Annotated in this window: 42 protein-coding genes and 1 pseudogene; 12 read left to right on the top strand and 31 right to left on the bottom strand. The window is 44.0% G+C overall.

The window, feature by feature from the left end:
- Positions 1-403 precede the first annotated feature (403 nt).
- A complete protein-coding gene (gene ccoG / locus L2755_RS16405; RefSeq protein WP_248981756.1) occupies positions 404-1,825 on the bottom strand; it encodes a cytochrome c oxidase accessory protein CcoG in 1,422 nt (473 codons plus the stop codon).
- A gap of 88 nt (positions 1,826-1,913) precedes the next feature.
- Between ccoG and L2755_RS16400 the strand changes: the two genes are divergently transcribed.
- The 3 genes from L2755_RS16400 (at position 1,914) to L2755_RS16390 (ending at position 3,689) form a co-directional block, all read left to right on the top strand.
- On the top strand, positions 1,914-2,267 hold the full coding sequence (locus L2755_RS16400) for a hypothetical protein (RefSeq protein ID WP_248981755.1): 354 nt from the start codon (positions 1,914-1,916) through the stop codon (positions 2,265-2,267).
- A gap of 140 nt (positions 2,268-2,407) precedes the next feature.
- On the top strand, positions 2,408-3,310 hold the full coding sequence (locus L2755_RS16395) for a 1,4-dihydroxy-2-naphthoyl-CoA synthase (RefSeq protein WP_248981754.1): 903 nt from the start codon (positions 2,408-2,410) through the stop codon (positions 3,308-3,310).
- Positions 3,311-3,491: 181 nt separating this feature from the next.
- On the top strand, positions 3,492-3,689 hold the full coding sequence (locus L2755_RS16390; protein WP_248981753.1) for a DUF2061 domain-containing protein: 198 nt from the start codon (positions 3,492-3,494) through the stop codon (positions 3,687-3,689).
- 22 nt (positions 3,690-3,711) lie between these two features.
- Here the strand turns inward: L2755_RS16390 and L2755_RS16385 are convergent, their stop codons facing one another.
- Positions 3,712-4,908 carry a potassium/proton antiporter gene (locus L2755_RS16385; protein ID WP_248981752.1) on the bottom strand — a complete coding sequence of 399 codons (1,197 nt, stop codon included), beginning with the start codon at positions 4,906-4,908 and terminating at the stop codon, positions 3,712-3,714.
- Positions 4,909-5,373: 465 nt separating this feature from the next.
- On the opposite strand from L2755_RS16385, the gene L2755_RS16380 reads away from it, so the two are divergent.
- The 5 genes from L2755_RS16380 (at position 5,374) to L2755_RS16360 (ending at position 9,650) form a co-directional block, all read left to right on the top strand.
- Positions 5,374-6,183, top strand: coding sequence for a phosphate ABC transporter substrate-binding protein (locus L2755_RS16380; protein WP_248981751.1), 810 nt, complete (start codon positions 5,374-5,376; stop codon positions 6,181-6,183).
- 88 nt (positions 6,184-6,271) lie between these two features.
- Positions 6,272-7,177: a phosphate ABC transporter permease subunit PstC gene (gene pstC, locus L2755_RS16375; RefSeq protein ID WP_248981750.1), complete on the top strand. Its 906-nt coding sequence runs from the start codon at positions 6,272-6,274 to the stop codon at positions 7,175-7,177.
- Entirely contained in the window at positions 7,177-8,034 is an 858-nt protein-coding gene (gene pstA, locus L2755_RS16370) for a phosphate ABC transporter permease PstA (RefSeq protein WP_248981749.1), read from the top strand. The genes pstC and pstA overlap by 1 nt, the downstream gene beginning before the upstream one ends.
- Before the next feature lie 12 nt (positions 8,035-8,046).
- Positions 8,047-8,796 carry a phosphate ABC transporter ATP-binding protein PstB gene (gene pstB, locus L2755_RS16365; protein ID WP_248981748.1) on the top strand — a complete coding sequence of 250 codons (750 nt, stop codon included), beginning with the start codon at positions 8,047-8,049 and terminating at the stop codon, positions 8,794-8,796.
- Between the two features lie 578 nt (positions 8,797-9,374).
- On the top strand, positions 9,375-9,650 hold the full coding sequence (locus L2755_RS16360) for a hypothetical protein (RefSeq protein WP_248981747.1): 276 nt from the start codon (positions 9,375-9,377) through the stop codon (positions 9,648-9,650).
- Between the two features lie 66 nt (positions 9,651-9,716).
- Here L2755_RS16360 and L2755_RS16355 read toward each other — a convergent pair whose 3' ends face one another.
- The 20 genes from L2755_RS16355 to L2755_RS16260 form a co-directional block, all read right to left on the bottom strand.
- Positions 9,717-12,521, bottom strand: a complete 2,805-nt coding sequence (locus L2755_RS16355) for a TonB-dependent receptor plug domain-containing protein (protein ID WP_248981746.1) — start codon at positions 12,519-12,521, stop codon at positions 9,717-9,719.
- Between the two features lie 719 nt (positions 12,522-13,240).
- Positions 13,241-15,070: a glutamine--fructose-6-phosphate transaminase (isomerizing) gene (glmS, locus tag L2755_RS16350; RefSeq protein ID WP_248981745.1), complete on the bottom strand. Its 1,830-nt coding sequence runs from the start codon at positions 15,068-15,070 to the stop codon at positions 13,241-13,243.
- Between the two features lie 83 nt (positions 15,071-15,153).
- Positions 15,154-15,924: a DeoR/GlpR family DNA-binding transcription regulator gene (locus tag L2755_RS16345; RefSeq protein WP_248981744.1), complete on the bottom strand. Its 771-nt coding sequence runs from the start codon at positions 15,922-15,924 to the stop codon at positions 15,154-15,156.
- Positions 15,925-16,072: 148 nt separating this feature from the next.
- The gene (locus L2755_RS16340) at positions 16,073-18,238 is read right to left on the bottom strand and encodes a TonB-dependent siderophore receptor (RefSeq protein ID WP_248981743.1); all 2,166 of its coding nucleotides are present in this window, start codon (positions 18,236-18,238) and stop codon (positions 16,073-16,075) included.
- A gap of 295 nt (positions 18,239-18,533) precedes the next feature.
- A complete protein-coding gene (glmU, locus tag L2755_RS16335) occupies positions 18,534-19,919 on the bottom strand; it encodes a bifunctional UDP-N-acetylglucosamine diphosphorylase/glucosamine-1-phosphate N-acetyltransferase GlmU (protein WP_248981742.1) in 1,386 nt (461 codons plus the stop codon).
- A gap of 504 nt (positions 19,920-20,423) precedes the next feature.
- The gene (locus L2755_RS16330; RefSeq protein ID WP_248981741.1) at positions 20,424-20,852 is read right to left on the bottom strand and encodes a F0F1 ATP synthase subunit epsilon; all 429 of its coding nucleotides are present in this window, start codon (positions 20,850-20,852) and stop codon (positions 20,424-20,426) included.
- Positions 20,853-20,911: 59 nt separating this feature from the next.
- Positions 20,912-22,288, bottom strand: coding sequence for a F0F1 ATP synthase subunit beta (gene atpD / locus L2755_RS16325; RefSeq protein WP_248981740.1), 1,377 nt, complete (start codon positions 22,286-22,288; stop codon positions 20,912-20,914).
- Between the two features lie 35 nt (positions 22,289-22,323).
- Positions 22,324-23,184, bottom strand: coding sequence for a F0F1 ATP synthase subunit gamma (gene atpG, locus L2755_RS16320; protein ID WP_248981739.1), 861 nt, complete (start codon positions 23,182-23,184; stop codon positions 22,324-22,326).
- A gap of 48 nt (positions 23,185-23,232) precedes the next feature.
- The gene (gene atpA, locus L2755_RS16315) at positions 23,233-24,774 is read right to left on the bottom strand and encodes a F0F1 ATP synthase subunit alpha (RefSeq protein WP_248981738.1); all 1,542 of its coding nucleotides are present in this window, start codon (positions 24,772-24,774) and stop codon (positions 23,233-23,235) included.
- A 14-nt stretch (positions 24,775-24,788) separates the two neighbouring features.
- A complete protein-coding gene (gene atpH / locus L2755_RS16310; protein WP_248981737.1) occupies positions 24,789-25,322 on the bottom strand; it encodes a F0F1 ATP synthase subunit delta in 534 nt (177 codons plus the stop codon).
- A gap of 16 nt (positions 25,323-25,338) precedes the next feature.
- The gene (gene atpF, locus L2755_RS16305) at positions 25,339-25,809 is read right to left on the bottom strand and encodes a F0F1 ATP synthase subunit B (RefSeq protein ID WP_248981736.1); all 471 of its coding nucleotides are present in this window, start codon (positions 25,807-25,809) and stop codon (positions 25,339-25,341) included.
- Between the two features lie 37 nt (positions 25,810-25,846).
- A complete protein-coding gene (gene atpE / locus L2755_RS16300) occupies positions 25,847-26,098 on the bottom strand; it encodes a F0F1 ATP synthase subunit C (RefSeq protein ID WP_011639455.1) in 252 nt (83 codons plus the stop codon).
- A gap of 65 nt (positions 26,099-26,163) precedes the next feature.
- Positions 26,164-27,000 carry a F0F1 ATP synthase subunit A gene (atpB, locus tag L2755_RS16295; protein ID WP_248981735.1) on the bottom strand — a complete coding sequence of 279 codons (837 nt, stop codon included), beginning with the start codon at positions 26,998-27,000 and terminating at the stop codon, positions 26,164-26,166.
- Positions 27,001-27,012: 12 nt separating this feature from the next.
- A complete protein-coding gene (locus L2755_RS16290; protein WP_248981734.1) occupies positions 27,013-27,396 on the bottom strand; it encodes an ATP synthase subunit I in 384 nt (127 codons plus the stop codon).
- Between the two features lie 223 nt (positions 27,397-27,619).
- Positions 27,620-28,507, bottom strand: coding sequence for a ParB/RepB/Spo0J family partition protein (locus tag L2755_RS16285; RefSeq protein ID WP_248981733.1), 888 nt, complete (start codon positions 28,505-28,507; stop codon positions 27,620-27,622).
- A gap of 9 nt (positions 28,508-28,516) precedes the next feature.
- Positions 28,517-29,305 carry a ParA family protein gene (locus tag L2755_RS16280; RefSeq protein WP_248981732.1) on the bottom strand — a complete coding sequence of 263 codons (789 nt, stop codon included), beginning with the start codon at positions 29,303-29,305 and terminating at the stop codon, positions 28,517-28,519.
- A gap of 216 nt (positions 29,306-29,521) precedes the next feature.
- Positions 29,522-30,145: a 16S rRNA (guanine(527)-N(7))-methyltransferase RsmG gene (rsmG, locus tag L2755_RS16275; RefSeq protein WP_248981731.1), complete on the bottom strand. Its 624-nt coding sequence runs from the start codon at positions 30,143-30,145 to the stop codon at positions 29,522-29,524.
- A gap of 119 nt (positions 30,146-30,264) precedes the next feature.
- Positions 30,265-32,154 (bottom strand): tRNA uridine-5-carboxymethylaminomethyl(34) synthesis enzyme MnmG, encoded by a 1,890-nt coding sequence (mnmG, locus tag L2755_RS16270; protein WP_248981730.1) that lies wholly within the window; start codon positions 32,152-32,154, stop codon positions 30,265-30,267.
- A 460-nt stretch (positions 32,155-32,614) separates the two neighbouring features.
- Complete coding sequence (gene mioC / locus L2755_RS16265; protein ID WP_248981729.1) at positions 32,615-33,055, bottom strand: FMN-binding protein MioC; 441 nt, start codon at positions 33,053-33,055, stop codon at positions 32,615-32,617.
- Between the two features lie 463 nt (positions 33,056-33,518).
- On the bottom strand, positions 33,519-34,163 hold the full coding sequence (locus L2755_RS16260; protein WP_248981728.1) for a LysE family translocator: 645 nt from the start codon (positions 34,161-34,163) through the stop codon (positions 33,519-33,521).
- Between the two features lie 294 nt (positions 34,164-34,457).
- Here L2755_RS16260 and L2755_RS16255 point away from each other — a divergent pair, with 294 nt between their 5' ends.
- On the top strand, positions 34,458-35,387 hold the full coding sequence (locus tag L2755_RS16255) for a DUF1186 domain-containing protein (protein WP_248981727.1): 930 nt from the start codon (positions 34,458-34,460) through the stop codon (positions 35,385-35,387).
- Between the two features lie 6 nt (positions 35,388-35,393).
- Here L2755_RS16255 and L2755_RS16250 read toward each other — a convergent pair whose 3' ends face one another.
- The 3 genes from L2755_RS16250 to L2755_RS16240 all read right to left on the bottom strand — a co-directional run bounded on the left by L2755_RS16250 (position 35,394) and on the right by L2755_RS16240 (position 36,574).
- Positions 35,394-35,654 (bottom strand): Txe/YoeB family addiction module toxin, encoded by a 261-nt coding sequence (locus tag L2755_RS16250; protein WP_248981757.1) that lies wholly within the window; start codon positions 35,652-35,654, stop codon positions 35,394-35,396.
- The gene (locus L2755_RS16245) at positions 35,654-35,905 is read right to left on the bottom strand and encodes a type II toxin-antitoxin system Phd/YefM family antitoxin (protein ID WP_248981726.1); all 252 of its coding nucleotides are present in this window, start codon (positions 35,903-35,905) and stop codon (positions 35,654-35,656) included. The genes L2755_RS16250 and L2755_RS16245 overlap by 1 nt, the downstream gene beginning before the upstream one ends.
- Positions 35,906-36,244: 339 nt before the next feature.
- Complete coding sequence (locus L2755_RS16240; protein WP_248981725.1) at positions 36,245-36,574, bottom strand: hypothetical protein; 330 nt, start codon at positions 36,572-36,574, stop codon at positions 36,245-36,247.
- 109 nt (positions 36,575-36,683) lie between these two features.
- Here L2755_RS16240 and L2755_RS16235 point away from each other — a divergent pair, with 109 nt between their 5' ends.
- On the top strand, positions 36,684-37,982 hold the full coding sequence (locus tag L2755_RS16235) for a restriction endonuclease (RefSeq protein ID WP_248981724.1): 1,299 nt from the start codon (positions 36,684-36,686) through the stop codon (positions 37,980-37,982).
- A 242-nt stretch (positions 37,983-38,224) separates the two neighbouring features.
- Positions 38,225-40,786, top strand: a complete 2,562-nt coding sequence (locus L2755_RS16230) for a helicase-related protein (RefSeq protein WP_248981723.1) — start codon at positions 38,225-38,227, stop codon at positions 40,784-40,786.
- A gap of 494 nt (positions 40,787-41,280) precedes the next feature.
- Here the strand turns inward: L2755_RS16230 and mnmE are convergent, their stop codons facing one another.
- The 5 genes from mnmE to rpmH form a co-directional block, all read right to left on the bottom strand.
- On the bottom strand, positions 41,281-42,642 hold the full coding sequence (mnmE, locus tag L2755_RS16225) for a tRNA uridine-5-carboxymethylaminomethyl(34) synthesis GTPase MnmE (protein ID WP_248981722.1): 1,362 nt from the start codon (positions 42,640-42,642) through the stop codon (positions 41,281-41,283).
- 124 nt (positions 42,643-42,766) lie between these two features.
- A complete protein-coding gene (gene yidC / locus L2755_RS16220; protein ID WP_248981721.1) occupies positions 42,767-44,401 on the bottom strand; it encodes a membrane protein insertase YidC in 1,635 nt (544 codons plus the stop codon).
- A gap of 3 nt (positions 44,402-44,404) precedes the next feature.
- The gene (gene yidD, locus L2755_RS16215; RefSeq protein WP_202287249.1) at positions 44,405-44,659 is read right to left on the bottom strand and encodes a membrane protein insertion efficiency factor YidD; all 255 of its coding nucleotides are present in this window, start codon (positions 44,657-44,659) and stop codon (positions 44,405-44,407) included.
- The gene (gene rnpA, locus L2755_RS16210) at positions 44,626-44,982 is read right to left on the bottom strand and encodes a ribonuclease P protein component (RefSeq protein WP_202287250.1); all 357 of its coding nucleotides are present in this window, start codon (positions 44,980-44,982) and stop codon (positions 44,626-44,628) included. Before rnpA ends, yidD begins: the two co-directional genes overlap by 34 nt.
- 15 nt (positions 44,983-44,997) lie before the next feature.
- Positions 44,998-45,135, bottom strand: a complete 138-nt coding sequence (rpmH, locus tag L2755_RS16205) for a 50S ribosomal protein L34 (RefSeq protein WP_248981720.1) — start codon at positions 45,133-45,135, stop codon at positions 44,998-45,000.
- A 445-nt stretch (positions 45,136-45,580) separates the two neighbouring features.
- Here rpmH and dnaA point away from each other — a divergent pair, with 445 nt between their 5' ends.
- Entirely contained in the window at positions 45,581-46,966 is a 1,386-nt protein-coding gene (gene dnaA, locus L2755_RS16200) for a chromosomal replication initiator protein DnaA (protein ID WP_248981719.1), read from the top strand.
- Between the two features lie 44 nt (positions 46,967-47,010).
- Here dnaA and L2755_RS16195 read toward each other — a convergent pair.
- A pseudogene (locus L2755_RS16195) lies at positions 47,011-47,143 on the bottom strand (DNA polymerase III subunit beta); the annotation flags it as partial.

Genomic DNA, 47,143 nt, shown 5'->3' with positions numbered 1-47,143 from the left:
CATACTTCGCCGAAGACGCTAGGTCGTTGGCTTGAGGAGGCGTATTCTACACTCTCCAGTGTCGGCGTCAAGGGCTTATTTTAATAAGTTTTTCAAGCGATGATTTCTTAACCACTCTCGTGAAAAGAAGCAAACCCGAAGCCCTTAAAGCGCTTGTCACCTGAGTCTCTTTCCCTAAGGAAGTAAACTCTCTAACACCGCTGCAAGTCCCGTGCATCCTAGCGTTTGCTAAAAGTAATTGGCCTGCTGTGCCGTGTCAGTGGATGCGTATTATAGGGAAACTCTGTAAGAGCACAAGGGGCTTTTTGATAAAAAGTGTAATAATTACATCAAGTGCATGCTTATCAAACAATAAGTATGAAAAAGGGGCTAAAAGCCCCTTTTATCCATTTAAATCGCTAGATTAGTTACCAAAGAAACGAGATTCTTGTTTGGCTTCTATCGCACCATCATTGGTTTCCACCGCAAAGTTGATATGTGTCATCGCTCTAGAGAGGTCTACCGGGTCAACTGCGATACTGATAGGCAGTGTTAATACCTCCCCGCCATTTAAAGACACTTGTTGTGGGCCAATCCATTCATAGTTAGTTAAGCCTTCCACACTCATATTATAGATATGGGTACTTTCAGTTTTATTAAGAATCTTTAGCGTGAAGGTATTCTCAATTAAACCCTGGTCTGTTTCTCTGAACAATAGGTTACGATCACGGATAACATCAATGCGGATCGGCGCAATTGTCGCTGTCGCGTAGATAAAGACCAAAATCATTACAGATAGAATGACGCCGTAACCAACAAGCTTAGGACGTAAGACTTTCTCTTGTATCCCTTCGAGCTTATTTTCGGTGGTATAGCTGATTAAACCTTTAGCGTACCCCATGCGTTGCATAGTGGTATCGCACGCATCTATACAGGCACCGCAATTAATGCACTCATACTGCAAGCCGTTACGGATATCGATACCGGTAGGGCATACCTGTACGCAGAGATCACAATCAATGCAATCACCTAAGCCCATCGCTTTGTGATCTGCTTTGCGTGATCTTGGCCCACGAGTTTCACCGCGCTGAGTATCGTAGCCCACTATATAAGTGTTCTTATCAAACATAGTCGCTTGGAAACGTGCATAGGGGCACATGTGGATACACATGATTTCGCGCATCCAACCCGCGTTACCGTATGTGGCAAAGGTAAAGAAAATCACCCAGAAGTAGATCCCACCACTGGCGCTTAAGCTGAAGACCTCCAAGTAGACCTCTCTTGTGGGCACAAAGTAGGACACGAAGGTCATTGCGGTTAATAGCGATATCAGCAACCAGGCGCCATGTTTTGCCGTTTTCCGCCACAGCTTATTAAAGCTCCATGGCATCTGGTCGAGCTTTATACGTTTATTGCGTGCGCCTTCGAGCTTCTCTTCAAACCAGATAAAGATAAAGGTCCAAACTGTTTGCGGGCAGGTATAGCCGCACCAAACTCGTCCGAGATAGGTGGTTATAAAGAACAAACCAAAGGCAGCAATCATCAATAGAGCCGCGAGTAAGGTAAAGTCTTGTGGCCAAATGGTTAATCCGAATACATGAAACTTTTGTTCTGCTAGATTAAACCATACTGCTTGTCGGTCTCCCCAAGGGATCCATGGCAACAGTAAAAAGAACAGCATAGCGATCCAACCCAAACGTCGGCGCAGCGTGCTCCACAAGCCTTCTACAGCGCGGACATAGATTCGATTTCGAGGGTTAAACCTATCCGCTTTATTAGCGTCAGGTTGATGGATTTTGATTCTTTCTACTTTTGAAAAATCTTTTTTATTTTGCTCTGCGTTCATTTTGTAGCCTTACAGCTTTAATATTGCTAGAAAACTAGCTTATTATAACGCTTATAATACAAGTTATTCACCTATATAGGACGAATTGATGAAAGGCTGGATTTTAATAGCGCTAATAGGCGCTACCCTTTATTACCTCTATACCGAAACAGACACACTCGATGAACCTGTTGCTGAAGTTCAAGCTATTTATCAACAAGCTCAAGATAAACTCGATAGCATGACGGGGACCAAAATGAAGCGTATCGATGATAAAGTTGATCTGTTAACGGCGGACATAGCAGAGCGACTATCGGCTACAGAGCAACAAGCATTAAAACTCATCAGCCAGTCGCAGGTAAAACTCGATGGCTATAAAGAGCGCTATTGTGGTAACGGCGCAGATAAACACACTAGCTTTAGTAAAGAGAACCAAACTTATATCTGTGACAAACTGAATTGAGTCACAATAGCCTAGCTAATAGGTCATTGCGATAGATCTCAGTTCGCACATTCGCGATTAATGTTAATTGACCTGAGATCTGATTCCGCCTAGCCTTTACTCATTACTGTTATATAACGAAATGAAAAGGCTAGCTGCTCATGACTGAAAAAGTGTCTGATATTTTTGATCCCACATTATGGGATGTCGTTCCTGGATTTGATTTCGAAGATATTACCTACCACAGAGCTAAAGATCAGGGAACCGTTCGCGTTGCGATAAATCGCCCAGACTGTCTCAACTCATTCCGACCAAAAACCGTAGATGAACTCTATACTGCACTCGATCATGCTCGCCAATGGTCTGATGTCGGCTGCGTATTGATCACTGGCAATGGTCCATCCGCTAAAGGGCAACACTCTTTCTGTGCTGGCGGCGATCAAAGAATTCGTGGCAAAGATGGTTACAAATACGAAGGTGCAGATGAAGGCACACCTGATGTTGCTCGAATGGGTCGCTTACATATTCTGGAAGTGCAGCGCTTAATACGCTTTATACCTAAAGTGGTTATTGCGGTTGTACCTGGTTGGGCAGTTGGCGGCGGCCATAGCTTGCACGTGGTCTGCGACTTAACCTTGGCTTCAAAAGAACACGCGGTATTTAAACAAACAGATCCTGATGTTGGTAGCTTTGACTCTGGCTATGGCAGCGCTTATTTAGCCAAGATGGTTGGCCAAAAACGTGCTCGAGAAATATTCTTCCTTGGCTTTAACTACAGCGCAGAAGAAGCATTCGAAATGGGCATGGTCAACCGGGCTATTCCCCATGCAGAACTTGAGACAGAAGCATTAAGTTGGGCGAAAGAGATAAACTCTAAATCGCCAACGGCAATGCGTATGCTCAAATACGGCTTTAATCTACCTGATGATGGTTTAGTAGGGCAGCAACTTTTTGCAGGAGAAGCAACGCGCTTGGCTTACGGTACGGCTGAAGCTCAAGAGGGACGTGACGCATTCTTAGAAAAGCGAGATCAAGACTTCTCATCTTTCCCGTGGCACTACTAATTTACAGTTTTCGCCTCTAATAGAATTGGTTGTAAACTCATCAATACATTAAAGATGTTGATGGGTTTATACCCGACTTATCCTTCCAATCTATTAAACCTATCAAACTTATCTATATAAACCCCTTTCAATTGCAAATGATAACCATTATCATTTGATTAACTTTTAGAGGAGCACCATCATGACCAAGACTATCACTTTTGCGATTCTTCACTTTAGCGTTGCCTTCACTGTGACTTATTTACTAACCGGCAGCGTCATCATTGGTGGTGCAATAGCCTTAATAGAACCGGCTATCAACACCGTAGTCTTCTATTTTCATGAAAAAGTCTGGAAAGGGATAGAGTCTAGGAATGCTTTACAAAGTGCCGCAGCATAATTGAGTGCGATTCCAGCGCCCTTTAATCCTTATCTGAATTGTTCAAACCGAGTTTGTTGGCTAGAGGCGCAATAGCCCCTCCCTGAATAAACACAGAGAACAATACAATAAAGAACACCATATGCACGATTTCAAGTGCTCCAGGCACACCAGCCGCCGCTGGAATTAATGCAAACACAATAGGAGTTGCCCCCTTTAAGCCAATTGCAGAAATAAACAATCGCTTCTTCCAGCTCGCTTTTACAAATGGCAGATAGCAAAGCTGTACTGCCAGTGGCCTTGCAACCAATATGAGTAAAATGGCAGGCAATAAGGAACTGGTAAATACCGCCGCTAATGACTGCGGGAAAATCTGCAAACCCAATACTATAAACATCAACGCTTGAGCTAGCCAAGACAAGCTATTGAGGAAGTGTTGATTAACCGCTTGCCCACGCTTAATACCATTACCTATCACCACACCTGCTATATAAGACGCTAACAGAATATTCCCCCCAAGCATATCAGCACCATAAGTTGCCACCACAAAGCTTGCGAGAACAAAAACCGGGATCAGGCCAAACTCAGACAGATGAATTCGATTAAGTAGTGAAACAGCCACTTTAGCCACCAGCCCACCCACGATTATCGCCACAGATATCTGCGTCACTAGCTCAAGTGCTATCTCCGAAGCAACTACCGTTTTACTGGCAGACAGTGCCATATCAGTTAAAAAAATCACCAATAGCATAGCCACAGGGTCATTGGTTGCAGATTCAAACTCCAATATGGTGTCAGTTTGCTCTTTCAGCTTTAATTTTTTAGATTCTAAGATAGAGAATACAGCGGCGGCATCGGTAGATGACACGATCGCCGCGAATAGCAGACAGGTGATAACATCGAAATCAAGCAGCCAATATAAAATGACCGAGAAAAACATGGTGGTAAACAATACCCCAAAAGAAGCCAATACACCGCCTTCTTTATAGGCCACTTTTATCTTATCCGTTGATGTGTTTATGCCACCAACAAATACAATCATGTTCAGTGCTAAGCCACCAATCCAAGCTGTTTGACTCAAATCATCATAAACAAAGTTAAATTCACCATTACCAAGCACTAGGCCTACGCCCATAAAGATAAGCAGTGATGGGATCCCCAGGGTTCTTGAAGGGTGATGCAGTAATATTCCGACTAAGATCAAAATAGACATACCAATCATGATCATTTCAGTCGTCATAAAACTTCCTTAAGTAAATTGAGCGAATAGGGAGATGAACGTTAGCGCATACAGTCAGCGTTAAACTGAACACTGTCATAAAAGTTTAACAATAAATTTATTAAGCATTCTTCAACGTTAAATATACTACAAATCACTAGGCTGACCATTAAACCAACCTTAAGGCTAAATTAACCCCACAGCGCTCTCCACTAAGTTAAGCCACTCAAACCTGCAGCAACACATTACTGTTCCTAGAAGGCGATTCAGAAAAAGCATTTAAGAAAAGTCGCCTTAAAGATTGTTCATCGAATAAAACCCCTACATTTTACTCACGTAAAGCCCATGGGCATTTTAATCTGCGCTTTAGCAGCTACAAAACACTGTCACCTAACTGTCATATATCTCTGTCTTAATGCAATCGCCTTCAGCGAGGCACTAATTTGGTTTCGTATTTAGACAACTTACAACAGAGTAGGAAAAGTAATGAAAAAAGTTATTGGCTTATTAACCGCAGTTGGTTTGATGGTATCGCCACTGGTTCAAGCGGGCACCGTTACCGTATCAGGTTCAACTTCCGTCGCACACGTGATGGAAGTACTTGCCGAGAATTACCAAAACACCGCTAACAAGAATGTTGAAGTGCAAAGCACGGGTTCTTCTGCCGGTATTCGCGCCGCTAAAGATGGTACCAGCATGATAGGCATGTCATCGCGCAACGTTAAGCAGAGCGAGCTTAACAGCGACACTAAAGAGATTGTTATCGCAAGAGATGGCATCGCAGCCGCGGTTAACAATGCCAACTCAGTAACAAGCTTAACTCAAACTCAAATATCTAAAATCTACCGTGGTGAAATTAACAACTGGAGTGAGGTTGGCGGAGAGTCACGTCCTATCGTAGTTGTTACCCGTGAAAATGGCTCAGGAACTCGCGGCGCTTTCGAAGAAATAATGAAGCTACAGCGTACCGTCAATGGTCACATTGTTACCGCAATCACCCCTAGAGCCCAAGTGGGTAATGGCAATGGCATGATCAAGACCATTGTGGCTAACAATCCATATGCCATCGGTTATATTTCGTTAGGCAGTGTCGATAGCAGTCTACGTGCAATTGATGTTGACGGTATTGCAGCTACAGATGACAACATTGCTACTGGTGACTATCAAATTGCACGTCCATTTATTGTGTTGATGGACAAGGACGCACCGCGTAATGCCCAAGACTTCATTGACTATATTCTTTCTGAAGATGGCCAAGGCATTGTAGCGAGCGAAGGTTACATCCGCGTTAAGTAATAATAGAGCAACCATTAATGAGGAGCTGCCGCTCCTCTTTATTAATTTGATTCATGTCTTATTAGTCGTAAGACATCGAGGCCAAGTGATGAGCACAACCAGTAAAGCCCGAGCGCAAGGACTGCAACTCGCCCCAGCAAAAAACTATGATTGGAAAGAACTCTTTTTCCATCTGTTATTTCTAGCCAGTGCCATGATTGGAGTAGCCTCTGTCACTACCATTGGTTGGTTTGTATTCCAAGAGGGACTCCCTGCCTTTAAAGAAGCCGGCGTACTCAACTTGGTTTTTGGTCGTGAATGGTTGCCTCCAGCACTTTACGGCATCTTGCCGATGATAATGTCGACCCTTATATCAACAGCGGGTGCGGTCATCATTGGTGTACCCATTGCCATTCTAACCGCCGTTTTCTTAGCGGAGCTCGCCCCAAAGTGGCTAGCAAATATAGTCCGTCCTGCTGTTGAACTATTAGCCGGGATCCCATCGGTTGTATACGGGTTCTTTGGACTCATCATCATCGTTCCTGCTATCGAAACCATCTTTAATATTCCTGCTGGTAACACTATTCTTGCGGGAATAATTGTATTGGCCATTATGATATTGCCAACAGTGATAACCATCTCTGAAACCTCCCTAAGAGCGCTACCTCCCGTTTATAAAGAGGGTGCTTTAGCGCTTGGTGCATCACATATTTACACTGTTTTTAAAGTACTCATTCCTGCTGCTCGCAGCGGTATATTTACCGGTGTAGCGCTCGGTGTAGCCCGCGCCATTGGCGAGACAATGGCCATTATTATGGTGATGGGTAACGCGCCAGCCATGCCGGGGTCAATACTAGAACCAGCCAGAACCTTAACGGCTAATATCGCAATGGAGATGTCTTACGCTACCGGCATTCACTCCAGCGCTCTTTACTCAACGGGCATCGTATTATTGGTGTTTATCGTTTTACTCAATGCGAGTTTGTTATTTCTAAACCGTAAGAGGAGCTACTAATGCTTCAAGATAAACGTATTTTTAATAGAGACCTTCAAGACAAGCTGTTGTTTGCTGCCATTTGGGCCGCAGCCGCCATCACCATTTTATTTCTGCTGTGGGTGGTATGGCACATATTAAGCAACGGCTTGGCCTATGTTAGTTGGGAGTTCATTACCGGCTCCTACACCCGTATAGGTGAAGCGTCTGGTATTTGGGCCATGATAGTGTCAACTGTATATATGGTTGGCCTGTCACTCGCAATCGCTGCACCCATCGGTATTATGACGGCCATATACTTAACTGAGTATGCGGCGCCAGGCAGTAACGTGGTTAAAACTATCCGTTTTTGCACTGAATCACTTGCTGGGATCCCATCCATTGTGTATGGCTTATTTGGTATGACCTTCTTCGTCACCACTTTAGGCCTAGGCTTCTCTATCCTTTCAGGTTCGTTAACGTTAGCGATGTTGATACTGCCGGTGATCATCCGCACCACAGAAGAGGCGCTTATTGCAGTCCCCATGAGCTACCGTGAAGGTGGTTATGCCCTTGGCAGCTCAAAAATCTATACCATCTGGCGCCTCATTTTACCGAGTGCTCTACCGGGTATTATCACCTCAATAATCTTAAGCATAGGTAGGGTCATTGGTGAATCTGCACCGGTATTTTTAACCGCGGGTATGGTCACCCAAATACCTGAATCTGTGCTCGATTCTGGCCGAACCTTAACCGTACATCTATATAAGCTCACTCAAGAACTCTTTACCCAACACGAGTGGGATCAGGCTTATGCTACCGCGACAGTACTGATTGTATTAGTTCTACTACTCAACATGACCACCAAATTCATTGCTACCCGTTTGATAAAATCTTAAAAGGCTATCCCTATGAATAAGCTAGAAGTGAACAACTTAAACCTATTTTACGGCGATAACCATGCGCTAAAAGATATCTCAATGGCAATACCATCACGCCAAGTAACCGCACTTATCGGTCCCTCTGGTTGTGGAAAATCAACACTGCTGCGCACGCTCAATCGCATGAATGATCTAGTCGCTGGGGTGAAGATTAATGGTGATGTGATGTTTGAGGGAAGCAACATCTACCAAGATGTCGATGTTAAGCAGCTAAGAATGCGTGTGGGGATGGTGTTCCAAAAGCCAAACCCGTTTCCAATGAGTATCTATGAGAACGTTGCTTTTGGACTTAAAGCCCAAGGCGTAAAGGATAAGCGGCTATTAGACGAAGCTGTAGAGGAAGCACTGCGCAGTGCGGCACTTTGGGATGAAGTGAAAGACAGACTGGACTCACCAGGCCAAGGCTTATCGGGTGGCCAACAACAAAGGCTTTGTATCGCCCGCACCATAGCCATGAAACCAGAAGTGATATTGATGGATGAACCCACCAGCGCACTGGATCCTATTGCGACTCATAAGATTGAAGAGCTTATGGATGAACTGCGTAAGAAGTTCACCATAGTGATAGTGACTCACTCGATGAATCAAGCCAAACGTATCTCAGATAAAACGGCTTTTTTCTGGATGGGCGAGTTAGTAGAGCATGGTGAAACAAGCCAAATATTTAATCACCCCGTCGATAAACGTACGCAAGGTTATGTCAGTGGAGAGTTTGGCTAACATCACACTTCCAATTTAAGCGCCCACTGTCTACGTGGGCCTATCACTTCCCCGCTTTACCCAGCCTAAATAGCCTAATTGCCAGTAGATAAAGATCTACTTAACGTGCTAAAAAGCTAACACTTGATAAATTAGACCGTTATTGTCAATAATGTCATTTAGCTTGTCGCCACAACCAACAAGCACTTCTTTTCAGCCAAAGTTGATATCAATAGAGTCAACACATTGTCTTTAGGGCGTATATGCAGGTCGAAATCTATAATAACAGATCACTTTGTTCAGAAACTAAGCACATATCTAAGGCGTTACTCATCTTGCTTTCTAAAGGTCTCCCTTTAGATGAGCTCCCTCAAGTCAAGGAATCAATATTGGCTGGCGACGAATTCGAATTTAAGAACTCTTATATTATTCGCCTACATAAGAAAACCTTAAAGCCATAGAAGCAATACAAAAGAGTAATCAACAAGCACTCTCCCCCCCCCTCTAACGGGCTAACTTTACGCGGCTAACTTGTTTAAATATTGTTAATAAGTTAGCTTCGAGTTATGGGTTAATCATATACTGGGGATACAACTTATATGGAAAGAATCAGAGAAGCTCAAGATCACTTAAAAAGTGAGTTCGAAATCTATAATAATGCCGCGGCTAAAAAGCTCCCTCCTCTTGATATTGATTGCCCGAAAGAGCTCGAAACCATGCTGGAGTTTGTCACTCGGCGAGAAACCTTAAAACAAGCTAAAAAGCTCAGCTCGCCACCCGCAGGAAAACTCAAAGCAGCAATCGCAGACACCTTGTTACTACTAGACAATTTCGATATAAAAATAGCAAAAGAGAAAGGCGCTGCCGAGAAATAGCTTTTATCCGCATTAAAAAAGCCAGTAGCGTGAGCAACTGGCTTTTATCATTTAAACTACACTCACTTAGTAGAACTTGTAACTCATAGTAACGAAGTATTCCATTCCTACAGCGTTGTACTTAGAAATGTCAGCAAACGGCCACCATTTCTCAGATTCATGTTGCGGTGGTTTTTCATCGAACAGATTTACCACTGAGGCAGTAATGCTAAGTTCATCCATAATTTGATAACTTGTATTTAGGTTAACGCGAGTCCAAGCATCGTAACGCTCGTTTTCATCTTCCGACCAGCGGACAGGCGAGCTTCCTAAACGATTGGCAAACAGTGAAATAGCTAAATCATCATTATACCAACCTAAGGTACCGGTGGTATGAGTTCTAAACTCAGTATTCCATTGGGCGTCACGAATATCCTCTAGCTCATCTTCAGGTAAATACTTTTCATTAGTCTCAAAAATATGGGTGTAATTGAGGTTGAAGAAAATAGAGCCGAATCGATCAAACTCATAAGTATAACTGGAAGATAAGTCCATCCCTTTTTGCTCACGCACACCGGTGTTGAATGGGCTTGTTACAATGGATTTGACTCCGCCACGCGCACCACCACGGGAAACTCGACTCAGCATCTCTTGGCACTTAGCTGAATTAGGGTCGATACTATTGCCATACTGGTCAAAACCTACTGTACATTCAGCTTCATATCGCAATACCGTACTCGCCCCGATAGTGCCGACCTTCTTCTCTAGGCTTATCTCATAATAGTCAGCAGTAACAGACCAATCATCGGTTATATCCGCCACTATGCCGATATTGAGACTGTCACCGGTTTCTTCCTCAAGCGACAGATCACCTTGGGAGTTCTGACGAATACTACCGGTACCATAATCATCACTGCAATCTCCCCAGCCTTGCCCAGATGTTAGTCCTTCATCTTGTACACAGGTTAGGTAGTCAGTACTTGAAACGAATGATGAACTTTCACCAGCGTACATGTAATGCATGTCGGGTGCTCTAAATGAAGTGGCGTATGAACCTCTGACTAACAGCTCATCAATAGGCCGCCAAGAGAGACCCGTTTGATAAGTAAAAGCGCCGCCAACGTCAGACTCATCATCATAGTAATCATAACGTCCAGCCAGCTTTGCTTCTAAATAACCAATACTACTGTCTGAATCAGCTAAAGGCACCGCTAACTCCAGCCCAACAGCATAACGGTCTCGGTCCCCCTCGCCAGTAATTCCACTCCAGCCAAAGATCTCCCCTTGAACCGTCTTCTCATCCGTATCAAATTTATAACCTTCTTTGGTGTATTCACCCACAAAAGCGAACTGCAAATCGCCTGCTGGCAGCTCAAACATGGTACCGACGAGATCAAATGCTAAGCTATATAGATAGGAATCACCTTCGCCAACAGATGTGTGCAGCGCGTCTTCGAACATATCAGGAGTTAATTGACCGAAAAAGTCGATGTTACTATTTGGTTCAAAATTATCATTCAGCTGTGAGGCATTGACTACAACCCAACGGTCGCCGTCCCATGGCTGATCCCAGTCAACGCCCTTTTCACCAAACATAAGACTAAGCATCTTCTGATCATCTAATCGCACAACAGAGTCTTTATAATCATATTGGCTGCCAGTGAATGTTACAGAGTAATCAAACTCATCAGCAATAACCCCTTCAATACCGACAATACCTATCAACACCGACTCATCAAACTCTTGGTTCGATGTCGGCACCTCAAAGTTTCTAAACTGACGATAGACATGGCGACTGCCTTGCCATGTGCTTGAATCATTAATGTCAGTTCGAACATCATAGTTAGCATCAAAACTATACCGGTAGATACCGGCATCGGCTGAAGATTGAGTGCCTATTAGCGTCGCAAATAAACGACCATCATCGAGCTCATAGTCTAGGTTCACAAATGCCGAAACATTGTCGCGCGCGTTTCTAATCGTGTAAGTGTCATACACGTTGTCACCACAGTAATAAGGATCAGGGTCAAAAGCGTCATCTTCACCTATCCAGCCTGGTTGCACGTCTTGGTAGCCAAGATTTTCACAGCGGCCAGATAGATCATTCAGCATCCATGACTTTGGTTGATAACGCGTCCAATAGGACATAACTTGTGGCAGGCCATGTCGACTGGCATCAGGCCCATCTGTAGGCTCATCAAACCAATCTCTATCATCACCATAAATAGGATCTCGCTGATCAACTTCAATGATGGCGGTATAGCTCAGCTTATCCAGTTGGCCACCCGTACTAAAGGTAAACTTCTTACTTTGGCCACCACCGTCTTTGGTGTCACCAAAACGCACCGTTGCCTGAGTGTAATCAATGTCATCTTTCAGTATCACATTGACGACACCAGCAACAGCATCAGAACCGTAAATAGCAGAAGCACCACCACTCAATATTTCAACACGTTTCACTGCTTCTGTAGGGATCATGGCTAAGTTAACAACATTCCCTCCCAAACCACCAGATGGCTTAGGTAGAACTGGAATACGTCGACCATTGATGAGTGTCAATGTATAGCCAGCACCAAAACCTCTCAGGTTTATCGCTTGAGCATTAGCATTAAAGTTATTAGAGTTTTCTTCGCCAATAAATTGTCCGGTATTTTGTGCTAGAGAGTTAAGAGCATCGAATACATTCGCATGACCTTGGGTAACAATATCATCCGCAGACAGCACCACGACAGGATCCACACCTTCCATATCTGTTCGACCAATTCTGGAACCCGTGACCTGAATCACCTCGATCTCTTCTTCAACAACATCGATACTATTGTCTTCTTGAGCGACTAAGGTGAAGGAAGTTCCCCCAACTGCGATTGCAATCCCTAAAGAAATTAAATTCATCTTCATCATCATATTACCTACTAAATTATTAGAATAAGACCATGTGACTCATAAGTTATTTACTGTGAACAGCCACCAAGTATATTGTATCCAGTGACGCGAGGCGTGCAACATAGTAAACATTCTTTTTACAAGTGAATTAATTAACAGACTATAAAAAGGATATTTCATTCAGACATTGGGTTAATAAACCAATATAAAAAAGATGAACCTAATAACTCGCTAAATTTAATTACTAATTCAGAATTAAAGGCTAACCTCTGATGTATCAATAGGTTTACGCGCAAAGGAGGGCCATTGTAAACTGTTGAAAAATATCAGTGAATAAGAAAAAACCTTGATATAAATCAAGACAAGCTAAATGTATACGTGAAAAATACTAATATAAACAAACGAAAAAAACTTATTTAAAAGAGTATTTTAGTTTTCACTCTTCCAGTTGATAATTTTTCTGAATAGATTTCACAGGAACTCTGAGAGGTATTTTAAAGGGGAACAAACACTTTTCCCTTTAAAATACGGTATGGGCCAAACGCCACGACCTTTCTTTCTGTAAATAATAATGCGGAGCTTGATAGAGGCAACATTGAGACTTATAGGCAGCTAAAATGTCTTAGGGGAAAAATGAGTCAGTGCTTTTCTACCAACTCCCCCTTAGACCGATAAAAGTGACAAACTTTAATGTCTACCAACACTTTTATCGATATATACGCTTTTACTTATTCTACCGTAACGGATTTAGCCAAGTTACGAGGTTGGTCTACATCAGTCCCTTTAATCAATGCCACATGGTATGACAACAGTTGTAGAGGAATAGTGTAGATAAGCGGTGCCATAAACTCATCACAATGAGGCACTGGGATCACCTTCATGGTGTCATCCGACTCAAACTCGGCATCTACATCCGCAAACACATACATTAAACCGCCACGAGCGCGTACTTCTTCGACGTTAGATTTAAGCTTTTCAAGTAGCTCATTGTTTGGGGCCACAACGATAACTGGCATATCAGCATCAATCAGTGCCAGTGGGCCATGCTTAAGCTCACCTGATGCATAGGCTTCGGCGTGAATATAAGAGATCTCTTTTAGCTTCAGCGCACCTTCCATCGCAATCGGGTATTGATCGCCGCGACCTAAAAAGAGTGCGTGGTGCTTATCGGCAAAGTCTTCAGCAAGTTCTGCGATGGCATCGTCTAAACCTAATGCTTGTTCGACTTTAGCTGGCATAGACAGCAAGCTCTGGGTAATATCCGCTTCCACCTGCTCAGACATACCATTATGGCGGCCTATCACGGTGGTTAACATTAATAAGCCCGCGAGTTGCACAGTAAATGCTTTAGTTGATGCAACACCTATTTCGACGCCCGCTTTCATCATGTAAGCCATATCTGACTCACGGACTAACGATGAGCCGGGCGCATTACAGATTGTCAGCGTTGCTTTGTAGCCCATCTCTTTCGCTAAACGCATTGCCGCTAATGTGTCAGCGGTTTCACCAGACTGTGAAATGGTCACTAATAAGCTATTCGGGAACAGATGCGACTTACGGTAACGGAACTCTGAAGCAATTTCGACGTTACAAGAAACACCCGCCCAACCCTCTAACCAATAACGCGCCGCCATACCCGCATGGTAACTAGTACCACAGGCGATGATCTGTACGTGTTTAATATCTTTTAAGAATTCAGCGGCATTTTCACCAAATGCTGCATCTAAAACTTTGCCGCCTGCAATACGTCCTTCGAGGGTATGCGCTATCGCTGTTGGCTGCTCATAGATCTCTTTTAGCATGTAGTGACGATACTCACCTTTATCACCGGCATCATGGGTGACTTCAGACTCTTTCATTTCACGCTCAACGGCATTGCCATCAACATCAAAGATGTTAACTTCACGACGAGTCACTTCAGCAACATCACCCTCTTCAAGGAAAGCAAAAGAACGAGTCACTGGAAGTAAAGCTAACTGATCGGAAGCAACAAAGTTTTCACCCAAGCCATAACCAATCACTAACGGGCTGCCACTACGGGCAACTATCATACGTTGGCTATCCCTACGGTCGATAACCACGGTACCGTAAGCACCTTCTAACTGTTTAACAGCTACTTGAACTGCTGCAAGTAAGCTGTCGTGAGTTTTAAGTTCATGATGAACCAAGTGACAAATGACTTCGGTATCGGTGTCTGATGCAAAGGTATAGCCTAAGCCTTTAAGCATCACCCGTAGCTTATTATGGTTTTCGATAATACCGTTATGTACCACGGCAATATCACCTTCTGACTGATGTGGATGCGCATTACGCTCATTGGGTTCACCGTGGGTAGCCCAACGAGTATGTGCAATACCAGTACCACCAAAAAGCGGTTGAGTTTCAAGTGCTGATGACAACTCCTGCACCTTACCAACACGGCGAGTACGGCTTAATTCACCATTATTAAGTACAGCAACACCTGCCGAGTCATAACCGCGGTATTCAAGTCGTCTTAATCCTTCAACTAGAATTTCTGCAACATCCCTTTGCGCTACTGCGCCTACTATTCCACACATATTGATTACCTAGACTCTCTAACTAAGAGTTAATTTGATATTAAAAATGAAGTTGATATTGCTATTAAATAACGACTATTCAGTTATTCGGTATACGGCGCAAGAATGACTCGCACGCCATGTTTTGAAATACTCTCAACCGCCTCGGTCGGTAACTTGTCATCAGAAACAAGCACACTAATATTACTCCAAGGCAGTTCTAAATTTGGAATGCGTCGACCTAGCTTTTCTGACTCAAGCATCACCACCACTTCGCGCGATACTTCGGCCATCACCTTACTCAGTCCCGTCAGCTCATTGAAGGTAGTCGTGCCACGCTCAAGATCGATACCATCGGCACCAATAAACAGTTGGTCAAAATTGTATGATCGTAAAACCTGCTCTGCTATTTGTCCTTGAAAGGATTCTGAGTGTGGATCCCAGGTACCGCCAGTCATCAACAGTGTTGGCTCACTCTCAAGCTCATGAATTGCATTCGCCAGCGCCAAGGAGTTAGTCATCACCAGTAAGCCACGCTTGGCATTAAGTTGGGCAACTATGCCTGATGTTGTACTGCCACTATCGATGATGATGCGGTTGTGATCGTTAATAAGCTCCGCTGCCGCCTTGGCGATAGCAAGCTTGTTAGGCGCTATTTTAGCGCTAAACTGCCGAGTCATTTCATCTGGTACCGCGACAGCGCCACCATATCGCCTCAGCAAGAGGCCACTCTTTTCTAGCGTGGCTAGATCTTTACGAATGGTCACTTCAGACGTTTCGAAACGTAAGGACAACTCTTCAACACTCACCTCGCCTTGCTCATTAAGCAGGCTAATAATGCTGTGACGTCGTTGTTGAGTGTTACGTTTATTCATAAATCACATCTAAGTTTCGTTTCGAAAGGTAGATTATAGCCAAACGAAACTTAAAAGCTAGTTTTGAAACTTACAAAACGGTTATTAGTCAAATTTTAGTCAAAAAAAAGCCCCTATCTTTCGATAGAGGCTATTCCCACTTATCTATTTAGAACTTAGCTTCTAACGCCAAGCTGAAGTGACGACCTTCACCAACGGTAACGTCAGTGTTAGTACCACCTGCTAGATAATCAACATCGAATAGGTTTTTCACGTTAACACGTACGCTAACATCGCTGCCCATTACATCCATTGTGTATGCCGCGCCCATATCGAAGCGGACATAACCATCTTTAGAGATGGTGTTGCTCGTATTAGCGAAACGTTCGCCGACATAGATAGCACCAAAGTTAAGTGCTAAGTCTTCAGTCATTTCGTAACGAGTCCACACGTTGGCCGACCATTCAGGTGCGTCAACGGGTGTCATGCCGTCTAAATTCTCTTTGTCACTGGCGCCCGTTTCATACTGAGCGTCTAAGTACATCATTGAGCCAGTCATAAACCAGTTCTCGCTAACCTGGCCTTGAGCACCCATTTCGAAACCTTTATGACGCTGCTCACCTTCTTGAGTGGTCATATAGATATTGCCATCAGCATCTGGCGTTGCTAACTCTTGCTGAACAGTAACGTTTGATACCGTGATATCAAATATTGCGCCTGTTAGTAGCAAGCTACCATCAAACAACTCCCACTTAGTGCCAATCTCATATTGCTCACCATACTCAGGGTCAAGGTTCATACCATTGCTAGCATCCTCATCATTATTAACGATACTTTGTGGAGTGAAGCTCTTAGAGTAGTTAACGTAGATGCTACCGTTTGCTGCAGGTGAATAAATCACACCTAACTTAGGTGAAACGGCGTAACTGTTGCCACCGTCGCCATCTTTCTTCTGTTCATCGTAACGAACGCCTGCAAGTACTTGCCACTCGTCAGTAATCGTCACGAGATCTTGGACATAGAAGCCATAATGCTTATAGCTGCTCTCGTATAAGGTTTCATCACGGTTGTAATCAAGATCAGGCTTAGGTAACGGTTGGCCAGGCATGACTAATTGATTCTTTGTACCAGATTCTTTTAACTGTCCATAGTAGTAATCAAGCATGTTTGCACCAATAAGTAGCTGGTGTTCAACATCACCTGTATATAAGTTACCAGTGAAATCGACATAACCTGTTTTATGCTGCCAATCATCATAACGATCGAATGGGCTAACATAGTAACCATCGCTAAATGGATCTTCTGAGCCACTGATCAGCGATGGAGATGAATCTAAACGTTGGCGGTTAAACTGCTGGTCGTTATAACCCGCCTTCACTTGCCACTCATCAGATAGGTGGTAAGTTAAATCTGCCCCCATATTAGAGATAGTATTATCGGTAAACGCCCAAGGCTGATCCCAAATAATATCGCTACCACCAATCAAGTCACCGCTACTGTCTAACCAACCACCACGATCAATACCCGTTTTATCTTGGGTATAATCGTATTTAAGAGAAAGTAACAAGTCGTCTGTGATATCAAACTCAAGGTTTAGATAGCCCAACCAACGGTCACGCTCTTGGTTTGAACCATCTTGCCCGTCCTCTGCAGAATAAGTACGCCAGTACTGAGTATCTTGCTTAACGAGTACAGTACGGTAACGGATAGTCTCTGATTCATTTAGGCTACCACCGGCATCTAATTGAAAGCGAGTTGAGCCGTGCTCATCGGTATCAAATCCAATATCTAACATCGTTTCAGCTGTTGGTTTCTTGGTCACCATGTTAATCAGTCCACCAGGGCCTGATTGACCATAAAGCATGCTTGAAGGGCCTTTCAGCACTTCAACTTGCTGTAGAGTCTCAATGGGTTGTACATAGTGAGACCACTGCTGTTGGCCATTAATCAAATAACCCGAACCTGATGACAGTTCAAAACCACGAATGCTAAAGACTTGACGGTTCCACTTCTCACTACCACCGGTGACACTAGAGTCATTTACCAACACTTCTGCAAGGTTCGTTGCCAACTGCTCATCGATGACAAAGTCAGGAATGACAGCTACAGATTGCGGCGTGTCTAGAATATCAATATCACCACGCATTGCGCCTGAAGATGAGCCAACCTTGTAGTCATTAAAGCTACGTCCAGTTACGCTAATACGCTCGATATTACGGTTAACGACAGCGTTAGATTCTGCTGCAACATCTTCAGCAAAAGCGGTTGATGGCGCTAAGGCAGCAACGACAACAAGACCAATACGAGAAAACTTAAAAGACGCCTGAAAAGACATAGCCAACCCCAAAAATGAAACCGAAATGCAATAATTGGCAGTAATATAAATGAGAATTGTTTTTATTTAAGTTTCTTTACACGCCTTTACACAGGTAAGTGACCCCCTTCAAACTGAGATCTAAACAGCAACATCAAGGGGTTGACGTAATAACAACTGAATCCATATGTAACGAGGTTAACCGGTAAAAAACAGCAGGACATTCTGAATATAACCGCCAAGAAAGGAGGTTTTTTGAGGGTGTTTATAAGCAAAAAGCGACCACATGGTCGCTTTTTTAGCTGCCGCTATTGAGTTACTTCTTCGGCTGTTTTACCGGTCTTGCCCACCCTGATATGTGACGCTGCTTAACACGAGTAATAACAAGTTCGTCAGCTGCTACATCTTTGGTGATGGTTGAACCAGCTCCTAACGTAGCGCCTTTGCCAATGGTAACGGGTGCAATCAGCTGCGTATCACTGCCAACAAATACGTTGTCTTCGATAACCGTTAAAAACTTATTTGCGCCATCATAATTACACGTAATCGTACCAGCGCCAATATTTACGCCACTGCCTATCTGTGCGTCACCAATGTAGGCCAAGTGGCCGGCTTTAGAACCTTTGCCTAATACCGCTTTTTTAATCTCAACGAAGTTACCGACGTGTGCATCTTCTTTAAGCTCTGCACCCGGGCGCAGTCGCGCAAAAGGACCTGCGCTGGCAGCAACACCAACTTTGGCATTATCAATAATCGAATAAGGTTTAATAACAGCGTTGTCACTAATCTCACAATCGATAAGAATAGCCCCGGCGCCAATAGTGACGTTATTGCCAATAGTCACTTTACCTTCGATAATGACATTAATATCGATCATTACATCCATACCAACGGTCACATCACCACGGATATCAATGCGGGCAGGGTCACGCAGGTTAGCACCTGCAAGCATCAGTTTTTCAGCAGCACGCACTTGGTAAGCACGCTCTAATTGCGCCAGTTGCACACGGTTGTTAGCGCCTTCAACTTCAACAGCAGACTCAGGCTGTGCCGTGGTAATCGCTACGCCCTCTTTATGTGCCATAGCCACTATGTCAGTTAGATAGTATTCACCTTGGGCATTGTCTGATGACAACTGACCTAACCAAGATTTAAGTTGTTTGCCTGGAGCCGCCATAATGCCAGTATTCACTTCAGTGATAGCTAACTGCTCAGCATTGGCATCTTTTTGCTCAACGATACCAACAACATTGCCCAGCTCTTGACCTTCGCTAGGAGTACGTACTATACGGCCATAACCCATTGGGTTAGGTAGGTTTACCGTAAGAATAGCCAAGCCGCCTTTTTCATGGGCAGTCAACAATGACTCTAGTGTAGAAGCTTGAATAAGGGGTACGTCACCGTAGAGAATAAGTACCGTGTCATCGTCGTTAATATGCTCATTAGCCTGTGCAACGGCATGCCCAGTTCCTAACTGCTCTGCTTGTAGTACCCAATTAAGTTGTTGTTCACCAAGCTTAGCTTGCAGCTTGTCGGCACCATAACCATAAACAAGTTGAATGGCATCGCTGCCCACTTGCTGCGCAGTATCGATAACGTGCTGAACCATGGTTTTATGGGCGATTGGGTGCAAAACTTTGGGGAGATCTGAGCGCATGCGGGTTCCCTTACCTGCGGCCAAAATCACTACGTTCAGTGCCATGTCTAAATCCTTGAGCTGATGCTTGTTTATAAAATTTTTGAACGCATATTTTAAGCTAAATGGGCGCTAAAAGCGACACTGCCTAAATCTAACAACGATGAAAGGATCACGGTTTTATCTGCCAGTAAGAGGGTGCTAGGTGCTAGCATCAAGCTAACAGCTCCCTTAATTGACGGGCTAAAGCCCGACCTACAAGAAAGTGAGCTTGCGAACGTTCCGTTACTCGTAGGCGAAGCCGTTCCTTTCTCTTCCCTAGGATCTTTCTTAGCTTTTCCTCGATCTTAGCTCTCCCCCTTAATTGACGGGCTAAAGCCCGACCTACAAGAAAGTGAGCTTGCGAACGTTCCGTTACCCGTAGGCGAAGCCGTTCCTTTCTCTTCCTCGGACCTTTCTTAGCTTTTCCTAGAATCTAGTCCCTGCCTTTCCGTCTTAGCTTTTACCTTTCTTCAGACATAAAAAAGGCGCCCACCTTGCGGAGAGCGCCTTTTTTCATCAAACAATAACCTATCTGGTAATGTTCTTCTTGATGGTCTCGACAACGCGAAGCTGAGCAATTGCTTGAGCTAGCTCAACCGCAGCGGCTGCATAGTTGAAGTCGGCGCCAGCATCCGCCATAGCGGTTTCTGCACGACGCTTCGCTTCTACAGCGGCTTTTTCGTCAATATCATCGGCACGCAGTACGACGTCAGCCAATACTGAAACTGAAAAAGGTTGAACTTCCAGGATACCACCTGAAAGATAAAACACTTCTTCTTTTCCATCTTGCTTGACGATGCGCGCCATGCCAGGCTTGATATGTGTAAGCAGAGGCGCGTGACCAGGCATAACGCCTAAGTCACCTTCTGAACCGGTTACTTGTAGGTGTGCTACAAGACCAGAAAAGATGCTACTTTCTGCACTTACAATATCAAGCTGTACTGTCATGGCTGCCATCCGTTCTCCTTAAACTAGCACTCTACACTGACACTTTCACATCAGTGCAGAATCCTGAGTTATTTTTTGTTAGCTTTCTCAACGGCTTCGTCGATTGAACCAACCATGTAGAACGCTTGCTCTGGAAGGTGATCGAACTCACCGCCTAGAATACCCTTAAAGCCACGAATAGTTTCTTTAAGAGGAACGTACTTACCTGGAGAACCGGTGAATACTTCAGCTACGAAGAAAGGCTGTGAAAGATATTTTTCAATCTTACGAGCACGGAATACAGTTGTCTTATCTTCATCAGATAATTCATCCATACCTAGGATCGCAATAATATCTTTCAGCTCTTTATAACGCTGAAGTACGGTTTGAACACCGTTAGCAACATCGTAATGCTCTTGACCAACAACCAATGGATCTAACTGACGTGAAGTCGAGTCCAATGGGTCAACCGCTGGGTAAATACCCATAGAAGCAATGTTACGTGACAATACAACAGTCGCATCTAAGTGAGCGAAGGTTGTTGCTGGTGACGGATCCGTTAAATCATCCGCAGGTACGTAAACGGCTTGAACAGAGGTAATAGACCCTGTCTTAGTCGATGTAATACGCTCCTGAAGTACACCCATCTCTTCAGCCAATGTTGGCTGGTAACCTACTGCTGATGGCATACGGCCTAGCAGTGCAGATACTTCAGTACCTGCTAAGGTGTAACGATAGATGTTATCAACGAAGAAAAGAACATCTTTTCCTTCGTCACGGAATCTCTCAGCCATAGTAAGACCGGTAAGTGCCACACGTAGACGGTTACCTGGAGGCTCGTTCATCTGACCATAAACCATGGCCACTTTGTCGAGAACACCAGAATCTTTCATCTCGTAGTAGAAATCGTTACCCTCACGAGTACGCTCACCTACACCAGCAAATACAGATAAACCTGAGTGTGCTTTAGCGATGTTGTTAATAAGTTCCATCATGTTGACGGTCTTACCAACACCAGCACCACCAAACAGACCTACTTTACCACCTTTAGCGAACGGACAAACAAGGTCAATAACCTTGATACCAGTCTCTAAAAGCTCAGTAGAGTTTGATTGATCTTCGTATGAAGGAGCTTCACGGTGGATCACATAGCGATCTTCTTCACCGATTTCACCACATTCATCAATAGGTTGACCTAATACATTCATGATACGGCCAAGGGTTTTTTCCCCTACCGGAACAGAAATTGGTGAACCAGAGTTTACAACCTCAAGACCACGACGCAGACCATCTGAAGAACCCATAGCGATGGTACGAACTACACCACCACCTAGTTGCTGCTGAACTTCCAGCACCAAGCCTTCACTTTCGATCTTTAGAGCGTCATATATCTGAGGTACGGCATCATGTGGAAACTCAACGTCCACAACCGCGCCAATGACTTGGACAACAGTACCTGTGCTCATTATAAATCCTCTAAAACTTGTATTCGTTACCTAGCCTAAACGGCTGCAGCGCCTGCAACAATTTCCGACAGCTCTTGCGTAATCGCAGCCTGTCGAGCCTTGTTATAAACTAACTGCAAGTCACTAATAAGATCACCAGCGTTGTCGGTTGCAGACTTCATAGCAACCATACGGGCTGCTTGTTCGGACGCAATATTCTCGACGACACCTTGGTAAACTTGCGACTCCACATAACGCACCAATAAAGTATCCAAAAGTTCTTTTGGATCTGGCTCGTATAGGTAGTCCCAATGATGAGAAATCTCATCCTCTTTAGACTTTGGCAAAGGTAGCAGCTGCTCGATCACTGGTGTTTGAGACATAGTATTAACAAATTTGTTAAACACTACATATAAACGATCCAGCTTGCCTTCGTTGTATGCTTCTAGCATCACACGTACTGTTCCGATCAAGTCAGATAACGACGGAGCGTCACCTAAACCAGATGCATGGGCAGATACTGTGCCGCCAAAATTAGCGAAGAATTGTACGCTACGAGCGCCGATTGGGCAGAATTCGACTTCTACATCAGCTGCACGTTGCTTCTTCACGTCTGCGACAACCTTTTTGAAAAGGTTAACGTTCAGACCACCACAAAGACCACGGTCGGTTGACACTACAATGTAACCAACACGCTTAGCCTCTCTCACCTCTAAATAGGGGTGTTTATACTCGAGAGAACCTTGCGCCACGTGACCGATCACCTTACGCATATTTTCTGCATATGGACGACTCGCTGCCATGCGTTCCTGCGCTCTGCGCATTTTGCTGGCTGCAACCATCTCCATAGCAGATGTGATCTTCTGAGTGTTTTGAACACTCGCGATCTTGGTTTTAATCTCTTTAGCGTTGGCCATCTTAACTCTCCAATCTGGACCTGAGGTGCCTTACGACACCTCTTTCGATTACCAGGTTTGGGTTTCGACGAACTTATCGAGGCCGGCCTTCAACTCACCTTCGATATCGGCATTATACTTGCCAGTCTCGTTGATGGTCTTCATAAGGTCAGCATGCTCGCTGTTCATGAAAGAGAGCAAAGACGCTTCGAAATCACCAATCTTATTAAGTGCAACGCTCTTTAGGTAACCTTTTTCAGCTGAGAAAATAGACACAGACTGATCAGCTACGCTCATAGGGGCGTATTGCTTTTGCTTCATAAGTTCGGTAACACGCTCACCATGCTCAAGTTGAGCACGTGTTGCATCATCTAAATCAGATGCAAACTGTGAGAACGCTGCAAGCTCTCGATACTGTGCAAGTGCGCTACGAATACCGCCTGACAGTTTCTTGATGATCTTCGTCTGAGCCGCACCACCAACACGAGAAACCGAAATACCAGGGTTAACAGCAGGACGTAGTCCTGAGTTAAATAGGTCAGTTTCAAGGAAGATTTGACCATCGGTAATCGAAATTACGTTGGTCGGTACGAATGCAGATACGTCACCCGCTTGAGTTTCAATAATCGGCAATGCTGTCAAAGAACCAGTTTGGCCTTTCACTTCGCCTTTAGTGAACTTCTCAACATACTCGGCGTTAACACGTGAAGCACGTTCTAACAAACGAGAGTGAAGATAGAATACATCACCTGGGTATGCTTCACGTCCTGGTGGACGCTTAAGTAGCAATGAGATCTGACGGTAAGCAACTGCTTGCTTAGAAAGATCATCATAGACAATCAGTGCATCTTCACCGCGGTCGCGGAAATACTCACCCATTGAACAACCAGAGTATGGAGCCAAATATTGCAGAGCTGCAGCTTCAGAAGCTGTCGCAACAACAACAATGGTGTTCGCCAAAGCGCCATGTTCTTCTAGCTTGCGTACCACGTTAGCAATGGTAGAAGCCTTTTGGCCTACTGCTACGTATACACACTTAATGCCAGTATCTTTTTGATTGATAATTGAATCGATCGCTAGAGCGGTTTTACCGATCTGACGGTCACCAATAATCAATTCACGTTGTCCACGACCGATTGGGATCATAGAGTCAACGGCTTTATAACCAGTTTGCACTGGTTGATCTACTGACTGACGTTCAATTACACCTGGTGCGATGACTTCAACAGGAGAGAAACCATCATGATCGATAGGTCCTTTTCCGTCGATTGGCTCACCCAATGTGTTGACTACGCGACCTAAAAGACCACGGCCAACTGGGACTTCCAAAATACGACCAGTTGTTTTTACTTTATCGCCTTCTGCCAACGTGGCATAAGGACCCATTACTACGGCACCGACAGAATCGCGTTCTAAGTTCAACGCGATTGCGAAACGGTTACCAGGCAGCTCGATCATTTCACCTTGCATCACATCGGCTAGGCCGTGGATGCGGATGATGCCGTCACTTACTGCAACGATTGTACCTTCGTTGCGAGCTTCACTAACGACTTCGAACTGCTCGATCCGCTGTTTAATCAGATCGCTGATTTCAGTGGAATTCAGTTGCATGCTCAAACTCCCAATTACGACTGCAGCGTATCAGACAGACGCGAAATTTTTCCGCGGACCGAGCCATCAATGACTAGATCTCCTGCCTTGATAATTACACCAGCAATAAGGCTGGCATCTATGCTGCAATTCAGCTTAACTTTGCGTGCTAGACGTTTCTCTAAAGAAGCGCTCATTTCCTGTTGTTGCTCAGAGGTCAGCTCGATTGCTGAAACGACAAACGCTTCAACTTCCTTCGCATGCTCATGTTGCATTTCAACAAATAGTTGAACAACAGCTGGTAGCACTACTAAACGACCGTTTTCAGCCATTACCTTTAACAGATTTTGAACTTGCTCATTGACCTGCTCACCACAAACTCCAATAAAGAGTTCTGCAAGCTGGCTACTGGCTAAAGAGCCAGACAGTAGCGGCCTCATTGATTCGTTTTCACTAACCAATGCGGCGAAGTTAAGCATTTCTACCCAACTTTCTACTGCGTTTTGTTCAAGAGCAAAGTCAAACGCTGCCTTTGCGTAAGGACGAGCGATGGTGGTTATTTCTGCCATAACTCAAACTCCTTATTTAAAGTTCAGCAACTAGTTTATTAACTATGTCACTGTGGGCGGCTTCATCAATCGAACGTTCAAGAATCTTCTCTGCACCAAGAATGGCAAGAGTAGCAACTTGCTTACGCAAGTCTTCTTTTACGCGATTACGTTCAGCTTCAATTTCTGCTTGACCTTGAGCGATAATTTTAGCGCGCTCAATGTCAGCTTCGGCTTTAGCTTCATCAACGATTTGAGCTTTACGTTTATTCGCAGACTCAATAATTTCGTTAGCTGTCGCTTTTGCATCTTTTAGTTGGTCAGTGGCTTTCGCCTGTGCCAACTCAAGGTCTTTCACGGCACGGTCAGCATCGGCTAGACCGTCGGCAATCCTTTTTTGACGCTCTTCGATGGCATTCATCAAAGGGGGCCAAACAAACTTCATGCAAAACCACACGAAGAGTAAAAAGGCAACCGTCTGACCGAGTAGGGTAGCGTTGATATTCACAACAGCCTCCTATTAAGTTTAAAGACAGAAGCGTTTATTAAAGCATTGCACCAAGAGGGTTAGTAAATAGCATAAATAATGCAATACCAACACCGATCATAGTAACGGCGTCCAAAAGACCCGCAACGATGAACATTTTAACTTGTAGCATAGGAGCCATTTCTGGTTGACGCGCAGCGCCTTCCAAGAACTTACCACCTAGTAGGCCGAAACCGATAGCAGTACCTAACGCACCCATACCAATCAACAGAGCAACAGCAATAGCTGTCATGCCTAATACAGTTTCCATCTCTATCTCCAATATTCTAAATCGTTGTTATTAATGATTTAGTTTAAAAATTTCTACAGCAGTCCTTAATGATCTTCATGGGCCATGCTTAAGTAAACAATGGTCAACATCATGAAGATAAACGCTTGTAAAGTGATAACCATAATATGGAAGATTAACCAACCTAGTTGTAGTGTTACACCTAGAGTAGATAACGCCCAGTTAGCACCGTACATCAACGCAATAAGGATGAAAATCAACTCACCCGCATACAAGTTACCAAACAAACGCAGTGCCAATGAAATTGGCTTAGCGATCAAAGTAACTGTTTCTAGCAGGAAGTTGACGGGTATCATTGCCCAATGGTTAAAAGGCTGCATGGTCAGTTCTTTAACAAAACCTGAAATGCCTTTAACTTTAATGCTGTAGTAAATAATCAGCACAAACACACCTAAAGCCATACTAAAGGTTATGTTTAAGTCAGTCGTTGGTACAACTTTCATGTAAGGGATACCAGCAGCAGCTGCTAGTGAAGGGATCCAGTCAACTGGAACCATATCCATGAAGTTCATCATGAATACCCAAACAAAAATCGTTAATGCCAACGGAGCAATAACAGGATTGCGGCCATGGAAGGTTTCCTTAACGCTACTGTCAACGAACTCAACTACCATCTCGATAAAGCACTGAAGCTTACCGGGAACACCTGTAGTTGCTTTCTTGCCAACGCTACGGAATAGCCACAAGAACAAAACACCAAGCCCAACCGAAAAGAACAACGAATCAATGTGCCATGTCCAGAAATTGCCTTCACACAATTTTGAGTTTAATGCTAAACCTTCATCGGTAACACAAACCTGTAAATTGGTAAGGTGGTGCTGGATATAGCCCTGCGGTGTTAACGCTTCACCAGTTGCAGCCATGATTCATCCCACTTAACTTTGCTTGAAATATAAAGGAGCTGTCCAATGCATTACTAACGCCAGGGTGTAACAAACAAAAAGAGGCATAAAGCCAATTTCAATATTGATAAACACAAACGAAAACATTGCTATGGTTAACAGCATCTTTACCGCTTCCCCCCAGAAAAAAGTCTTAACAACTTTAGCTGCAGAGCTTGCTCCCGCATGGGAAAAAGCGAGGGTTGCGAATACAAAATTAGGGAGTACAGCAATAGCACCACCTGCTAATGCAGATATACCATACTGAGCTCCCCACATGGCGAAAAAGAAAACTGACACACTCCCAGCCACCGCCGCCTGTATCAAAACCAATTTATAGGCTGACCAACGGCCACGACGTGCTAAAACCTTGCTCAATTTATCTTCTCCGCATTATCACTTCCTGTTTCGATGACCGGACTAGTTATATCCGTATAAACCCGAGGTACAAAAAGCTTGCGAAAGTATACCGTTTCAGTGTTTCAAAGCAAGTTTAACAACTAGAAAAAGGAGACTTTTAGCGTGATCTAGGCCAAAAGTCTAAAAGAGCAAGATTAACAGATGTCACAAAGTTACATAATATAGTGCTAACTTTGGTTTTTTAGCGGATTTTGCTGATAATACCTTCTAATTCAGCCAAATTTTGATAGTTAATTACCATTTTCCCTTTACCTTTCTTATTGTGGGTAAGAGAAACCTTGGCACCTAACCTTTCAATTAATTGACTCTCTAGACGGGCTACATCGTGATCTTTAGCTGGTTTTTCGACGATTTCAGTTTGATTTAAGGTTTTATTCACTAATCGTTCAGTTTCGCGAACAGTCAATTCTTTAAAAACGACTAATCGAGCCAGATTTATCTGCTCGTCACCTTCAATAGCAAGCAAAGCACGACCATGACCCATATCAATATCGCCATACTCAAGCATACGTTTAACATGCTCATTGAGACCGTTTAAACGCAGTAAATTAGATACCGTTGCACGTGACTTACCTATCGCATCAGCAACTTGTTGATGGGTAAGCTCAAACTCTTCAATCAAACGATTTAATGCAATCGCTTCTTCCATCGCATTCAAGTCTTCACGCTGAATGTTTTCAATCAAGGCTATCGCCACTGCAGCTTCGTCAGCGACCTGTTTAACAATACAAGGTATCTTTGCCAGCCCAGCAAGCTGTGATGCGCGCCAGCGACGTTCACCGGCAATAATTTCAAAGTTTTCAGCAGAGACTTTGCGAACAACAATAGGTTGGATAATCCCTTGAGCACGAATTGATTCAGCTAACTCTTCAAGTGCTTCGGTCGACATGTCTTTTCGAGGCTGATACTTGCCTGGTTGAAGCCTATCGATAGCCAAAGTAATCAGATCATTGCTCTTGATATCTTGCTCAACTTCGTCAGCTTTAGGTTCAAGTCGTTTACTGGCCGCATGGCTAGTACTCAATAGGGCGTCAAGCCCCTTGCCTAAGCCTCTTTTCTTCAATGTCATGTTGCTTCCTTAATCCTGCTCAGCCAGTTCTAATTGCTCTGCTCGGCGAATGATTTCACCCGCCAATGCGAGGTAGGCTTTTGCTCCCGCGCTCGATTTGTCGTAATACATTGCAGGGGCACCAAAACTCGGGGCTTCAGCAAGACGAACATTCCTTGGGATCACAGTGCGATAAACTTTATCGCCAAAATGTTGCTTTAGTTGATCAGACACATCGTTAGACAAACGGTTACGAGGATCGTACATCGTCCGTAAGATCCCTTCAATATACAGGCCTGAGTTAACCATAGAGCCTAATTTCGTGATGGTATCCATCAATGCCGTTAAGCCCTCTAATGCATAATACTCACACTGCATAGGGACCAATATTGAATCGGCCGCAGACATGGCATTAACGGTTAGCATATTGAGCGAAGGCGGGCAGTCGATAAAGATGTAATCGTAATCATCTTTAATCGGCGCGATTGCATTACGCAGGCGAACTTCTCTGGCGAAAAACTCCATCAGCTTAATTTCAGCCGCGGTTACGTCGCCATTACCGGCAATAAGATCATACTTTCCGCTAGTGTTTCGGCAAACAACGTCTTCGAATGGCTTCTCTTCAACCAAGAGTTCATAGGCGGTGTTTTCGACACTATATTTGTCGATGCCACTGCCCATGGTGGCGTTACCTTGCGGATCGAGATCGATCAGCAGTACACGACGTTTGGTAGCAGCTAAAGAAGCCGCTAAATTAACACAAGTCGTTGTTTTTCCGACACCACCTTTCTGGTTGGCTACGGCAATCACTTTACCCACAATATCACCCTGTAAGTCACTTTTATTGTATTGCGGCCCTCTCTCATTGGCTGTCTTAAAAAATGAGGGGGAATATTTTACCAAACTGCTTGAAGCGCTGAAAGATTGCAACCGTTCAGTACGCTTTATATGCAATGGTTCAAAAATCAGCCGTTAAAGACCCACTAAATCACCACAACAAGCGAGTGTATTTCCAATTTAGAAATACACCTCAAATTAACTTTGCTTAACCACGCGCAGTAAGTGCCGCTGTTCATCCAGCTTAGGCACTACAAGTTCAATAGTGTCGGTCAGCACATATCCAGCTGGCATGTTTGCCAACTCATCTGCGTTTAGCTGGCCTTTCAACGCATAAAAACAGCCGTCAGCCTTGGGTAAATGGTGGCACCACTGCAACATGTCTTGAATAGACGCAAATGCGCGGCTCAATACACCATCAAACAGCTCTTCTGGTTGATACGCTTCAACACGGCTTTCAATTGATGAGATGTTATTTATCCCAAGATCAAATTGAACCTGCTTTTGAAAACGAATGCGTTTACCTAAACTGTCGAGTAAGACAAACTCTTTATCAGGATTTAAGATCGCTAACGGGATCCCCGGTAAACCAGGTCCGGTGCCAACATCAATAAAACGCGATCCTTTAAGGTGTGGTGACACCACCAAACTGTCCATGATGTGTCGAATGAGCATCTGCTCTGGATCACGTACAGAAGTCAGGTTAAATGCCTTATTCCACTTATTGAGCATGCCAACAAAGTCAACAAGTTGCTTTTTTTGCTGGTCGCTAGCCTCTAGGCCGACTTCAGCCATGTATTCATTTAACTGGGCAAATAACACTGGTTGTGTCCTCGAAACAAAGTAAATCAGATATTCATCGGTATTATGAAGCGCAGAAAAGATGAAAGGAAGCCTCAAAGCTTCCCTTTATCGTGCATAACGGCGTTATATCGCGTTATTTAGGCGCTTTTTCTTAATAAACCACGTTTTTTCAAATGAACTAACAAAATTGAGATTGCAGCAGGCGTCATGCCTGAGATACGAGAAGCTTGGCCCACCGTTTCAGGTTTGTGCTCATTCATCTTGGCAATCACTTCGTTAGACAGTCCTGGAACCTCTTGGTAATCAAGATCAAGCGGCAGTCCAGTAGTCTCATTCCGAATGGCTTTGTCGATCTCATCTTGTTGACGCTGAATATAACCCGAGTATTTAACTTGGATCTGCACCTGCTCAGCGGCACGTTGATCGTCAATCCCCGGACCAAAGCCATCAATCGACATCAATGTTGGATAATCGAGTTCTGGACGACGCAGTAGATCTTCAAAGGTTGCTTCGCGGGCAATAGGTGTATTCAGATGTGGATTTAGCACATCAACAAGCGGCGATTTAGGATGGATCCACTGACTACGTAAACGTTGTAGCTCAAGTTCGATAGCCTCTTTTTTCTCGCTAAATTTAATCCAACGATCATCGTCAACTAAACCGAACTCACGACCCTTCTCGGTTAAACGAAGATCGGCATTATCTTCACGTAGCAGCAAGCGGTATTCCGCACGGCTAGTGAACATGCGGTAGGGCTCTTTAGTCCCTAGTGTTGATAAATCATCGACCAACACCCCAAGATAAGCTTGGTCACGACGAGGACACCAGGTGTCTTTACCTCGAACTTGTAACGACGCGTTCATCCCCGCTAACAAGCCTTGGGCACCCGCTTCTTCGTAGCCTGTGGTGCCGTTAATTTGTCCCGCAAAGAACAAACCATTGATGGTTTTAGTCTCTAATGAATTTTTAAGATCGCGAGGATCAAAATAATCATATTCAATGGCATAACCAGGACGCATGATCTCAGCATTTTCCATGCCCTTAATCGAACGAACTAAATTGATCTGTACGTCAAAAGGTAAGCTGGTTGAAATACCGTTAGGATAAATTTCAGTGGTATTTAATCCCTCTGGTTCAATAAAGATCTGATGCGAATTTTTATCGGCAAAACGATTAATTTTGTCTTCAATCGAAGGGCAGTAACGCGGGCCAATACCTTCAATCACCCCTGAATACATTGGGCTACGATCGAGTCCTGCACGAATAATATCGTGGGTTCGCTCATTGGTATGAGTGATATGACATGAGACTTGTTCTGGATGCTGGCTAACATCGCCAACAAACGACATCACCGGTAACGGATCATCACCTTTTTGCTCTGTCATTAGAGAAAAATCAATGCTGTTTGCGTCAATGCGTGGCGGTGTCCCGGTTTTTAAACGGCCGACTCGAATAGGTAATTCACGTAGACGATGAGCTAAGGCGATGGCTGGAGGATCGCCGGCTCGGCCACCGCTGTAATTTTCTAATCCAATGTGGATCTTACCGCTCAAAAAGGTGCCTGTGGTTAACACCACTGCAGGCGCTTCGAAGGCTAAACCCATTTGAGTTACCACACCCACCACGGTTTCGTTCTCAACAACAAGATCGTCTACCGCTTGTTGGAAAATTCGTAAGTTGGGTTGGTGCTGCAAGATCTCTTGGATCTTGTGTCGATAAAGGGCTCTATCGGCTTGAGCACGAGTCGCTCGAACTGCAGGACCTTTGCTCGAATTTAATGTTCTAAATTGAATACCCGCATAATCCGTGGCAATTGCCATCGCTCCGCCGAGTGCATCAATTTCTTTAACCAGATGTCCTTTTCCGATGCCGCCGATAGCAGGATTACAGGACATCTGTCCCAAAGTATCTATGTTATGGGTTAGTAAAAGTGTTTTGGAACCCATCCTGGCAGAAGCTAGCGCAGCTTCTGTTCCAGCATGACCACCACCAACAACGATTACATCAAACCGTTCATGAAAATGCATTCGACAGCCTTCGATTGTTAAAAGGATAAAATTCTGTTTCTGAGGGGATCATTTTAGCATTTGCTTTGCCTAAGGTGAACGATCTATTTTGCCTGTTTTGATCAACACGGATCTGCTTAATAGATCTTAAGATCTTTAGATAGATCTCTTATTATGTTTATTATTAAGGGAGGCTTTTTCGGTGGATAACTCTAATTCCTTATTATAATCATGAGTTAACAAGCGATCAAACCTGTGATCAGATCGCGATCAAACTAGCCTAAGCTTGGGGATAGATCGGCTAGTTATCCACAGGGTGGATCATTGACCAGATCGGGTGTTGATTAATCCAGAGGTTAATCAGATCTAAATAATAGGTTATCCACATATTTATCCTTTTTATGGGTAATATGTGGATAAGTATGATCTAAACTGTGAGTGGTTCAAAAGTTAATAGATAAAAGCGATCAATAAAAGGATCTTAAAGTTGATCTTGCCAGCTGCTCAACCAAGCTATAGCGGCTTCTTCTGGAATGGGATCGTATTGAACATCGATCTGGATCTTATCCACAAAAAGTTGTGCACCGCATAAGGCCAGTGCATCCACTAATTTTTCTGGGCCTTGGCAAAAAGTATCGTAGCTCGAATCGCCAATGGCACATAATGCAAATCGGGTGCTCGCCAGATCCGGTTTTTTAGCTAAGATCTGCTCCAAAAATGGCACTATATTGTCTGGAAGATCGCCTGCACCATGAGTAGAACTGGCAATTAACCATAGTGAATTGGGGTCCAGAACATCCAAATTAGGGGCTAAATGTATGATGGTTTCATGGCCTAGATCGTTCAATTGTGCCGACATTTCATCAGCCACATACTCAGCACTACCTAATGTTGTGCCTACTAATAGTTCTACTTTTGCCATGTTACTTCCTAATATTGAGCGCTGTTGACTACGTTTATGCTGTGCATGATAGGTGAAAACCCCTGTGCAAGCTAAGTGATCTTGGCTATTTAAACGGTAAATATAGCCGTTATAGCCTCGAATTTATGCTGCAAACGCCACTAATATGACTATTAATAGGCAAGGTTTTACAGCCATTACAGCTTGCGCTAACAGGTAATGTCGATAGATCTTTTGGTTAAAAGCTATCTATTAGCGTTATATTGAACCCATTGAGAGGGCTTTGGCCCAAGGTAGGCTTACATGTTAGATGGCAACTATTGGCCTAAAAGAGGGTGGTTAGCGCGTCTGGAGTACATCATTTAAGGGGGTTTAAAGGGCTCAATTGTATTGAAGCTACTAGAATCGTTAAACGAAAAAGGCCCTGCTATTAGCAGAGCCTTTACTCTTTTTGGTGGGGTCTAGCGCGTCGTTAATCGTGAGACTAAGCTACCGACTGAACCTGTGAGGCTAATAGCCAGATGGCCAGTGCAAAAAATATCATACCCATAAATTTGTTCTGGTAGGTGCGGAATTTTTCATTTTTCAGCAGCGGTTTACCTAAAGTGCCAACCAATGCCACTAGCAAAAGATTAAAGCTTAAGCCCATCACATTAAGTAGCAAACCTAACGCTAGCATCTGCTCACCGGAGCTTGCGCTTAGCTGAGTCGATACAAACTGCGGCAAGAACAGTACAAAGAAGATCAGTGCCTTTGGGTTTAACAGATTGCTCATTACCGCGCGGCGATATAACAGCTTAGCCAGATTGTGTTGTTGCTCAATCTCAGGCGCTTCGGCGGCAGAACTGCGCATGCAATCCCAGCCCATCTTCAGTAAATAGGCGGCACCCAAAATACGTAATAGTTCCAGTGCCATCGGGTTCATGGCCACTAAGGCTGATACGCCCATCGCAGCAAGTAAAGTAAGAATAAGCCCCGAAGTGGCATTACCAAGGCTAGCGTAAACCCCGACTTTTTTGCCGTAGCTTAAGCTTGAGCTGGCGATAAGTAACATGTCAGGCCCAGGGATCAACAGTAGGGCAACCACGGTCGTGAGGTATAAAGGAAGTAACGCCAGATCGATCATCATTAATGCACTATATATAGGGAAAGAATCAAACAAGGCGCGGATTCTACAGTTATCCAACATGAATGAAAGGCATGTTGTGTTTAAATGAGAGCTACAGTTGGCAGGGTTTGTTTACGGGGGAGGGTTGATACATAGCTTTATATTGAGGAGCGTGAACTTCGATTATTTGAGTTTTTTAGCAATATCTTCATGTTGAATATAGGCCTATCCGTTGTTAGAACCATTTTACTTGGGGCTTTGGCGTCCTCTTTTGCTACTCTATGAGACAACATCACCTTTTACCTTGAATGTAATATGAAATTAGACGAGATAATTACCACGCTGAGTCGTGGCGACTTAACAGTACTCCCTATTGATGCTTTGCAGGCGGCTAGGTTGCAATGGTCAGAGTTACTGCCGGTTATCGATGAATTGATGCAAAGGTTTATTGTTAAAGAGGCCTTGTCCGATACCGAGTCTAACCTGCTATTCTTCGGTATCTGTCTTATTGCCGATCGTAAGCAGTATAACTGTTTTGATTCTTTGATTAATCTCACCAATAAGGAAGACTGTAATAGTCCGTTAGAAGCGCTTCTTGGTGATTTTATCGCTGTAGATCTTGCTACCGTTTACTATATTTTGGCGCAAGGGCAACCTGAGCAGCTGTGCTTTTTAGTTAACTCAGATCAGGCTGGCGAAATTATTAAGATGGCCGCGCTAAGTGCATTGTTTACTCAATTACATACCAGCCAAATTGACAGAGACACACTCAATCATTACATTGCTGGGTTTATTGAAAGCCTGCTCAAAAATGATCACTCAATAGCACTTTTTGAATTGATTAACTTGCTTATTTCTAATGAGTTTAATCAATACCATAGCCAGTTTGTTGGTTATGTTGAGAGTAAGTTGATAGACGAAGGCCCTACTGAGAATCAGTGCATCATCGATTGGGATAATCAGTCAATCGGTTATTCTGAGTGGGAAAGCGGCCTAATAAGCGGCGATTATGATGTTATCGACTCATTGAGTCAGTGGGCAGGTTTTAATGCTGAATCTGATATGAACGACGAGGATCTCATGGCGGTTTTCGATGACTTGATGAATACGCCAAAGGAACTTGACGATAGCTATTTTGAAAACCTTGATGCTAAGCAACCTTTTATCGCCGATATTCAAGCTGGCCGCAATGATCCATGCCCTTGCGGCAGTGGCAAGAAATACAAGAAGTGCTGTTTGAATTAGTCTGAGCTAGTTTGAATAGTGATAGCGTAGGGCTACAATCGTTAACTTATCCTGAGTCGCCTTATAAACTAAACGATGCTCATCGGTGATCCGTCTTGACCAATAACCAGAAAGGTTTTCTTTTAATCTTTCTGGTTTGCCAATCCCATCAAAAGGTGTTCTTTGGCAATCTTTTATAAGTAGGTTGATTCGTTTCAGTGTTTTTTTATCTTGTTGTTGCCAATAAAGATAATCGTTCCAGGCATGCTCTGAGAAAAGAATATTCATCAATCCAGTAACTCGCGCTCTTGGACTTGGCCATCTTCAACCTGTTTTATAGAATCTAACAGACGCTGTGCATTTACTGGATTTGAAAGTAAATAGAGGGTTTCTTTCCAGCTGTTGAACTCCGATTCAGAGAACATGACAACATTTTCAGCCCCTCTACGGTGGATCACTGCAGGTTCGCAATCATTGACCACACTGTCACAAACAGATTTAAAATTACTTCTTACCTCAGTAAAACTATAAACACTCATAAACACCTCTATATGTACGTTAATGAGTACAGTTTAGTTTAAACGTAAAAGATGTACAAGAGGAAGTACAAGTATCCTGAAGTAGGGTCACTTGTCGGCACACCAATTTGGGCCTTATCGGTTCACAAGGCTGAAGGAACTTTTTGTGTTCGTCTGGTAAGTTAATTTGAAATCATGGCTGCATTTTAATATATAACCAGTGGTTAGCTGAATGTGCAGATACTGCTGCGAAACGCCGTGAACACTTCCCTGTGGGCTCTGCCAAAACATCCCTGTTTTGGAAGCTCGCAGCCGTATCTACACTTTCTATAGTAAAAGCTGAGTAACTTCGATTAGTAGTTACTGTATAAATGACTTAAAAGAAACTCTTGCTGGGCCTACGATATTCTGGAAGGTATTAATATCGAGTTCTAGGCATATGACTCCCTTACGCTCTCTTACTTTGAACCCTTGTAGAAATGCAGTGCTGACCTTTAGCCAGCGTAGACCATGCTTATCTTCTAGGAGTAAATTGATATCAGTTAATGTGTCGTGGTTAATCTTACTTATGGGAATTTCATGCCACCACACTGCTTTGGATTTGTTGATCTTTGAGAAGTGAGTGTTGCCAGTGGTGAATGAGGAATCATATTGTTTATTTGCTAGCGTTAGCGCTTCTTTTTTTCCCATTCTTCACTTCACAATTTGATAGTTATCAATAAAACCCAACAATAACATTGTGTTGTTATTGTGCCTCTGTAATATGGAGTCATAAAACCTTAGTTGTCAGTGAGCGGATATGGAAATTCAAATTGGTGATGTACTCAGATACAAGAAGCCTGCTTGCGCTGAAAACCCTTATGAAGATGGTCACCTTAATTTCCATTTCCTGACTAAGTCTCTAGAAGCTAAAAAGCTCCAGCTTGAGAAGGGCATTAACCCTTCAGCCAAGATAAAAACCAGTTCCGGTGAGTTGGTTCGTCCTGCCATTTTAGTTTCCAGTAGCCCAAATAAGAAAGGCTCAGTGGAGACACCATGGGAAGATTTCTATGATGTCGACAATGGGCATATTCGCTATTTCGGCGATAATAAAGAACCTGGAAAAGATCCTGCTAACGCCCCCGGGAACAAGGCCCTGCTTGAAGCATTTAGATTGGCTCACTCTCATTCTGTGGAAGAGAGATCACTAACTCCGCCTATATTATTTTTTAAGCGTGCCGTAATTAATGGCGTCGCTAAAGGTTATCCGCAGTTCCATGGATTAGGGATCATCAATAGCGTTGAACTAGTGACTCAATGGGATAATAAACTAGAACGAACATTTACCAATTATGCTTTTGATTTTACTGTGCTCTGCATTGCTGCAGAACATGAGGAGTTCGAGTGGGAATGGATCAACAAGCGGCGTAAGAAAGCATTTTCATTGGCTGATACCAATAAAAATTCACCTAAAAGTTGGCGTCAATGGCTGTTGGAAGGAAGCAACTCACTCAATAAGCTTCGTCGCCGTGTTTCAAAGCTAAGCCTTGAAAAGACTGTTAATCAGAAGCCTATTCCGGGTTCTGAATCAGACCGTGTCTTGAACGAAATATATTCTTACTATGCAGGAAAGAAACATAGGTTCGAAGCTCTTGCTGAAGTGATTGCTGCTCGGGTGATAGATAGAGAACATGGTATATATCAAAAAGGGTGGGTTACTCAAGGCTCTAGTGATGGTGGAGCTGATTTCATTGGTAAAGTTACTTTAGGAAGTGGTTTTTCAAAAGTTGAACTGATTGTATTAGGTCAAGCTAAGTGTGAGGCATTAAATACTCCAACTGGCGGTAATCATATTGCACGTACAGTTGCCCGCCTAAAACGTGGCTGGCTTGGTGTGTATGTGACTACTAGCTATTTTTCAGATTCTGTTCAACGAGAAGTGATTGAAGATAAATATCCCATCATATTGATCCATGGCCGAAGAATCGCTGAAGAAGTGTCTAAAATTGTTTATGAAAGTGAAGAGTTTAGTAGCGTTAATAGCTTTTTAACCGCGATGGATAAAGACTACCCAAGGCGACTAAAACAAAGGCAAGCTGAAGAAATTTTGAATGTTTAGGCAGTTATAATGCTGATATGAAATCTAAACTTACTCACTAGGTGAGGCGAATAGCAACATTATTTGCCTCACTGTATGAGGCGAATAGAGAGCTGCTTTTGTAAGGTATAGTACTTAAATAGCATTAGGTTATTCATTTTCTGATGCGACTTAGCTATCGCTGGCGGGTTATCATTAGCTTATTACTCAAGCGCCTTTATTTTTCTTAACCCTATTAGTCATTCACTCATTAAGCCCAAATTATGCCCTCTAATACCACTCCTAAAGCTGCCGACAAAATAAAGCTACCCATAGACGCCCTCTATCAAGAGTTTAAATCTTCCATTAAAGACAACCACTTAGTGGTTGAGTCGGATACTGGCTCAGGCAAATCGACTCGCTTACCGCTTTGGTGTGCAGAGCCTGCTAGCGATGGAAAAAGAATGCGAGTGTTGGTGGTGGAACCGAGGCGGGTGGCGTGCTTGGCGTTGGCGTCGTTTGTCGGCAAGTTAGCTAAAAGCTATGACGAGGCTGGTTGCTTATCAAAGTCAGCGCGAACGTTAAACGTAGGCCATGCCATCCGTTTTGATTCTACGGTTGATGAACATACCGATATTGCCTTTGTGACGCCGGGTATCGCTTTGCGGTGGCTGTCTATGGATAAAAGTAGTCAAGACGAGAAGGCGGGCTTGGCTTGTTTTGCTACGGTGATTATTGATGAATTCCATGAGCGCAGATGGGACACGGATCTGCTGTTAGCCTTACTTAAAAAACGTGCTCAACATCGGTTAATACTCACTTCTGCAACGATTGACGGTGCTAGGCTAAATGACTATTTGTCTGATTCTATTGGAGTAAATTCAAAAAGGTTGTTGGCTAAAGGTAAAATGTTTCACGTGGAACTAACGTACCAGTCAACCGACAGTCAGCAATTACCAGACATATCGAGTTTAGAACAAAAAGTAAAAACGGCCGTGGCATCATTACTGAGCAAAACATCTGGCGATGTTTTAGTGTTTTTACCCGGTAAGCGCGAAATTCAATCTTGTTTACAGGCGTGCCAGTCTTTAGCCCAAGCTAAGCCTGCAGCAGCATCGAGCGATGCCAGGGCCAATATTGATTTAGTCGCACTACATGGCGGCATCTCTGCCACTGAGCAGCAGTCATTATTGGCCAGCGCCGCGAAACAACGGGTTATTTTCTCCACTAATATCGCTGAAACCTCTTTGACTATTCCTGGGGTGACGGCGGTGATTGATTCTGGGCTAGAGCGACGCACTCATCAGCGTAATGGTCGAACGGTGTTGTCGTTGGCGCGAATATCAAGGGCCAGTAGTGAGCAACGAAAAGGCCGTGCGGGTCGAACGCAAGCTGGCCTGTGTGTGCGCTTGTGGGGAGAGCACGCGCCATTAGAGGCGATGACACCGCCAGAATTACAGCGTGAAGAGTTAGTTGAACCTATGTTGGCTGCGGCATGCAGTGGCGTGCGTTTAGGTGAACTCAGGTTTGTAGATGCGATTAACAGTAAACCGCTGGCGATTGCAGAGAGTCGTTTATTGGCAATGGGCGCGATTGATCAACAGGGCAAGATCACTGCTCATGGTAGAAAACTGTTCCCATTACCGATAGACACTCAGTTTGCCCATCTGATTAGTGCGATGCCAGATGATGAATGTACTGAGTTAATGGTGGATTTGGCCGCGGCGATTAGTGTGCCGCAGCGTTTGTATCAGCAGCCTACTGCAGAATACGATGTTAAGTCGCTACATGACTGGGAACCGCTGGGCTGTGATGCTTTTACATTGGTAAAGCTGCTACGAGAGCCGGCTGTCGATTTTCTGAATATTGAACATAACGCGATTAAAGAGGCCCGCAGGCTGGCTAACCAGATTAGGCAAGGGTTAGGTCTACCAAAGCTGAACAGGGCTGCGGTGCTAGAGCGTAAATCTGAGCCGTTGCGAAGCCGCTGGTTATTGGCGGTGATTAAGGCGTTGCCTGAGCTGGCATTTGTTAGACGTATTAAACGGGTACAAGCGTTAGGTAATGGTTTTAGTGAAGTACAAATTGGCCGAGATAGCCGCTTTAGTCCCGAGCTTAAAGATTTTGCCGGTAAAGACGCTGCAATAGCGGCGGTAGTGTTTGATCAACACTCTATCGCGGGCAAAGGGGTTAAGCAGACATTGAACTTGGCCGCAGTCATGGCGCCTGTTTCGACTCAACTACTCTGCCAAGCGGGATTGGGCGAAGATAGGTTAGCTGAAAACAAAGAGCGCTCTGCTAGCCGTAAAGTGCTGATTGAGCGTCTATATGCTGGCAGGGTGATAGATTCTCGTTTTGAACGAGCATCGGGTGAGCAGGCTATTGAGGCGGTTGCCCGCAGTATTATACAGGGGCGGGAACTGTCAGGTATTGCTAAGCGTTTAAAGGCAGATATTGCCGCTTGGAATATTTGGTTTGCGCTGGGTAAAACGGCCGAATTTGAAAGTGAGATTAAACAGCCCTTGGTGCTCGATACTTACCTTAAAGACAAGCTGGTTCAATTAGGGGTAGAGAGCTTCGATGATTTAGGCTTGCTTGAGGATGATGACTTACTGTTTGACGGTATACCTGAGTGGCAACGTGAGGAGTTTGATCAGCTTTATCCAGCGGCATTACAGTTGCCTGAGCTTAAGCTAGCAGTTAGCTACGAACCTAAACGCAAGTTGGTGATTTTAGATTACGTTAACGGTGGCAATAAGCAGGGGCCTAAACGTTGGGAGTTACCGCGCTGGACAGGGTGGAAGATCCAATACCGCAAAGCCAGCCGTGTGGTTGATGTTAAATAATGGAATTAGTATCGATCTAGATCTGAAGATCGTTAGCACTTATCACTGATTTTAACCACAGGAAATACACTTTTGCACAGGTTTAATTTTTTACTGTTTTTTTTCTGAGTATAACTTATCAAGAAAGATCCATTTTCAATGCTATTTTTTTAGATCTAGAACAGTTTCAGTTAAAAGTTAAGCGTTTTAAAACAAGGGCTTAAGATTATTTTCAATTAAGTGTTTAGATCTATCCACAGATCGTGTTTGCTTGTTGATATCTCTGTTGATACTTGTATTTTACGATCTTACTTTAGCGGGTGTATGAGGTGAGGTTTACAGTTGACGATCTATTGCGATCGCACTGTAAATTTAGGCTTACATTGAGGGCTTGCTTTTGGTCTAGATCTTGATGACAAGATCTAGACTAAGCGCTATTTAACGGTTGTGGCGTATATCCCCAAACGAGCATCTTCAGCTAGGATGGGTATAGTTTAGCCATGTTGGTAAAAGTATTACTTTCCGATACAAAAAGAGCTGAAGATCTTGCCAAGCAGATCGTCCGAAGTGAATTTACCGGTGATTTCAGATAGCGCTAATTGCGCCATTCTTAACTCTTCAGCCAGTAACTCTCCAGCTTGATAAACTTCTAACTGTTCTTTACCTATATCTAAGTGGCTACTTGCGAGGTCGAGCGCTTCTAAGTGGCGACGACGGGCAATAAAGCCACCCTCTAGATTACTCTGGTAACCCATTAACGATTTTAGGTGCTGTTGCAGTGCTGCTATGCCTAAACCGGTTTTAGCGGAGATACGGTGTACTGGATGCCCCGCCTCTTCGGTAATATCCAAGATCTCACCGGTCAGATCGGCTTTATTGCGGACCACGGTGATGCCTAAGTTTTTAGGCAGGCGATCGATAAAATCTGGCCAGATTTCGTGTGGATCAACCGCTGTGGTGGTGGTGCCATCGACCATAAACAACACTTGATCGGCGCTGGTTATCTCGTCCCACGCACGTTCAATACCTATTTTTTCAACGGTATCGGCAGTATCACGTAGGCCCGCGGTATCAATGATGTGCAGTGGCATGCCGTCGAGATGGATATGTTCGCGCAATACATCACGAGTGGTACCGGCTATTTCGGTAACAATGGCAGACTCTTTACCGGCAAGGGCATTGAGTAAGCTTGATTTGCCGGCGTTAGGACGGCCTGCAATAACCACTTTCATCCCTTCTCGGATGATAGAGCCCTGCTTGGCACTGGCTTTAACGGTCGTGAGTTGAGTGATAATGCGGTTTAATGAACCGGAAATTTTGCCATCGGAGAGGAAATCCACCTCTTCGTCGGGGAAATCAATGGCTGCCTCGACGTATAAGCGCAGGTTGGTGACCTGTTCGACGAGTTCGTGTACCTGAGTAGAGAATTCGCCCTGTAGCGAGTTTAACGCGCTTTTAGCGGCTTGCTCGCTGGTGGCATCAATCAGGTCGGCAATGGCTTCTGCTTGGGTTAGGTCGAGCTTGTCGTTCATAAAAGCTTGTTCGCTGAACTCACCTGGTTTGGCGATGCGTAAACCTTCCGTTTCCATTACCCGCTTAATCAGCATATCAAGCACAATTTGGCCGCCATGACCTTGCAGCTCTAGTACGTCTTCACCGGTAAATGAGTTGGGGCCTTTAAAATATAAAGCGATGCCTTGGTCGATAACCTCGCCTTTATCGCTTTTAAAGTCACAGTAATCGGCATAACGGGTTTTGGGTATACGCCCAATTACCGCCATAGCCACATTGCTAGCTAAGTCGCCAGACACTCGAATAATACCGACACCGCCACGCCCTGGAGCGGTCGCTTGTGCCACGATAGTATCTGTTGTCATTACTGTGTTTCCTAGTTCAAATTTATAGGGGAATAATGGGTATCAATAAAAAGTGCTTCTCATTAAATGAGAAAAGCGGCTGATACCTGAGTATCTAGCCGCTTTGCTTAGGTGGAGCTAAGAGTTATTTTAACCCTTTCTTCGCCAGACCAGCATAAATAATCTTCTGCTGTGTAATCGCGACTAAGTTACCTACCAACCAGTATAGAACCAGACCTGCTGGGAACCATAGGAAGAATACGGTAAAGATAACTGGCATCCACTGCATCATCTTAACTTGCATTGGGTCCATTGTCGGCGCCATTGGCTGCATTCTCTGCATCACAAACATTGAAATACCCATCAGGATAGGCATGACATAGTATGGATCTTGTACTGACAAGTCGGTGATCCATAACATGAATGGTGCATGACGTAGCTCAACGCTTTCAAGCAACACCCAGTATAGTGCGATGAAGATTGGCATCTGTAGCAAGATTGGTAGACAGCCACCCATAGGGTTAACTTTCTCTTTCTTGTACAGTTCCATCATCGCTTGACCCATCTTCTGACGGTCATCACCTAAGCGCTCTTTCATTTCCGCTAGTTTTGGCTGCAGGTTACGCATCTTCGCCATAGAGGTGTATTGCGCTTTAGTTAGCGGATACAACATACCACGGACCGTTAGGGTAATTAGGATAATTGCGATACCCCAGTTAGTCACTAACGACTGGAAGAACATCAGTAGTTTGTAAATTGGTACTGCAATCCACCAAAGGAAACCGTAATCAACCACTAGGTTTAAAGAGTCAGAAATGGCTGATAGCGCTTCTTGATCTTTAGGACCTACGTAGAACTGGGCTCTAATGGTTTGTTCGCTACCTGGAGCGATGTCATATAGCGCACCACGGAAACCGATATTCGCCAATCCACCCGCGCTTACGCTTGAGAAGATAATGTTTTTATCGGTTGCTGGTGGTACCCAAGCTGACACGAAATAGTGTTGTAGCATTGCTGCCCAACCACCCAAGGTTGCCTTGTCTAGGTTCTTATCAGCCATATCGTCGAAGCTGTATTTCTCGTAGCGGGTATCTGCTGTAGAGAATGCGCCACCACGATAAGTCGGCATCATCATGCTGCTTTCGCTTTCTTTGATGCTGTGCTTGATTTGGCCATACATTTGAACTTGTAGCTGTGCACTAGAGGTGTTGTTGATTTTGTAATCAACATCAACATTGTATTTACCACGGTAGAAGGTAAATAATTTAGTGTAAGTCACGCCGTTCGCCGCTAGATAGGTTAATGGCACAGCTAATGTGTCTTGGCCTGCAGCTAAGTTATACTCGCGAGCTGTGCTATCGAAATGAGCACGACCTGTCGTGCTGCTATCAATACCATCACGACCGATTAGACCACTTTGAGCGATGTAATAGATGTCATTAGTTTGCTCTAGCAGTACAAACGGGTCATCACCATCTTCTTCAAGCTTATGAGAAAGCAAAGCTGAATAAACGATGTCACCGCCAATGGGATCAATTCTGATTTCAAGTTGGTCAGTGGTCACAGTGATCAGTTCTTTAGAAGTGGTAATCACTTCTGGTAATGCCGAATCAGCATCCGGCACGTCTGAACTGTAACCATCGGCAACAGTAGACCCTGCTACTGAAGATTGAGTTTGCGCTACAACCGGTTGAGGAGCATTATCCGTTTGCCATTGTTGCCACAGTAAAAAGCTGACAAAAAGCAGACCGATAAGCAATATATTGCGTTGAGATTCCATAGCCTATTTATCGCACCTATTTTTTTTGTGAGGGACGGGGTCTTCACCACCCGGATGTAAAGGGTGACATTTTAATATGCGTTTCGCTGCAAACCAACATCCTTTCACAAATCCATGCAAACGAATAGCTTCAATTGCATAGTGTGAACATGTTGGATTGAACCTACAACGAGGTCCCAGCATGGGACTTATGAGTACCTGGTAGCCACGAATAATCGTAGTTGCTAGCCATTGTAACGGCGAGAGAGTTTTCGCCATAGCTTTTCTACCAATTTTTTGAGTTCTGCACTTTCCATATCAAGCACGCCATTTCTGACAAGTACAACGATGTCTACAGCGGGAAGATCATGCTGATGTAAACGAAAATTATCTCTAATAATACGTTTAATTCGATTTCGTTGATGAGCTTTCTTTACATAACGCTTGGCAACCGTTAGTCCTAAACGTGGATGTTGTTCAGAATTTGGAATCGCAAGTAAGGTTATTTCAGCGGAAGACGCTTTGATAGGTTTGGTAAAGACAGATTTAAATTGCGCGGGAGTTAACAAACGTAACTCCCGCGTAAAGGTATAGCTGGTCACTTGCATCTCTACTTATTAAGCAGAAAGACGAGTGCGACCTTTAGCACGGCGACGTTGGATAACCTTGCGGCCACCTACAGTTGCCATGCGAGCGCGAAAGCCGTGAGAACGCTTGCGCTTCAGGTTGCTAGGTTGAAAAGTACGTTTACTCATTATGGCAATCCGTCTTTGTTAGGTTAATAAACCTTAGTCTCTAGAAATTAGAGGTAAGGGCAAAAAAGAGGCCGAATTGTAATCACTTTAGTCATGCACGTCAATACGCAATCGACTTAAGTGATTAAATAATCCCATCTCAGTATTTTCTTCGACAGTCTAAATCTACTATAAATTGTGGATAACTCTGTGAGTTACCACTACATCTAGTGGTTCTACCGATCAAAAAACAGATCGAAGCTGCACTATTATAGATCGATATGGATCGCTTTATAAAGCTGGATTTGCGGGTTTTTGCTATCTTTTTGATCTCCACCGATCCCTTGAGATCGAGATCTTATTGTTTCTCAGTTCTATCTGGGGATAAATATATTTAAAGGATAGCGATCAGCGTGATCTCACTATAGAATACAGCTCTTTTGTATGATCTTCTGGGGATAAGTACGTGGCGGTTTCACTTTGGCAACAATGTATCGCAAGGCTGCAAGATGAGCTTTCTGCTCAGCAATTCAGTATGTGGATAAGACCGTTACAGGCAGAGATGGAAGGCGACACGCTTGTCATATATGCACCTAACCGTTTCGTTTTAGATTGGGTTAGAGATAAATACCTTAATATCATCAATCAATTTTTTACCGAACAGATGGGTGCTGATGCGCCTAACTTGCGTTTTGACATCGGTAGTCGCCCATCAGCTAAGCCTATTGTTCAAGCCACCGCTGCGATTAGAACTCGACCGACGGTTAGGCGAGCGATCGAGAAACCTATTTTTAATACACCTCCGAGTGATCCTACGCCAGCGGCAAATCATCGTAGCAATATTAATCCGACTTACCAGTTTGATAACTTCGTTGAAGGTAAATCGAACCAACTGGGTAAAGCGGCCGCAATGCAGGTTGCTGAAAACCCAGGTGGAGCCTACAACCCACTGTTTCTTTATGGCGGCACCGGTTTGGGTAAGACTCATCTGTTACACGCCGTGGGCAATGGCATCATTAAGAACAAGCCGGATGCTAAAGTGGTTTACATGCATTCGGAACGTTTTGTACAGGACATGGTTAAAGCCCTGCAAAACAATGCCATTGAAGAGTTTAAGCGTTACTACCGCAGTGTTGATGCTCTCTTTATTGATGACATTCAATTCTTTGCCAACAAAGATCGTTCGCAAGAAGAATTTTTCCATACCTTCAATGCCTTGCTAGAAGGAAATCATCAGATCATCCTGACGTCGGATAAGTATCCGAAAGAGATCGACGGTGTTGAAGATCGCCTTAAGTCTCGTTTTGGTTGGGGTTTAACCGTTGCTATTGAGCCGCCAGAGTTAGAAACTCGTGTGGCGATCTTGATGCGTAAAGCACAAGAGAGCGGCATTAATCTGCCTGATGAAGTGGCCTTCTTTATTGCTAAGCGTTTACGCTCTAACGTGCGTGAGCTTGAAGGCGCACTTAACCGTGTTATCGCCAATGCGAACTTTACTGGCCGTCCAATTACTATCGATTTCGTCCGCGAAGCACTGCGTGACCTGCTTGCGCTGCAAGAAAAGCTAGTCACTATCGATAATATTCAAAAGACCGTTGCTGAATACTACAAAATTAAAATGGCTGATATGTTGTCGAAGCGTCGTTCACGTAGTGTGGCGCGTCCAAGACAGATGGCGATGGCATTATCGAAAGAGCTTACTAACCAAAGCTTACCTGAAATTGGTGATGCATTTGGTGGTCGTGACCATACAACTGTTCTGCATGCATGTCGTAAAATTGCGCAGTTGCGTGAAGAAAGTCATGACATTAAAGAAGATTATGCTAACTTGATACGAACCTTATCTTCTTAATATCAGGGAATTGAAACCAATGAAATTTTCTATTGATAGGGATGCCCTATTAAAGCCACTTCAGTTAGTGAGTGAGCACTTACTTCCACCAAGAGGTTAGCCAGAATAGGTAAGTTGTGGCGTTTTTCCACCGCTCCACTCACTAACTGAAGTGGCTTTAATAGGGCATCCCTATCA

Origin of the sequence: Shewanella abyssi (genome assembly GCF_023284025.1) — a bacterium.
Classification (GTDB): domain Bacteria; phylum Pseudomonadota; class Gammaproteobacteria; order Enterobacterales; family Shewanellaceae; genus Shewanella; species Shewanella abyssi.
This window is presented reverse-complemented; position numbering and strand designations above follow the sequence as displayed.

Bases quoted from the DNA above. Each gene is read 5' to 3' on its own strand.
- ccoG (WP_248981756.1), bottom strand. From the start codon at position 1,825: ATGAACGCAGAGCAAAATAAAAAAGATTTTTCAAAAGTAGAAAGAATC.
- L2755_RS16400 (WP_248981755.1), top strand. From the start codon at position 1,914: ATGAAAGGCTGGATTTTAATAGCGCTAATAGGCGCTACCCTTTATTAC.
- L2755_RS16395 (WP_248981754.1), top strand. From the start codon at position 2,408: ATGACTGAAAAAGTGTCTGATATTTTTGATCCCACATTATGGGATGTC.
- L2755_RS16390 (WP_248981753.1), top strand. From the start codon at position 3,492: ATGACCAAGACTATCACTTTTGCGATTCTTCACTTTAGCGTTGCCTTC.
- L2755_RS16385 (WP_248981752.1), bottom strand. From the start codon at position 4,908: ATGACGACTGAAATGATCATGATTGGTATGTCTATTTTGATCTTAGTC.
- L2755_RS16380 (WP_248981751.1), top strand. From the start codon at position 5,374: ATGAAAAAAGTTATTGGCTTATTAACCGCAGTTGGTTTGATGGTATCG.
- pstC (WP_248981750.1), top strand. From the start codon at position 6,272: ATGAGCACAACCAGTAAAGCCCGAGCGCAAGGACTGCAACTCGCCCCA.
- pstA (WP_248981749.1), top strand. From the start codon at position 7,177: ATGCTTCAAGATAAACGTATTTTTAATAGAGACCTTCAAGACAAGCTG.
- pstB (WP_248981748.1), top strand. From the start codon at position 8,047: ATGAATAAGCTAGAAGTGAACAACTTAAACCTATTTTACGGCGATAAC.
- L2755_RS16360 (WP_248981747.1), top strand. From the start codon at position 9,375: ATGGAAAGAATCAGAGAAGCTCAAGATCACTTAAAAAGTGAGTTCGAA.
- L2755_RS16355 (WP_248981746.1), bottom strand. From the start codon at position 12,521: ATGAATTTAATTTCTTTAGGGATTGCAATCGCAGTTGGGGGAACTTCC.
- glmS (WP_248981745.1), bottom strand. From the start codon at position 15,070: ATGTGTGGAATAGTAGGCGCAGTAGCGCAAAGGGATGTTGCAGAAATT.
- L2755_RS16345 (WP_248981744.1), bottom strand. From the start codon at position 15,924: ATGAATAAACGTAACACTCAACAACGACGTCACAGCATTATTAGCCTG.
- L2755_RS16340 (WP_248981743.1), bottom strand. From the start codon at position 18,238: ATGTCTTTTCAGGCGTCTTTTAAGTTTTCTCGTATTGGTCTTGTTGTC.
- glmU (WP_248981742.1), bottom strand. From the start codon at position 19,919: ATGGCACTGAACGTAGTGATTTTGGCCGCAGGTAAGGGAACCCGCATG.
- L2755_RS16330 (WP_248981741.1), bottom strand. From the start codon at position 20,852: ATGGCAGCCATGACAGTACAGCTTGATATTGTAAGTGCAGAAAGTAGC.
- atpD (WP_248981740.1), bottom strand. From the start codon at position 22,288: ATGAGCACAGGTACTGTTGTCCAAGTCATTGGCGCGGTTGTGGACGTT.
- atpG (WP_248981739.1), bottom strand. From the start codon at position 23,184: ATGGCCAACGCTAAAGAGATTAAAACCAAGATCGCGAGTGTTCAAAAC.
- atpA (WP_248981738.1), bottom strand. From the start codon at position 24,774: ATGCAACTGAATTCCACTGAAATCAGCGATCTGATTAAACAGCGGATC.
- atpH (WP_248981737.1), bottom strand. From the start codon at position 25,322: ATGGCAGAAATAACCACCATCGCTCGTCCTTACGCAAAGGCAGCGTTT.
- atpE (WP_011639455.1), bottom strand. From the start codon at position 26,098: ATGGAAACTGTATTAGGCATGACAGCTATTGCTGTTGCTCTGTTGATT.
- atpB (WP_248981735.1), bottom strand. From the start codon at position 27,000: ATGGCTGCAACTGGTGAAGCGTTAACACCGCAGGGCTATATCCAGCAC.
- L2755_RS16285 (WP_248981733.1), bottom strand. From the start codon at position 28,507: ATGACATTGAAGAAAAGAGGCTTAGGCAAGGGGCTTGACGCCCTATTG.
- mnmG (WP_248981730.1), bottom strand. From the start codon at position 32,154: ATGCATTTTCATGAACGGTTTGATGTAATCGTTGTTGGTGGTGGTCAT.
- mioC (WP_248981729.1), bottom strand. From the start codon at position 33,055: ATGGCAAAAGTAGAACTATTAGTAGGCACAACATTAGGTAGTGCTGAG.
- L2755_RS16260 (WP_248981728.1), bottom strand. From the start codon at position 34,163: ATGATGATCGATCTGGCGTTACTTCCTTTATACCTCACGACCGTGGTT.
- L2755_RS16255 (WP_248981727.1), top strand. From the start codon at position 34,458: ATGAAATTAGACGAGATAATTACCACGCTGAGTCGTGGCGACTTAACA.
- L2755_RS16250 (WP_248981757.1), bottom strand. From the start codon at position 35,654: ATGAATATTCTTTTCTCAGAGCATGCCTGGAACGATTATCTTTATTGG.
- L2755_RS16245 (WP_248981726.1), bottom strand. From the start codon at position 35,905: ATGAGTGTTTATAGTTTTACTGAGGTAAGAAGTAATTTTAAATCTGTT.
- L2755_RS16240 (WP_248981725.1), bottom strand. From the start codon at position 36,574: ATGGGAAAAAAAGAAGCGCTAACGCTAGCAAATAAACAATATGATTCC.
- L2755_RS16235 (WP_248981724.1), top strand. From the start codon at position 36,684: ATGGAAATTCAAATTGGTGATGTACTCAGATACAAGAAGCCTGCTTGC.
- L2755_RS16230 (WP_248981723.1), top strand. From the start codon at position 38,225: ATGCCCTCTAATACCACTCCTAAAGCTGCCGACAAAATAAAGCTACCC.
- mnmE (WP_248981722.1), bottom strand. From the start codon at position 42,642: ATGACAACAGATACTATCGTGGCACAAGCGACCGCTCCAGGGCGTGGC.
- yidC (WP_248981721.1), bottom strand. From the start codon at position 44,401: ATGGAATCTCAACGCAATATATTGCTTATCGGTCTGCTTTTTGTCAGC.
- yidD (WP_202287249.1), bottom strand. From the start codon at position 44,659: ATGGCGAAAACTCTCTCGCCGTTACAATGGCTAGCAACTACGATTATT.
- rpmH (WP_248981720.1), bottom strand. From the start codon at position 45,135: ATGAGTAAACGTACTTTTCAACCTAGCAACCTGAAGCGCAAGCGTTCT.